General features: G+C 66.0%; 52 protein-coding genes (2 of these 52 cut by a window edge). 39 read left to right on the forward strand and 13 right to left on the reverse strand.

Annotation, left to right across the window (positions count from 1 at the left end):
- Together acnD and prpF are read left to right on the forward strand one after the other, a co-directional pair.
- A protein-coding gene (gene acnD / locus N5C91_RS11430; RefSeq protein ID WP_279830026.1) for a Fe/S-dependent 2-methylisocitrate dehydratase AcnD crosses the window boundary here: on the forward strand, window positions 1-1308 show its 3' portion. 1302 nt of this gene lie to the left of the window's left edge; the window shows 1308 of its 2610 coding nt (coding positions 1303-2610); the start codon falls outside the window, past its left edge; the stop codon is at window positions 1306-1308.
- A gap of 143 nt (window positions 1309-1451) precedes the next feature.
- Window positions 1452-2639, forward strand: coding sequence for a 2-methylaconitate cis-trans isomerase PrpF (prpF, locus tag N5C91_RS11435; protein ID WP_279829690.1), 1188 nt, complete (start codon window positions 1452-1454; stop codon window positions 2637-2639).
- Window positions 2640-2713: 74 nt separating this feature from the next.
- Here prpF and N5C91_RS11440 read toward each other — a convergent pair whose 3' ends face one another.
- The 3 genes from N5C91_RS11440 to N5C91_RS11450 form a co-directional block, all read right to left on the reverse strand.
- The gene (locus N5C91_RS11440; RefSeq protein ID WP_279829692.1) at window positions 2714-3304 is read right to left on the reverse strand and encodes an LON peptidase substrate-binding domain-containing protein; all 591 of its coding nucleotides are present in this window, start codon (window positions 3302-3304) and stop codon (window positions 2714-2716) included.
- 160 nt (window positions 3305-3464) lie between these two features.
- Window positions 3465-4178 carry an LrgB family protein gene (locus tag N5C91_RS11445; RefSeq protein ID WP_279829694.1) on the reverse strand — a complete coding sequence of 238 codons (714 nt, stop codon included), beginning with the start codon at window positions 4176-4178 and terminating at the stop codon, window positions 3465-3467.
- Window positions 4178-4540 (reverse strand): CidA/LrgA family protein, encoded by a 363-nt coding sequence (locus N5C91_RS11450; protein ID WP_024764691.1) that lies wholly within the window; start codon window positions 4538-4540, stop codon window positions 4178-4180. The genes N5C91_RS11445 and N5C91_RS11450 overlap by 1 nt, the downstream gene beginning before the upstream one ends.
- Before the next feature lie 179 nt (window positions 4541-4719).
- Between N5C91_RS11450 and N5C91_RS11455 the strand changes: the two genes are divergently transcribed.
- From N5C91_RS11455 to N5C91_RS11465, 3 genes are all read left to right on the forward strand, one after another.
- Complete coding sequence (locus N5C91_RS11455; protein WP_045217066.1) at window positions 4720-5175, forward strand: MaoC family dehydratase; 456 nt, start codon at window positions 4720-4722, stop codon at window positions 5173-5175.
- 105 nt (window positions 5176-5280) lie between these two features.
- Window positions 5281-7011 carry a C13 family peptidase gene (locus N5C91_RS11460; RefSeq protein ID WP_279829699.1) on the forward strand — a complete coding sequence of 577 codons (1731 nt, stop codon included), beginning with the start codon at window positions 5281-5283 and terminating at the stop codon, window positions 7009-7011.
- A 30-nt stretch (window positions 7012-7041) separates the two neighbouring features.
- Window positions 7042-7683, forward strand: a complete 642-nt coding sequence (locus tag N5C91_RS11465) for an oxidoreductase (protein ID WP_236200490.1) — start codon at window positions 7042-7044, stop codon at window positions 7681-7683.
- Window positions 7684-7890: 207 nt separating this feature from the next.
- Here the strand turns inward: N5C91_RS11465 and N5C91_RS11470 are convergent, their stop codons facing one another.
- From N5C91_RS11470 to N5C91_RS11485, 4 genes are all read right to left on the reverse strand, one after another.
- A complete protein-coding gene (locus tag N5C91_RS11470; protein WP_236200491.1) occupies window positions 7891-8178 on the reverse strand; it encodes a YceK/YidQ family lipoprotein in 288 nt (95 codons plus the stop codon).
- Window positions 8168-8797, reverse strand: a complete 630-nt coding sequence (ubiX, locus tag N5C91_RS11475; RefSeq protein WP_017521701.1) for a flavin prenyltransferase UbiX — start codon at window positions 8795-8797, stop codon at window positions 8168-8170. Before ubiX ends, N5C91_RS11470 begins: the two co-directional genes overlap by 11 nt.
- Before the next feature lie 2 nt (window positions 8798-8799).
- Complete coding sequence (gene mpl / locus N5C91_RS11480; RefSeq protein ID WP_279829702.1) at window positions 8800-10152, reverse strand: UDP-N-acetylmuramate:L-alanyl-gamma-D-glutamyl-meso-diaminopimelate ligase; 1353 nt, start codon at window positions 10150-10152, stop codon at window positions 8800-8802.
- A gap of 229 nt (window positions 10153-10381) precedes the next feature.
- The gene (locus tag N5C91_RS11485) at window positions 10382-12298 is read right to left on the reverse strand and encodes a sigma-54-dependent Fis family transcriptional regulator (protein ID WP_279829704.1); all 1917 of its coding nucleotides are present in this window, start codon (window positions 12296-12298) and stop codon (window positions 10382-10384) included.
- Window positions 12299-12623: 325 nt separating this feature from the next.
- On the opposite strand from N5C91_RS11485, the gene N5C91_RS11490 reads away from it, so the two are divergent.
- A complete protein-coding gene (locus N5C91_RS11490) occupies window positions 12624-14144 on the forward strand; it encodes an aldehyde dehydrogenase (protein WP_279829706.1) in 1521 nt (506 codons plus the stop codon).
- Window positions 14145-14464: 320 nt separating this feature from the next.
- Here the strand turns inward: N5C91_RS11490 and N5C91_RS11495 are convergent, their stop codons facing one another.
- Window positions 14465-15517: an AraC family transcriptional regulator gene (locus N5C91_RS11495; protein WP_236200494.1), complete on the reverse strand. Its 1053-nt coding sequence runs from the start codon at window positions 15515-15517 to the stop codon at window positions 14465-14467.
- 359 nt (window positions 15518-15876) lie between these two features.
- On the opposite strand from N5C91_RS11495, the gene eat reads away from it, so the two are divergent.
- The 14 genes from eat to ppa all read left to right on the forward strand — a co-directional run bounded on the left by eat (window position 15877) and on the right by ppa (window position 29799).
- On the forward strand, window positions 15877-17241 hold the full coding sequence (eat, locus tag N5C91_RS11500; RefSeq protein WP_279829708.1) for an ethanolamine permease: 1365 nt from the start codon (window positions 15877-15879) through the stop codon (window positions 17239-17241).
- A gap of 11 nt (window positions 17242-17252) precedes the next feature.
- Complete coding sequence (locus N5C91_RS11505) at window positions 17253-18647, forward strand: ethanolamine ammonia-lyase subunit EutB (RefSeq protein ID WP_236200496.1); 1395 nt, start codon at window positions 17253-17255, stop codon at window positions 18645-18647.
- A 25-nt stretch (window positions 18648-18672) separates the two neighbouring features.
- Window positions 18673-19479: an ethanolamine ammonia-lyase subunit EutC gene (eutC, locus tag N5C91_RS11510; protein ID WP_279829710.1), complete on the forward strand. Its 807-nt coding sequence runs from the start codon at window positions 18673-18675 to the stop codon at window positions 19477-19479.
- Window positions 19480-19658: 179 nt separating this feature from the next.
- Entirely contained in the window at window positions 19659-20180 is a 522-nt protein-coding gene (locus tag N5C91_RS11515) for a GspH/FimT family pseudopilin (RefSeq protein ID WP_279829712.1), read from the forward strand.
- Complete coding sequence (gene pilV, locus N5C91_RS11520) at window positions 20171-20776, forward strand: type IV pilus modification protein PilV (RefSeq protein ID WP_279829714.1); 606 nt, start codon at window positions 20171-20173, stop codon at window positions 20774-20776. The genes N5C91_RS11515 and pilV overlap by 10 nt, the downstream gene beginning before the upstream one ends.
- Window positions 20773-21519 carry a prepilin-type N-terminal cleavage/methylation domain-containing protein gene (locus N5C91_RS11525; RefSeq protein WP_279829716.1) on the forward strand — a complete coding sequence of 249 codons (747 nt, stop codon included), beginning with the start codon at window positions 20773-20775 and terminating at the stop codon, window positions 21517-21519. Before pilV ends, N5C91_RS11525 begins: the two co-directional genes overlap by 4 nt.
- Window positions 21516-22061 (forward strand): hypothetical protein, encoded by a 546-nt coding sequence (locus N5C91_RS11530; RefSeq protein ID WP_236200501.1) that lies wholly within the window; start codon window positions 21516-21518, stop codon window positions 22059-22061. Before N5C91_RS11525 ends, N5C91_RS11530 begins: the two co-directional genes overlap by 4 nt.
- The gene (locus N5C91_RS11535) at window positions 22048-25485 is read left to right on the forward strand and encodes a PilC/PilY family type IV pilus protein (protein ID WP_279829718.1); all 3438 of its coding nucleotides are present in this window, start codon (window positions 22048-22050) and stop codon (window positions 25483-25485) included. The genes N5C91_RS11530 and N5C91_RS11535 overlap by 14 nt, the downstream gene beginning before the upstream one ends.
- Window positions 25482-25949: a type IV pilin protein gene (locus tag N5C91_RS11540; RefSeq protein ID WP_279829720.1), complete on the forward strand. Its 468-nt coding sequence runs from the start codon at window positions 25482-25484 to the stop codon at window positions 25947-25949. The genes N5C91_RS11535 and N5C91_RS11540 overlap by 4 nt, the downstream gene beginning before the upstream one ends.
- 122 nt (window positions 25950-26071) lie before the next feature.
- Window positions 26072-26536 carry an N-acetyltransferase gene (locus tag N5C91_RS11545; protein WP_236200504.1) on the forward strand — a complete coding sequence of 155 codons (465 nt, stop codon included), beginning with the start codon at window positions 26072-26074 and terminating at the stop codon, window positions 26534-26536.
- Between the two features lie 88 nt (window positions 26537-26624).
- Entirely contained in the window at window positions 26625-27509 is an 885-nt protein-coding gene (locus N5C91_RS11550) for a transporter substrate-binding domain-containing protein (RefSeq protein WP_279829721.1), read from the forward strand.
- Window positions 27510-27703: 194 nt separating this feature from the next.
- On the forward strand, window positions 27704-28363 hold the full coding sequence (locus tag N5C91_RS11555; protein ID WP_236200506.1) for a DedA family protein: 660 nt from the start codon (window positions 27704-27706) through the stop codon (window positions 28361-28363).
- A gap of 6 nt (window positions 28364-28369) precedes the next feature.
- On the forward strand, window positions 28370-29188 hold the full coding sequence (locus tag N5C91_RS11560) for a zinc-dependent peptidase (protein WP_279829723.1): 819 nt from the start codon (window positions 28370-28372) through the stop codon (window positions 29186-29188).
- An 80-nt stretch (window positions 29189-29268) separates the two neighbouring features.
- Window positions 29269-29799: an inorganic diphosphatase gene (gene ppa, locus N5C91_RS11565; protein ID WP_017521720.1), complete on the forward strand. Its 531-nt coding sequence runs from the start codon at window positions 29269-29271 to the stop codon at window positions 29797-29799.
- A gap of 221 nt (window positions 29800-30020) precedes the next feature.
- Here the strand turns inward: ppa and N5C91_RS11570 are convergent, their stop codons facing one another.
- Window positions 30021-31607, reverse strand: a complete 1587-nt coding sequence (locus N5C91_RS11570; protein WP_279829724.1) for an MBOAT family O-acyltransferase — start codon at window positions 31605-31607, stop codon at window positions 30021-30023.
- Between the two features lie 262 nt (window positions 31608-31869).
- Between N5C91_RS11570 and N5C91_RS11575 the strand changes: the two genes are divergently transcribed.
- On the forward strand, window positions 31870-33000 hold the full coding sequence (locus N5C91_RS11575) for a hypothetical protein (protein WP_236200509.1): 1131 nt from the start codon (window positions 31870-31872) through the stop codon (window positions 32998-33000).
- Here the strand turns inward: N5C91_RS11575 and N5C91_RS11580 are convergent.
- A complete protein-coding gene (locus N5C91_RS11580; protein WP_279829726.1) occupies window positions 32997-33965 on the reverse strand; it encodes a hypothetical protein in 969 nt (322 codons plus the stop codon). The genes N5C91_RS11575 and N5C91_RS11580 overlap by 4 nt on opposite strands.
- 300 nt (window positions 33966-34265) lie before the next feature.
- Here N5C91_RS11580 and N5C91_RS11585 point away from each other — a divergent pair, with 300 nt between their 5' ends.
- From N5C91_RS11585 to N5C91_RS11665, 17 genes are all read left to right on the forward strand, one after another.
- The gene (locus N5C91_RS11585; RefSeq protein WP_279830027.1) at window positions 34266-34856 is read left to right on the forward strand and encodes an START domain-containing protein; all 591 of its coding nucleotides are present in this window, start codon (window positions 34266-34268) and stop codon (window positions 34854-34856) included.
- A 127-nt stretch (window positions 34857-34983) separates the two neighbouring features.
- A complete protein-coding gene (locus N5C91_RS11590; RefSeq protein WP_024764669.1) occupies window positions 34984-35229 on the forward strand; it encodes an exodeoxyribonuclease VII small subunit in 246 nt (81 codons plus the stop codon).
- Complete coding sequence (gene ispA / locus N5C91_RS11595; protein WP_279829728.1) at window positions 35226-36113, forward strand: (2E,6E)-farnesyl diphosphate synthase; 888 nt, start codon at window positions 35226-35228, stop codon at window positions 36111-36113. Before N5C91_RS11590 ends, ispA begins: the two co-directional genes overlap by 4 nt.
- Before the next feature lie 131 nt (window positions 36114-36244).
- Complete coding sequence (locus tag N5C91_RS11600) at window positions 36245-36919, forward strand: GntR family transcriptional regulator (protein ID WP_081517237.1); 675 nt, start codon at window positions 36245-36247, stop codon at window positions 36917-36919.
- Window positions 36920-37032: 113 nt separating this feature from the next.
- Entirely contained in the window at window positions 37033-37977 is a 945-nt protein-coding gene (locus tag N5C91_RS11605; protein ID WP_279829733.1) for a 4-hydroxyproline epimerase, read from the forward strand.
- The gene (locus N5C91_RS11610) at window positions 37974-39086 is read left to right on the forward strand and encodes an FAD-binding oxidoreductase (RefSeq protein ID WP_279829735.1); all 1113 of its coding nucleotides are present in this window, start codon (window positions 37974-37976) and stop codon (window positions 39084-39086) included. Before N5C91_RS11605 ends, N5C91_RS11610 begins: the two co-directional genes overlap by 4 nt.
- Window positions 39079-39315: a 2Fe-2S iron-sulfur cluster-binding protein gene (locus tag N5C91_RS11615; RefSeq protein ID WP_279829737.1), complete on the forward strand. Its 237-nt coding sequence runs from the start codon at window positions 39079-39081 to the stop codon at window positions 39313-39315. Before N5C91_RS11610 ends, N5C91_RS11615 begins: the two co-directional genes overlap by 8 nt.
- Window positions 39312-40559 (forward strand): FAD/NAD(P)-binding oxidoreductase, encoded by a 1248-nt coding sequence (locus tag N5C91_RS11620; protein WP_279829738.1) that lies wholly within the window; start codon window positions 39312-39314, stop codon window positions 40557-40559. Before N5C91_RS11615 ends, N5C91_RS11620 begins: the two co-directional genes overlap by 4 nt.
- Before the next feature lie 169 nt (window positions 40560-40728).
- Complete coding sequence (locus tag N5C91_RS11625) at window positions 40729-41508, forward strand: AraC family transcriptional regulator (RefSeq protein WP_236200516.1); 780 nt, start codon at window positions 40729-40731, stop codon at window positions 41506-41508.
- Between the two features lie 480 nt (window positions 41509-41988).
- Window positions 41989-42795 (forward strand): transporter substrate-binding domain-containing protein, encoded by an 807-nt coding sequence (locus N5C91_RS11630; RefSeq protein WP_279829740.1) that lies wholly within the window; start codon window positions 41989-41991, stop codon window positions 42793-42795.
- Window positions 42796-42865: 70 nt separating this feature from the next.
- A complete protein-coding gene (locus N5C91_RS11635) occupies window positions 42866-44584 on the forward strand; it encodes an aconitase family protein (RefSeq protein ID WP_279829742.1) in 1719 nt (572 codons plus the stop codon).
- Window positions 44584-45249: an amino acid ABC transporter permease gene (locus N5C91_RS11640; protein WP_024764661.1), complete on the forward strand. Its 666-nt coding sequence runs from the start codon at window positions 44584-44586 to the stop codon at window positions 45247-45249. The genes N5C91_RS11635 and N5C91_RS11640 overlap by 1 nt, the downstream gene beginning before the upstream one ends.
- An 11-nt stretch (window positions 45250-45260) precedes the next feature.
- Entirely contained in the window at window positions 45261-45911 is a 651-nt protein-coding gene (locus N5C91_RS11645; RefSeq protein ID WP_236172521.1) for an amino acid ABC transporter permease, read from the forward strand.
- The gene (locus N5C91_RS11650) at window positions 45904-46626 is read left to right on the forward strand and encodes an amino acid ABC transporter ATP-binding protein (protein WP_236172520.1); all 723 of its coding nucleotides are present in this window, start codon (window positions 45904-45906) and stop codon (window positions 46624-46626) included. The genes N5C91_RS11645 and N5C91_RS11650 overlap by 8 nt, the downstream gene beginning before the upstream one ends.
- 157 nt (window positions 46627-46783) lie before the next feature.
- Window positions 46784-47815 carry a proline racemase family protein gene (locus tag N5C91_RS11655; RefSeq protein ID WP_054906833.1) on the forward strand — a complete coding sequence of 344 codons (1032 nt, stop codon included), beginning with the start codon at window positions 46784-46786 and terminating at the stop codon, window positions 47813-47815.
- A 106-nt stretch (window positions 47816-47921) separates the two neighbouring features.
- Complete coding sequence (locus tag N5C91_RS11660) at window positions 47922-48839, forward strand: dihydrodipicolinate synthase family protein (RefSeq protein ID WP_236200521.1); 918 nt, start codon at window positions 47922-47924, stop codon at window positions 48837-48839.
- A 227-nt stretch (window positions 48840-49066) separates the two neighbouring features.
- Entirely contained in the window at window positions 49067-50644 is a 1578-nt protein-coding gene (locus N5C91_RS11665; RefSeq protein ID WP_279829751.1) for an aldehyde dehydrogenase (NADP(+)), read from the forward strand.
- A gap of 677 nt (window positions 50645-51321) precedes the next feature.
- Here the strand turns inward: N5C91_RS11665 and N5C91_RS11670 are convergent.
- The gene (locus N5C91_RS11670) at window positions 51322-52326 is read right to left on the reverse strand and encodes an Ldh family oxidoreductase (RefSeq protein WP_236200523.1); all 1005 of its coding nucleotides are present in this window, start codon (window positions 52324-52326) and stop codon (window positions 51322-51324) included.
- A 245-nt stretch (window positions 52327-52571) separates the two neighbouring features.
- On the opposite strand from N5C91_RS11670, the gene dxs reads away from it, so the two are divergent.
- Entirely contained in the window at window positions 52572-54473 is a 1902-nt protein-coding gene (gene dxs / locus N5C91_RS11675; RefSeq protein ID WP_236200524.1) for a 1-deoxy-D-xylulose-5-phosphate synthase, read from the forward strand.
- Window positions 54474-54513: 40 nt separating this feature from the next.
- On the opposite strand, the gene N5C91_RS11680 is transcribed toward dxs, so the two are convergent.
- A complete protein-coding gene (locus N5C91_RS11680; protein ID WP_279829755.1) occupies window positions 54514-55698 on the reverse strand; it encodes an acetate kinase in 1185 nt (394 codons plus the stop codon).
- A gap of 86 nt (window positions 55699-55784) precedes the next feature.
- Window positions 55785-56804, reverse strand: the 3' portion of a protein-coding gene (gene eutR, locus N5C91_RS11685; RefSeq protein ID WP_279829757.1) for an HTH-type transcriptional regulator EutR. Its footprint extends 39 nt past the window's final position; the window shows 1020 of its 1059 coding nt (coding positions 40-1059); the start codon falls outside the window, past its right edge — the gene reads right to left on this strand; its stop codon occupies window positions 55785-55787.

Below are 56804 nucleotides of genomic sequence, written 5' to 3' on the forward strand. Positions count from 1 at the left end.
CTGGGCATGATCCGCAAGCCGTGGGTGAAGACCTCGTTCGCTCCCGGGTCGAAAGTCGCCAAGCTGTACCTGGAAGAAGCCGGCCTGCTGCCGGAGCTGGAGAAGCTCGGCTTCGGCATCGTCGCCTATGCCTGCACCACCTGTAACGGCATGTCCGGCGCGCTGGACCCGGCGATCCAGAAAGAGATCATCGACCGCGACCTGTACGCCACCGCCGTGCTCTCGGGCAACCGCAACTTCGACGGGCGTATCCACCCCTACGCCAAGCAGGCCTTCCTCGCCTCGCCGCCGCTGGTGGTCGCCTACGCCATCGCCGGTACCGTGCGCTTCGACATCGAGCAGGACCCGCTGGGCACCGACAGTCAAGGCAACCCCGTCACCCTGAAGGACCTCTGGCCGTCCGACGAAGAGATCGACGCCATCGTCGCCTCCAGCGTCAAGCCCGAGCAGTTCAAGCAGGTCTACATCCCGATGTTCGACCTGGGCAGCGTGCAGGAAGCCGAAAGCCCGCTGTACGACTGGCGCCCGATGTCCACCTACATCCGCCGCCCACCATACTGGGAAGGCGCGCTGGCGGGCGAGCGCACGCTCAAGGGCATGCTGCCGCTGGCGATCCTGCCGGACAACATCACCACCGATCACCTGTCGCCGTCCAACGCCATCCTGGCGGACTCGGCCGCCGGCGAGTACCTGGCGAAAATGGGCCTGCCGGAAGAGGACTTCAACTCCTACGCCACCCACCGCGGCGACCACCTGACCGCCCAGCGCGCCACCTTCGCCAACCCGCAGCTGGTCAACGAAATGGCCGTGGTCAACGGTGAAGTGAAGAAAGGTTCGCTGGCCCGCGTCGAGCCCGAGGGCAAGGTAATGCGCATGTGGGAAGCCATCGAAACCTACATGAACCGCAAGCAGAACCTGATCATCGTCGCCGGTGCCGACTACGGCCAGGGCTCGTCCCGCGACTGGGCGGCCAAGGGCGTTCGCCTGGCCGGTGTGGAAGTGATCGTCGCCGAAGGCTTCGAGCGCATCCACCGCACCAACCTGGTGGGCATGGGCGTGCTGCCGGTGGAGTTCAAGCCGGGCACCACGCGCCTGACCCTGGGCCTGGACGGCACCGAGACCTACGACATCAAAGGCGAAGTCTCGCCGCGCTGCGACCTGACCCTGGTGGTCAACCGCCGCAACGGCGAAGTCGTCGAAGTCCCGGTCACCTGCCGCCTCGACACCGCCGCCGAAGTGAAGGTGTACAAGGCCGGTGGCGTGCTGCAACGCTTCGCCAAGGACTTCCTGGAAGGCGCGGTAGCGTGATGTAACCGCCGGCCCGCTCGCGGGCCGGCACAACTTCTGTAGGAGCGAGCTTGCTCGCGAACCAAAGTCCGCAGTGAGGCCGTTCGCGAGCAAGGGCTAGGCGCCCCCCACGTTCCTACGAAAAGCAAACAGGATCGAGTCCCATGCCCCACGTACCCCAAGTGAAGATCCCCGCCACCTACATCCGTGGCGGCACCAGCAAGGGCGTGTTCTTCCGCCTGCAGGATTTGCCCGAGCGCTGCCAGGTGCCTGGCGCAGCCCGCGACAAGCTGTTCATGCGCGTGATCGGCAGCCCCGATCCGTACAGCGCGCACATCGACGGCATGGGCGGCGCAACCTCCAGCACCAGCAAATGCGTGATCCTGTCGAAAAGCACCCAGCCGGATCACGACGTCGACTACCTCTATGGGCAGATTTCCATCGACAAGGCCTTCGTCGACTGGAGCGGCAACTGCGGCAACCTCTCCACCGCTGCCGGCTCCTTCGCCATCCACGCCGGCCTGGTCGATCCGTCGCGCATCCCGGACAACGGCACCTGCGTGGTGCGCATCTGGCAGGCGAACATCCAGAAGACCATCATCGCCCACGTGCCGATCAGCAACGGCCAGGTCCAGGAAACCGGCGACTTCGAGCTGGACGGCGTGACCTTCCCGGCCGCCGAGATCGTGCTGGAATTCCTCGATCCGTCCGACGATGGCGAGGAAGGCGGCTCGATGTTCCCCACCGGCAACCTGGTGGACGACCTGGAAGTCCCCGGCATCGGCACCTTCAAGGCGACCATGATCACGGCCGGCATCCCGACCATCTTCGTCAACGCCCAGGACATCGGCTACACCGGCACCGAACTGCGCGAAGCGATCAATGGCGACCCCGAACAACTGGCGCGCTTCGAGCAATTCCGCATTGCCGGCGCCCTGCGCATGGGCCTGATCAAGACCCCGGAAGAAGCCGCGACCCGCCAGCACACACCGAAGATCGCCTTCGTCGCGCCGGCGAAGGACTACGTCACCTCCAGCGGCAAGCAAGTGCAGGCCGGCGACATCGACCTGCTGGTCCGCGCGCTGTCCATGGGCAAGCTGCACCACGCCATGATGGGCACCGCGGCCGTGGCCATCGGCACCGCCGCCGCCATTCCCGGCACCCTGGTAAACCTCGCCGCCGGCGGTGGCGAACGCAGCGCCGTGCGCTTCGGCCACCCCTCCGGCACCCTGCGTGTGGGCGCCGAGGCGAAGCAGGTGAACGGCGAGTGGACCGTGACCAAGGCCATCATGAGCCGCAGCTCGCGCATCCTCATGGAAGGCTGGGTACGGGTACCGGGCGATTCGTTCTAAAGGCGGCTTCAAGCGGTAGGCTTCAGGCGGCAGGCAAAGCTCTTGCCTGCAGCCTGTAGCCTGCCGCCCCAATCTCAGGCGACGAAATCGCCCTGCAGCTGCTCCAGCAGCACCTGAATGCGCGCCAGGCGCACGGTGGGATCGTCCATCTCCAGCAATACCTGCTTCTGGTCACGTTCGAAGGGCAGCAGATAGGCGAGCTGGCAGGCCAGGGCCTGCTGGCCATTCACCTCGCCGCCCATCTCCAGGGCGGACACCATCGGGTGCATGGACAGCGCTTCGAGCAGCGCGGCGAGGTCGTCGTGCTCCTTGGTCAGCGGCTGGTCGGATTGCTCGTCCAGCCACTCCACCTCGGCCACCGTCAGCTGGTCGGGCTGCACGTTTGCCGAGAGCACACGGAAGCGCCGTCCGCCTTCGACACGGATGCCCAGCAAGCCGTTGGACTGCTGCTTCCAGTCCTTGATGTGGGCTTCGCAGCCCACCAGGCTGTAATGCTCCGGCGCATCGCCGACTTCCTCGCCCTCGACGATGGCCACCACACCGAACCCGCCGTTCTGCTTCATGCAGCGGCCGATCATGTCCAGGTAGCGCGCCTCGAAGATCTGCAGGTCGAGGCGGCAGCCGGGGAACAGCACGGTATTGAGGGGGAAGAGCGGAAAACTCATGGGTACTCCCATTTTCGATCAGAGCCTGTTTACGATCGTGCGAGCTTGAGCCGTAGTAGGCGGCAAGCGCCTGAAGAGCGGAGTTTACTGCTGTAAATGAGCACCTGAGGGCGTTTGCCAACGCCCTACGGCCGACGCGCAGCAGATCGTCAACAGGCTCTCAGGCGATCAGCGCTACCGCCAACGGTAGCAGCACAGCGGTGGCCACGCCCATCAGGCTCATCGCCAGGGCAGCGAAGGCGCCGCACTCCTCGCCCTCCTGCAAGGCGCGGGAGGTACCCACGGCATGGGCGGTCATGCCCAGCGCCATGCCCTGCGCGGCCGGGTGATGGACACCGACGCGGCGCAGCAATTCCGGACCGAGGATGGCGCCGAGTACCCCGGTGATCAGCACGAATACCGCCGCCAGCGCCGCCACGCCGCCGATCTGACTGGCCACCAGCATGGCGATGGGCGAGGTCACTGACTTGGGCGCCAGGCTCATCAGCAGTTCATGGTCGACGCCGAACAGCCAGCCCAGGCCGATGCCCAGCGCAGTGGCGAACAGGCCGCCGACCAGCAGGGTGATCAGCGTCGGCCAGAACAGCTGGCGGATGCGCTTGAGGTTGAGGAACAGCGGCACGGCGAGGGCGACGGTCGCGGGGCCGAGGAGGATGGTCAGCACCTTGGCGCTGTTGCTGTACTCGCTGTAGTCGATGCCGCAGGCCAGCAGCACCGCGATGACGATCAGCATCGACACCAGCACCGGCTGCAGGAATACCCAGCGCGTGCGCTCGTAGGCGGCCAGCGCCAACTGATAAGCGCCCAGGGTGACGCCGACGCAGAACAGCGGATGATGAATGACGGCGTTCAGCGCGCCTTGCCAGTCGAACATCAGGCGTTCTCCTTCTGCTTGCGCTGGCGGTCGATGAGCTTCTGCATCAGCCAGCCGGCGAACACGAAGGACACCAGCAGCGACAGCGCCAGGGCCCCGGCGATGGCCCAGAAGTCCGCGGCGATCTGCTTCGCGTAGGCCATCACGCCCACCGCCGCCGGCACCAGCAACAGCGGCAGGTAGCGCAGCAGCGAGGCGGCGGCCTCGTTCACCGGCTTGCTCACCTCGCCGTTCCAGACGAGGAAGGCGAACAGCAGCACCAGCCCAATGATGGGGCCGGGAATCATGTGCAGGATGAGAGCATTCAGGCCCGTGCCGAGCAGTTGGAACAGCACCAGCCAGGTCAGGCCGCGTAGCAACATCAGGGAACATCTCCAGCGCAAGGAGACGCCATTATGCCCGCCCGGCGCCCGCTATGGCGCGGCATTCGCCCAAAGCATGAATGCCGCTGCGGCTTGACCGGCCGCGGACCCCATGCTGATCTGTTGTCGGACTCTTACGCAGGCCGCACTAGAAGAACAACGATATCCCCGGAGGAAACATGGCATTCGTACCCGTAAGCGCACTGAAGGACTACATCGGCAAGGACCTGGGCCATTCGCAGTGGATCACCGTCGATCAACAGCGCATCAACCAGTTCGCCGAGTGCACCGAGGACCACCAGTTCATCCACGTCGACCCGGAGAAGGCGAAGAAGACGCCCTTCGGCGGCACCATCGCCCACGGCTTCCTGTCGCTGTCGCTGATCCCGAAACTCTGCGAGGGCCTGCTGGTCCTGCCGGAGAACCCCAAGATGGTGGTCAACTACGGCCTGGACAGCGTGCGCTTCATCCAGCCGGTGCCGGTGGATTCGCGCGTGCGCCTGCAGGTGACCATCACCGACATCACCGAGAAGAACCCCGGCCAGTGGCTGATCAAGGCGCGCTGCACCCTGGAGATCGAAGGCCTGCCCAAGCCTGCCTACATCGCCGAATCGCTGAGCCTGTGCTTCGTCTGATGCCTCGCCATCGACGTGCCATGCAGGTCTGAGAAAAAAGCCCGCGATCGCGGGCTTTTTTCCGTCACACTCAATCGGCGCCCCACCGTCGATTCGAGAGTCCCCATGCCACGCCAACTCCTGCCCTTGAGCCTCGTCCTGCTGCTTGCCGCCTGCGGCGAGGGCGAACCGCTGACGCCACCGGACGCCCGCCTGCCCGACGGCGCGCGCTACCGCGGGGAGCTGGTCAACGGTCAATTGCAGGGCCCGGGGCGGCTCGATTACAGCAATGGCGCCTGGTACGAGGGCGGCTTCGACAAGGGGCTGCAAAGCGGCCAGGGCAAGTGGGTCGACAGCACCGGCACGGTCTATGAAGGCGAATTCCGCGACGGCCAGTTCGAAGGCCACGGACGCCTGCAGTACCCGGACGGCAGCGTCTACGAAGGCCAGTTCAAGCGCAGTGAATTCGATGGTGAGGGCCGTCTTACCCAGGGTGGCACCACCTACAGCGGTGCCTTCCGCAAGGGGCTCTACGACGGTCTGGGCAACCTCGAACAGGCCGATGGCACACGTCACCAGGGCTTCTTCGCCAGGGGCCAGGCCAATGGCGAAGGCGCCCGCCAGGACAGCCTCGGCAACCAGTACGGCGGCCAGTTCAAGAACGGCGTGCTGGAGGGCAAGGGCACCTTCCGCGACGACGCCGGCGACTACTACAGCGGCGAATTCCGCAACGACCAGTTCGACGGCACCGGGCGCTTCCAGAACGCCAACGGCGATGTCTGGTTCGGTCGTTTCAAGGAAGGCGCACTGAGCGGACCGGGCGAATTCAGCGGCGTCGACGGCAGCCGCTACAAGGGCGAATTCCGCGCCTGGCGCTTCCACGGCAGGGGCACGCTGACCCAGCCCGACGGCCAGACCTACCAGGGCGGCTTCGCCCGTGGCGAATACACGGGGGAAGGCACCCTCACCCGCCGTGATGGCAGCCTGCAGAAAGGCATCTGGCGCGACGGCCAGTTGCGCCAGGACGCCGCCGGCAAGCTGCTGCCCAACCCGCTGGAGGTAGGCCTGCTGGAGCAGGGCGCAATGCTGGAGAAGGCGCTGGCCGCTATCCCGCAGTCCACCCCGGCAATCGAACTCTACGGCGTCAGCCTGGGGGGCGACGGCAAGCAGAGCGTGTTCCTGCGCGAGGCCGACTACGTCGCCGACCTGCTCGGCGAGCGCTTCGGCGCCCGCGGCGTGGTACGCCTGGTGAACCACCGCGATCACCTCGCCGACCGCCCCATGGCCACCCGCGAAACCCTCGCCCGCACCCTGCGCACCATCGCCGAACGCAGCGGCCCGGAAGACCTGGTGTTCATCTACCTGACCAGCCATGGCTCCCATGACCACCAGCTGGTGCTGGACATGCCGGGGCTCAAGCTCTATGACCTGCCGGCCAGCGAACTGGCCAGCCTGCTTGCCCCGCTGAAGGACCGCTACAAGGTGCTGGTCATCTCCGCCTGCTACAGCGGCGGCTTCATCCCCGTGCTCAAGGACGACAAGACCCTGATCATGACCGCCGCGCGCAGCGACCGGGTGTCTTTCGGCTGCTCCGAGGAAGCCGATTTCACCTACTTCGGCGATGCGCTGTTCGCCAAGGCGCTCCAGCAGACCGACGACCTCAGGCAGGCCTTCACGCTGGCCAGCGCGACCGTGGCCAAGCGCGAGAAGGAGGAAGAGTTCGAAGCATCGGAGCCGCAACTCTGGGCGCCGGACGCGGTCATTACTCGCTGGCAGGCCCTGCGCGCAGAGCAATCACACGCAGCGCTGGCACTCGGCAACGGCGATGCGCAGGAAAAACGCCCAGGCGGCAACTAAGCTGGAATGTGTGTCAGAGGGGAAACACAGATGTACTCGAAACCGACGAATATCCTGCTAGCGGGCGCCACCGGCCTGACCGGTGAACATCTGCTCGACCGCATGCTCAACGAGCCCACGGTCAAGCGCGTCATCGCTCCGGCCCGAAGGAAGCTGGCGGAGCACCCACGCCTGGAAAACCCCATCGGCCCACTGGCCGAGCTCATCCCGCACCTGCTCCAGCCGGTGGACACGGTGTTCTGCTGCCTGGGCACCACGCTCAAGGAAGCCGGTTCCGAGGAAGCCTTCCGCAGCGTTGACTTCGACCTGCCGCTGGCCCTCGGCGAGCGCGGTCTGGCCCTCGGCGCACGACACTACATAGTGGTCAGCGCGCTGGGTGCGGACAGCAAGTCGTCGATCTTCTACAGCCGGGTCAAGGGCGAGCTGGAGGATGCCCTGCGCCAGCAAGGCTGGCAGCAGTTGACCATTGCGCGGCCGTCGCTGCTGCTCGGTCAGCGCGACGAAGTCCGCCTCGCCGAGCTGCTCGCCGCGCCCTTCTCGCGCATCCTGCCGGGCAAGCTGCACGGCATCGAAGCCATCGCCCTGGCCCGCGCGCTCTGGCGCCTGGCGCTGGAAACCGGCAAGGGTACCCGCGTCGTCGAATCGGACGAGTTGCGCAAACTGGGCAAGTAACCCCACAACCGCAGGGCGTACAACGCTTTTGTAGGATGGCGTGGAGCGGAGCGATACCCATCAATCACACTGATGACCGCATGGGTATCGCTCCGCTCCACCCATCCTACGAGGTCTCACTCTGAACGCTCATCAGGGCAGCCTGCTCTGTCGGACGGATAACCTGGAGCAGGTTATCCGCCACTCCTCGCCCCTACCTGAACGGACTCAGTTCCCGCCCCACACCTGCAGGCCGATGCCCAGTTCCGCGGCGATCGACAGCGGCAGTAGCAACGTATCGAGCAACGCACTGCCGGGCAGGTCGAGGCCGGGATAGGCCGGCGCGTCAGTGCCGAAATGATCCTTCGGGCAGCAGCCGCCATTCAGCGAGTACCAGTCCAGCCGGGTGCCGGCGTAGATCAGCGGATCGCCAGGGCGGCTGTCATTGAGGGTATTCACGGTGGCACAACCGCCCAATTGCATCAGAAGCAGGGCGGCGAGGAGCTTATTCGTCACTGACAAGATGGTGTTCGCCCCAGCGCGGCAGCATGTCCTGGGGAATGCCCAGTTGGTTGAGGATGCGCGCCACGACGAAGTCGATCAGGTCGTCCACCGTCTGCGGCTGGTGATAGAAGCCCGGAGCAGCCGGCAGGATCACCGCGCCCATATTGGACAGCTTGAGCATGTTCTCCAGGTGGATGCTGGAGAACGGCGCCTCGCGCGGCACCAGGATCAGTTGGCGGCGCTCCTTCAGCGCCACGTCGGCGGCGCGCTCGATCAGGTTGTTGCAGGCGCCGGTGGCGATGGCCGAGAGCGTCCCCGTCGAGCAGGGCACCACCACCATCGCACTCGGCGCGCCGGAGCCGGAAGCCACCGGGGCCATCCAGTCTTCCTTGCCGTAGACGCGAATCTGCCCCGGCGCTGCGCCGGTGTACTCGCTGAGGAAGGCCTGCATCGCCTGCGGCTTGCTCGGCAGGGTCACGTCGGTCTCGGTGGCCACCACCAGTTGCGCGGCCTTGGAGATGAGGAAGTGCACCTCGCGGTCTTCCTGTACCAGGCAGTCGAGCAGACGCAGGCCGTACTGGGCGCCGGAGGCGCCGGTCATGGCAAGAGTGACGCGTTCGGCTCCCGCCATGCTCAGCCCTCCAGCGCCTGGGCCAGCTTGCCGTGCAGGCCGCCGAAACCGCCGTTGCTCATGACCACCACCTGGGTGCCCGGCGTGGCGATGGCCTTCACACCCTCGATGATGGCGTCCAGCGAATCGCACACTTGCGTGGGCACGGTGGAGCCGGCCACGGTGGCGGCCAGGTCCCAGCCGAGGTTCGGCGGGGCGTACCAGAACACGTTGTCGGCCTGCACCACGGATTCCGGCAGGCCGTCACGGTGGGCGCCGAGCTTCATCGAGTTGGAGCGCGGCTCGACCACGGCAATCACCTTGGCGTCGCCGACGCGCTTGCGCAGGCCGTCGAGGGTGGTGGCGATGGCGGTCGGGTGGTGGGCGAAGTCGTCGTAGATGGTCACGCCTTTGACTTCCGCGACCTTCTCCATCCGCCGCTTGACGCTCTTGAAGGCCGACAGCGCGGCGCAGCCCAGCTCCGGCACCACGCCGACATGGCGGGCCGCCGCGAGACAGGCCAGGGCGTTGGCGACGTTGTGCTGGCCGGTCAGTTCCCAGTCCACGGTGCCCTGGGGCTTGCCGTCGAACAGCACGTCGAAGCGCGAGCCGTCTTCACTGAGCAGGCGCGCCTGCCACTGGCCGCCTTCGCCGGTGGTCTGCACCGGGGTCCAGCAGCCCATGTCGAGCACGCGCTTGAGCGCGGTTTCGGCGGTGGGATGGATCACCAGGCCTTCACCGGGAATGGTCCGCACCAGATGGTGGAACTGCCGCTCGATGGCCGCGAGGTCGGGGAAAATGTCCGCGTGGTCGAATTCCAGGTTGTTGAGGATCGCCGTGCGCGGGTGGTAGTGGACGAACTTAGAGCGCTTGTCGAAGAAGGCGCTGTCGTACTCGTCGGCCTCGACCACGAAGAACGGCGTGCCGCCCAGGCGCGCGGAGACACCGAAGTTCTGCGGTACACCGCCGATCAGGAAGCCCGGGCTCATGCCGGCATGCTCCAGCACCCAGGCCAGCATGCTGCTGGTGGTGGTCTTGCCGTGGGTGCCGGCGGCCGCCAGCACCCAGCGGCCCTGCAGCACGTGGTCGGCCAGCCACTGCGGGCCGGACACGTAGGGCAGGCCCTTGTTCAGCACGTACTCCACCGCCGGGTTGCCGCGCGACAGCGCGTTGCCGATCACCACCAGGTCCGGTGCCGGCTCCAGGTGGGCGGGATCGTAGCCCTGCATCAGCTCGATGCCCTGGGCCTCCAGCTGGGTGCTCATGGGCGGGTAGACGCTGGCATCGGAGCCGGTCACGCGGTGGCCCAGCTCCTTCGCCAGCACGGCCAGCGAGCCCATGAAGGTGCCGCAGATGCCGAGGATGTGGATATGCATGCAGACTCCTGCAATCAAGCCTTTCCAGGCGCTTCGAATGGGCGGCAGAGTAGCACAGCGCGCCCCCGCGCGGCCCGCCGCCGGGGCATCAGACGACGAGGTGGGGAGGCGGTTCCCGGTGCGCAGCGAAAGCCGTCACAGGCGAGGACCGCAGGATGGGTGGAGCGAAGCGATACCCATGCTGTTTCGGCGCGCTGCCTTGATGGGTATCGCTGCGCTCCACGCCATCCTACGAAAGAGTTTTCCGGTTCAGGCCATGGCGATTGAGCTTGCGGTACAGCGTGTTGCGGCTGATGCCCAGCTGCTGCGCGGCGCGGCTGACGTGCCAGCGCTGCGCTTCCAGCACCGCCAGCAGCGCGTCGCGCTCGGCGGCGCCAAGGGTGTCGCCGCCCTCCTCGACTGTCGCCACCTCGACAACGGCAGGAGGCGAAACCCGGCGCAGGTCCGGCGGCAGGTCGGCCATCTGGATGCGTCCACCCTCGCACAACGCGCAGAGCGTGCGCAGCACGTTGCGCAGTTGGCGCACGTTGCCCGGCCAGGGGAAATCCAGCAGGTGCCGGCGCACGTCATCATCCAGGCGCACCGAGCGGCCCTTGCTCTCCTCGGCCAGCAAATGGTCGAGCAGCGCGCCACGGTCCTCGCGCTCACGCAGCGGCGGCAGCCCGACGACCAGGCCGTTGAGGCGATAGTAGAGGTCTTCACGGAACTGCCCGGCGGCCACCAGCGCCTCCAGGTTGCGGTGGCTGGCGCTGATCAGGCGGATATCCACATCCTGCGGCTCACCGCCGATGGGCACCACCTGGCGCTCTTCCAGCACGCGCAGCAGGCGGGTCTGCAGCGCCAGCGGCATGTCGCCGATCTCGTCGAGGAACAGCGTGCCGCCGTCGGCCTGCTGCAGCTTGCCGCGCATACCCTCCTTGCGCGCGCCGGTAAAGCTGCCGCCGCGGTAGCCAAACAGCTCGCTTTCGATAAGGGTCTCGGGGATCGCCGCGCAGTTCAGCGCAACGAAGCTCTTGCCGGCGCGCTCGCCGCCCAGGTGCACGGCGCGGGCAAAGGCTTCCTTGCCGGTGCCGGTCTCGCCCTGCAGCAGCAGCGGCACGTCGTGGGCGTAGACCTTCAGCGCTCGGCGGAAATCATGGGCCAGCTGCGGATCGTCGATGCATAACCCTTTCGCCAGCGGGGCGCGCGGCAGCACCGGCGCAGCGGCGATGGGACGCTGGCCCCGCAGCACGGCATACAAGGTGCGCCCGGCATGGGTACGCAGCGGCCAGCTGGCACTGGGCTGCGGGTCGGCGCGGCTGAACAGGTCGTCCAGCCGGCAATCGAAGAATTGCTCCAGGGAGCGCCCGATCAGGTTATCCCGGCGACTGCCGAGCAGGTTGATCGCGCTCTGGTTCGCCGCGTGGATGCGCCCGTCAGCGCCGAAGGCCAGCAGGCCTTCGCTGAACAGGCCGAGGCCGTCGGGTTGCAGGTGGAAGCGCAGCAGCCACTGGTCCTCGAAATGCCGCAGGAAGTAACAGCTTTCGATGGCCTTGGCCGACAGGTTGACCAACGCCATGGTGTGGAACTGGCTCTGCCGCGACACGTCACGACGCGCGGAGGAAACGTCGAGCACCGCCAGCAGTTCGCCCTGCGGGTCGAACACCGGGCTGGCCGAGCAGGTCAGCCCGGTGTGGCGGCTGCGGAAATGTTCGTCCTGGTGGATGGTCAGCGCCTGGCGCTCCACCAGGCAGGTGCCGATACCGTTGGTGCCCTCGCGCGCCTCGCTCCAGTCGGCGCCGAGCCACAGCCCGGCCTGCTCGAAGGTGCGGCGCTCGGCGGCTTCGCTGACGCAGTTGAGGATGACCCCGCGGGAATCGGTGAGCAGCACCGCATGGCCGGCGCCGGAGAGCTGCTGGTGCAGGCTGTTCATCTCGCCGCTGGCGATCTCCAGCACCTGGCGGTGGCGCTCGCGCACTTCGAGCATGCGCGCGTGTTCCAGCACGGCCGGCGCCATGGGCTGCGCCGGGTCGAGGTGGTACTGCTCCAGGCAGCGCATCCAGGAGCGGGCGATGGACGGGTCCGCACCGGGGGCTCCGGCGCGGGCCTTGCCCTCGGCCACGGTCATGACCTGGCGGGCGTGGCGGCTCAAATCGTTGGCGCGCATTGTTGTTGTTCTCCGCTTGGGGGACGGGGAGGCAGCCCCGGGTTCCAGCGAATTTCTGTCAGACAATTCGTCGGAACGCAGGACAGCATCCCCCACGCGCCAGCCCAATGCAACGCCCGGCCGACCGTCAGGTCACGACTGTCACGAATACGGGACAAAGTGTCACCTGGCACTGCCCCAGCCGCGTGACAGCGCGGCTTTCCGCGGCATTCCCGGCGACCCGCCCAGGCCATGCGCGGCGCGCCTTTCACTGGCATGGCCCGGCCCTTGCTCTACGCTTGTTCAACGTCCTCCCCAACAAGCACAAGACCCAGGAGATCCGACCATGCGTTATGCCCATCCCGGTAGCGAAGGCGCCATCGTTTCGTTCAAGGCGCGCTACGGCAACTACATCGGCGGCGAGTTCGTCCCGCCGGTTAAGGGTCAGTACTTCACCAATACCTCGCCGGTGAATGGCCAGCCCATCGCCGAATTCCCCCGCTCCACCGCCGAAGACATCGACAAGGCGCTGGACGCCGCCCATGCCGCCGCCGACGCCTGGGGCCGCACCTCGGTGCAGGACCGCTCGCTGGTGCTGCTGAAGATCGCCGACCGTATCGAACAGAACCTGGAACTGCTGGCCGTCACCGAGACCTGGGACAACGGCAAGCCGGTGCGCGAAACCCTCAACGCCGACATCCCGCTGGCTGCGGACCACTTCCGCTACTTCGCCGGCTGCATCCGCGCGCAGGAAGGGTCTGCTGCCGAGATCAACGACAGCACCGTTGCCTACCACATCCATGAACCGCTGGGCGTGGTCGGGCAGATCATCCCGTGGAACTTCCCGCTGCTGATGGCCGCGTGGAAACTCGCCCCGGCGCTGGCCGCCGGCAACTGCATCGTGCTCAAGCCGGCCGAGCAGACCCCGCTGGGCATCTGCGTGCTGATGGAGCTGATCGGCGACCTGCTGCCCAAGGGCGTGCTCAACGTCGTCCAGGGCTTCGGCAAGGAAGCCGGTGAAGTGCTGGCCACCAGCAAGCGCATCGCCAAGATCGCCTTCACCGGCTCCACGCCGGTGGGCTCGCACATCCTCAAGTGCGCCGCGGAGAACATCATCCCGTCCACCGTGGAACTGGGCGGCAAGAGCCCGAACATCTACTTCGAAGACATCATGCAGGCCGAGCCGACTTTCATCGAGAAGGCCGCCGAAGGCCTGGTGCTGGCCTTCTTCAACCAGGGCGAGGTGTGCACCTGCCCATCCCGCGCACTGGTGCAGGAGTCCATCTATCCGCAGTTCATGGACGTGGTGATGAAGAAGGTGAAGGCGATCAAGCGCGGCGACCCGCTGGACACCGACACCATGGTCGGCGCCCAGGCCTCGCAGCAGCAGTACGAGAAGATCCTCTCCTACCTCGACATCGCCCAGCAGGAAGGCGCGCAGATCCTGGTCGGTGGCTCGGTCGAGAAGCTCGATGGCAACCTCTCCACCGGCTATTACATCCAGCCGACGCTGCTCAAGGGCAGCAACAAGATGCGCGTGTTCCAGGAAGAAATCTTCGGCCCGGTGGTGGGCGTGACCACCTTCAAGGACGAAGCCGAAGCACTGGCGATCGCCAACGACACCGAGTACGGCCTGGGCGCCGGCGTCTGGACCCGCGATATCAACCGCGCCTACCGCATGGGTCGCGGCATCAAGGCCGGCCGCGTGTGGACCAACTGCTACCACCTGTACCCGGCGCACGCCGCCTTCGGCGGCTACAAGAAATCCGGCGTGGGCCGCGAGACCCACAAGATGATGCTCGACCACTACCAGCAGACCAAGAACCTGCTGGTGAGCTACGACATCAACCCGCTGGGCTTCTTCTGATCGCGCGCTGCTGATTGACCCCGCCCGGTGCGCCGGGCGGTCTCCCCCGAATCGATCTTTGCGCGGCCCACGGGCCGCGCTTTTTTATGCTCGGAAAAAGAGGCTTTCCGTAGGAGCGGACTCCGTCCGCGATGTGCAACCGGCCGGCTCGGCGTGGTGGGAAAATCGATCGCGGACAAAGTCCGCTCCTACGCAAGGTTCAAGCGCGAAGCGAAGCCTGTAGGAGCGAGCTTGCTCGCGAAACTGCCGAGCTAAAGAAACCGCCGGGGAATCCGTTCGCGAGCAAGAGCTAGGCGCCCCCTCGCTCCTACAAAAACGGCTCAATGCGCGTCGCTGCGCCACTGCCGCGGGCTCACGCCGAACCAGCGGCGGAAGGCGCGGGAGAAGGCGCTGGTCTCGGAGTAGCCGAGCAACGGCGCCAGCTCGGAAATTGGCCGCTGCGGCTGACGCAGATAATGCAGCGCCAGTTCGCGGCGGGTGTTTTCCACCAGTTGGCTGAAACTCAGCCCCGCTTCGCGCAAGCGCCGCTGCAAACCGGCAGTGGTGAGTTCCAGCTGCTCGGCGATGATCTCCAACGAAGGCTCGCCATCCGCCAGCGCCAGGCGAATCTGCGTGCCGGCGTCCTCCACCAGGTTGGGCGCACCGCCGTGCTCGCCCAGGCGACGGATCACGTCCTGCACCAGGAACAGCAGGTTGGCGTCACGCTCGGGCATCTGCCGGCCATGGAGGTCGCGCTTGGGAATCAGCATCGAGTTGCAGCCGCGCTGGAACAGCACCGGCGCGTCGAACACCCGGCCATGTTCCTGCCAGCTCTCTGGCCGCGCGTGTTCGAAGCTCACCGCACGCGGCGCCCATTCGGACCCGAGCGCGTGGCGCATGAGGTTCAGCGCCATGCCCAGGGTCAGCTCGGCATCCTGCCGGCGGTCGAGGATCGCGCCGTGGCGCACCTGGTAGTCGAAGCGATAGCACTCACCGCAATCCACCAGGCGGATCAGCGTGTCGTGCTGGTGATAGGGAAAGGCGGCGGCGAAGTTCTTCAGCGCGTCTTCCAGCGTCTCCGAGCACAGCCCGACATAGCCCAGCAGGCCCAGCTCACGAGGCAGGAACTGCTCGCCATAGCGCAGCCCGAAGTTGTCGCAACCCGACTGCCGCGCGGCCTCCTCAAGCACCTGGCAGTAGTTGGTCAGCGCCAGGCTCAGGGTGGGATGCAGCAGGCGTTCGGGGTCGATGCCGGCGCGGCCGAAGACGCGGTCGATGTCGCCACCCTGGTCGCCGATGAAGCGACCCAGGCCGCTGGCGGCGGCGGACAGCACGCCGATGTTGCTGGCCAGGGGCAGGCTCAGGCCGGACGGGGAAAACAGAGGCTGGCTCATGTCGATTACCGATCTTGTTTTGAGACACGCAGGGCACATGGCTCCCGGAAACAAGGGAACGAATAAACAAAGCAATTCCCGTGCCTCGCCATGCATTAGCGCTCAGCTGCATACGGCGCCGCGCCTGGCCTGCAGCTGCCACAGCGGGGGCAGTCAGGGCAAATCCGGCACCACAATCGGGCGCCGGGCGCGGTGTGGGGCGATGGGTAACAGCCAGTTGACCCTGCGCGGCGAAAGCCGGTTCCAGCGGTCAAGTCTTGCGCGGCAGCGCGCCACTACCATCGAGTCTCAGGTATCCGTCCACGCCCCTGCGACCCGCCATCTGCGGCCTATCCCTTGCGGAGAGAGGAATAACAACAATGAGCGCATCACAACTCAAACCAACGCTTGGCACCCTGCACCTCTGGGGGCTCGCCGTGGGCCTGGTGATCTCCGGCGAGTACTTCGGCTGGAGCTACGGCTGGGCCGCCGCCGGCACCCTGGGTTTCCTCGTCACCACGCTGATCGTCGCGGTGATGTACACCTGCTTCATCTTCAGCTACACCGAGCTGACCACCGCCATTCCTCATGCCGGCGGCCCCTTCGCCTACAGCCTGCGGGCCTTCGGCAAGACCGGCGGGATGGTCGCAGGCATCGCCACGCTGATCGAGTTCGTCTTCGCCCCGCCAGCCATCGCCATGGCCATCGGCGCCTACCTCAACGTGCAGTTCCCCGGCCTCGATCCGAAGTGGGCGGCCACCGGTGCCTATTTGATCTTCATGACCCTGAACATCCTCGGCGTCAGCATCGCCGCCACCTTCGAACTGGTGGTGACCGTGCTGGCGGTAGCCGAGCTGCTGGTGTTCATGGGCGTGGTCGCACCGGGCTTCAGCTTCAGCAATTTCGTGCTCAACGGCTGGGCCGGCTCGGACGTGTTCGGCGCCCCGGCCATGGCCGGCATCTTCGCCGCCATTCCGTTCGCCATCTGGTTCTTCCTCGCCATCGAGGGCGCCGCCATGGCTGCCGAAGAGGCCAAGGACCCGAAACGCACCATCCCGCGTGCCTACATCGCCGGTATCCTGACCCTGGTGACGCTGGCCATCGGCGTGATGATCTTCGCCGGCGGCGTGGGCGACTGGCGCGCGCTGTCGAACATCAATGACCCGCTGCCGCAGGCGATGAAGGCCGTAGTCGACAACAACTCCACCTGGATGCACATGCTGGTATGGATCGGCCTGTTCGGTCTGGTGGCGAGCTTCCACGGCATCATCCTCGGCTACTCGCGGCAGTTCTTCGCCCTCGCCCGTGCCGGCTTCCTGCCGCGCAGCCTGGCCAAGCTGTCGCGCTTCCAGACCCCGCACCGGGCGATTCTTGCCGGCGGCGCGGTGGGCATCGCGGCGATCTTCAGCGACAGCCTGATCAGCCTGCAGGGCATGACCCTGACTGCGGCGATGATCACCATGAGCGTGTTCGGCGCCATCGTCATGTACATCATGAGCATGTTCAGCCTGTTCAAGCTGCGCCGCAGCGAGCCGGACCTGGAGCGCAGCTTCCGCGCGCCGGGCTACCCGGTGGTGCCGGCCATTGCACTGGTGCTGGCGCTGGTCTGCCTGGCCGCGATGCTCTGGTTCAACAGCGTCATCGCCTCGGTATTCCTGGTGCTGATGATCGGCGGCTGCTCCTGCTGCAGCATCGTCATCAGCCTCAATCGCGGCACCGACGCATCGTTCGCCAGCCAGGGTTGAGGAGAAGCGCCATGTCCGGATTCGTCCACAGCGTCGGTGGCCAGACCTGGCGCTTCGACAGCCTGCGCGAGGTGATGGCCAAGGCCAGCCCGGCGCGTTCCGGCGACCGCCTGGCCGGGGTCGCCGCCGGCAGCGACGCCGAGCGCGTCGCCGCGCAGATGGCGCTGGCTGACATCCCGCTCAAGCACTTTCTCGACGAAGCGCTGATCCCCTACGAGAGCGACGAGGTCACCCGGCTGATCATCGATACCCACGACCGCCAGGCCTTTGCGCCGGTCAGCCACCTCACGGTGGGGGGCCTGCGCGACTGGCTGCTCGGCGATGCCGCCGACGAAACCAGCCTGCGCGCCCTGGCGCCGGGGCTGACGCCGGAAATGGCGGCGGCGGTGTCGAAAATCATGCGCGTGCAGGACCTGGTGCTGGTCGCGCAGAAGATCCGCGTGGTCACCCGCTTCCGCAACACCATGGGCCTGCGCGGGCGCATGTCCACGCGGCTGCAACCCAACCACCCCACGGACGACCCGGCCGGCATCGCCGCCAGCGTGCTCGACGGCCTGCTCTACGGCAACGGCGACGCCATGCTCGGCATCAACCCGGCCACCGACAGCCTGCAATCGATCTGCACGCTGCTGGAGATGCTCGACGCGATCATCCAGCGCTATGAGATCCCCACCCAGTCCTGCGTGCTCACCCACGTCACCAGCTCCATCGAGGCGATCAACCGCGGCGCACCGCTGGACCTGGTATTCCAGTCCATCGCCGGCACCGAAGCGGCCAACGCCAGCTTCGGCGTGAGCCTGTCGATCCTCAAGGAAGGCTACGAGGCCGGGCTGTCGCTCAAGCGCGGCACCCGGGGCGACAACCTCATGTACTTCGAGACCGGCCAGGGCAGCGCGCTGTCCGCCAACGCCCACCACGGCGTCGACCAGCAGACCTGCGAGACCCGCGCCTACGCGGTGGCGCGGCACTTCAAGCCGTTCCTGGTGAACACCGTGGTCGGCTTCATCGGCCCGGAGTACCTGTACAACGGCAAGCAGATCATCCGCGCCGGCCTGGAAGACCACTTCTGCGCCAAGCTGCTCGGCGTGCCCATGGGCTGCGACATCTGCTACACCAACCACGCCGAGGCCGACCAGGACGACATGGACATGCTCCTGACCCTGCTGGGCGTGGCCGGCATCAACTTCATCATGGGCATCCCCGGTTCCGACGACGTGATGCTCAATTACCAGACCACCTCGTTCCACGACGCGCTCTACGCGCGCCAGACACTGGGCCTGAAACCGGCACCGGAATTCGAGGCATGGCTGGCGCGCATGGATATCCTCCGCCAGCAGGACGGCCGCGTGCACATGGCCAGCCAGCTGCCCGGCGCCTTCCGCCACGCGCTCGCGCAACTGTCATGAAGACCATTCGCCAGAGGAGTTTTCGATGAGCGATAGCTTCACCCCCAACCCCTGGCAGGAACTGCGCCGCCTGACCGCCGCGCGCATCGCCCTGGGCCGAGCCGGCACCAGCCTGCCGACCGGCGCGCAACTGGATTTCCAGTTCGCCCACGCCCAGGCGCGCGACGCCGTGCACCTGCCCTTCGACCGCGATGGTCTCGCCGCGCAACTGGCAGAACGCGGCCGCGAGACACTGCTGCTGCACAGCGCCGCCGCCGACCGCGACACCTACCTGCAACGCCCCGATCTCGGCCGCCGCCTGAACGAGGAATCGGTAGCGATCCTGCGCCGCCATGCCGACCGCCATCCGCAAGGCTACGACCTCGCCGTGGTGATCGCCGACGGCCTTTCCTCGCTGGCCGTGCAACGCCACAGCCTGCCTTTTCTCGAACGCATGGAGGAACAGGCGCGCAACGAAGGCTGGAGCCTGTCGCCGATCGCACTGGTGCAACAGGGCCGCGTCGCCGTCGCCGACGAAGTCGCCGAGCTGCTACGGGCGAAGATGGTGGTCATCCTGATTGGCGAGCGCCCTGGCCTGTCATCACCGGACAGCCTCGGCCTGTACTTCACCTGGGCGCCGAAGGTCGGCCTGAACGACGCCTACCGCAACTGCATCTCCAACGTGCGCCTGGAAGGTCTGAGCTACGGCCTGGCCACGCACCGCCTGCTCTACCTGATGCGCGAGGCGTGCTGCCGGCAGTTGTCGGGAGTGAACCTGAAGGACGAAGCGGAAGTTCCGGTTCTGGAAGGCGAAGACACGCCGTCACGCGGCAACTTCCTCATCAGCGGCTGAGTACGCCCGACACGCTCCGAGGCTCGCGCGACCACATGCCGCGCACTCGGAAGCGGTCTTTAAGATTTGTCTTAAATCGCCCCTCCCGTTCGTCGCGATAAAAACCAAGCCATCACGCACCGTGCCTCGGGCACGCAGGGAAGCGCCGATCCGCCGCGCTTCGTATCGATGGCGAACAGATGGATTCAGCGAACACTCTCCGGCTCATCACGCCGGCCACCATCAGGCGCACCCAGCACGGGTTCACCCTGGTCGAGACCCTGGTCACCATCGCGATTCTGGCAATCCTGCTGGGTATCGCGGTGCCCTCCTTCGACCTGTTGACCAACCGCAACCGCGCACAAAGCACCGCCAAGCAATTGCTCGCGGTGCTGCAGTACGCCCGCGCGCAGGCGCAGATCGGCCGCCAGCCGGTACACGTCAAGCCACAAACCGAGGGTGACTGGACGTCGCCACTACTGGTCACCCGGTTACGCGGCGGCGAGCTGAGCGGACATCGGGAGATCGAACTGCGCAGGAATCGGCTCGACGACTCGGGAAAACTGCTCATCGCTCAGGAGAAGGCCGCCACCGTAGCGTTCGACGGCAATGGCATCGCCATGGGCGAAGGCGATTTCCCCCGGGTGTTCACCCTCACCGCGGGCAGCTACGTGAGCAAGATCTGCCTGCAACGCAGCGGCGTGGCGAACTCATGCGACTGACCGACTTGGCGCGCGCGAACGAACAGGGGTTCTATCTGATCGAGGTCATGGTCGCGGTGATGCTCACCAGCGTCGCCCTGCTTGGCATGCTTGCCTTGCAGAGCCGCAGCATCGCCTACAGCCATGACAGCCAACAGCGACAGAATGCGATCCTGCTCGCCGCGGACCTTGCCCGGAGCATCCAGGCCAACCGCGAATCGCTGGTCAGCAAAGGCAAGCTCAAGACCGATTCCGCCTACCTGGTGGCCGCCGGCAGCACCTTCCCCAGCCTGGGCAGTGGCGAGAGCTGCTCGACCAGCGGGCTGGGACGCGCCGACAAGGCCCAGCGCGAACTTGCCTGCTGGGCCGCGCAGGTGCGGCTCAAGCTCAATACCGACGATACCCTGCTGAGCGATTCCACGTTCATCTGCCCCACCCGCGACGGTCGGACCTGCGCTGCAGGCTCGCTCCAGCCGCTGCTGCTGGTGCAGTTGGCCTGGCACAGCCGCAACTGCCAGGCGGGCAGCCCGACGACCGTCGACGATGCCAGCGCTGCCTGCCTGTCGGGCAGCGACAAGGGCGGCATCGAGCGCTATCGCCTGAGTTTCCAGCCATGAACCTGCGCCGGGAGTCGGGCCTGTCCCTGATCGAACTGATGGTCGCCATCGCACTGAGTGTCGTGGTCCTGCTGGGCGTCCTGCAGGTCTACCTGTCCGGCAGCGACCACGCCGCGTTCAACCATGCCCAGCAACAGAACCAGGCCAACGCCCGCTTCATCCTCAGTCTGTTGCAGCGTGAAAGCGGCCATGCCGGCTACAGCGCCTGGGAGCGCCACGTCTCGGCTGACGACGACCAGCAGTACGACTTCGTCATCGACCGCGAGGCCCCCTTCCCGAGCCTCACCGACACGGCCACCGGCTGCGTGTTCAATGCCGGGCAGGTCGCCAGCCTCGACGCCGGGGGCCGGGGAATCTGCCTGCGCTACCAGCGCGCTCAACGCGACGATGCGCAGATCCACCAGGACTGCACCGGCGGCGCGCTCTACGGCGATGACGACAGCGCCACGCCACAGACGCTGGTCAGCCATCTTCGGCTGTCCAACGGTGAGTTGCTGTGCAAGACCAACAACCCGCGGTCTGCCGGCGAGATCGCCCTGGCTGGCGGCATCCATGACCTGATGTTCGCCGTTGGCTCGACCAACCAGATTCGCGCCGGCCTGGTGCTCACCTCGACCCGTGCCTTGCTGCCGGAGAACTGCACCTACCAGGACCCACTGAATACCGCCACGAACAAAAGCACCGACACACGCGGCCTGTGCAGCGCCTTCGCGCAGACGCTCTACCTGAGGAACCAGCCATGAACCGACAACGCGGTCAGATATTGCTGGTCGCCCTGATACTGCTGCTGGGGTTGAGCATTCTCACCCTGGGCAACCTGCGCAGCGGCATGCTGCTGGACAACACCCTGGCCGAATCGCGGGACTTCCAGGCAGCGCAGGGCGGTGCCGGCTCGGCAATCAGCGAGGCACTGGACCGGACGCGCTACAGCCAGTCGATGGCGGTCGGCGACACCGCTACCTGCGCCAGCACCCAGCAGGATCAGCAGCAAGTGCTGCTCTGCGACCGGCTCTGGCTGGAGCCTGGCAACTCCGACAGCGCGGCGCTGCTCACCCAGGCACGCACTTACCAGGGCAACAACCTCGGAGCGCCCGATCAGTTGGCAGAGCTGAGCAGCGCGCCACGCTGGTATGTCGCGGCACAGTGCGAGAGCCGCTCCTCCAGCGCCTTGGCCGATTGCCTGGCGGGCAACGGTACGTTGCTGCTGCAGATGAACGCCCTCGCCACCGGCATCACCGACCAGGCCCTGGTCCGGCTTCAGGAGTACGCCCGTGTCCAACGCTGACTCGATCCTCTGGCCGGCATGGCGTGGGGCTGTCCTCGGCGTTGCCCTGGTGCTTGCCAGTGGCCCCGGCTGGAGCGCGTCGCCCAGTCAGGCGCCACTGTTCCTGGTCGAAGGCGTGTCGCCCAACCTGATCGTCACCCTCGACGATTCCGGCAGCATGACCAGCGCCTATACGCCCGACGGCATGAGCTCCTACACCATCGCCAACCGTTCCTCGTCGTACAACCCGATGTACTACAACCCGGCGATCACCTATGAAGCGCCCTGGAAGGTCACCTTCAGCGGCGGCCGGCTGCTCAGCGAGCGCTACACCACGTCGTTCGACAAGGCGTTCTACGACGGCTTCCTCACCATCCAGACCGGGACGCTGGACCTGAACAAGTACACCGGCAACGGTTACGGGCAGAACTCGATCCAGACGGTCAACACCACCGACAGCTACAAGCAGTACGCCCACTACTACCAGTTCGACGCTGCCTGTCCGCATGCCCGCAACACCGCCACCAGCACGCTCAGCGCGGTACAGAACTGCGCCGCCGACTCCTCGTACAGCAACGCCAACGCTTGCACCAAGAGCTGCTTCGCGCCGCGCTGGGTCAGCACGGCAGAGGAAAAGCAGAACTACGCCAACTGGTTTTCCTTCTACCGCACCCGTCAGCTCGCCACGCGCACTGCCGCCAACCTGGCACTGTTCGACCTGCCCGATCACATCCGTGTCACCTGGCAAGCCCTGAACAGCTGCTACAGCACCAACTTCAACCAGAGCTCCACGGCCTGCGGCAACCAGACGCTGGCCGCCTTCGCCAACCAGCACAAGGCGGACTTCTTCAACTTCACCAGCCGCCTGGCCGCCAGTGGCGGAACGCCGCTGGGCACCGCGCAGAACCGGGTCAACAGCTACCTGGGCAACACCACCGCCTACAACCCCTATGCCCGTGCGCCGGGCAGCACGCGCGACGTCAAGACCGAGTACGCCTGCCGTCCCACCTACCACCTGCTGATGACCGATGGCTTCGGTGATGGCTCCGGTGGCAGCAACGCCGACGGCACCACTCGCACGCTGCCGGACGGCAAATCCTTCGCCGCCCAGGCGCCCTACTACGACAAGTGGTCCAATACGCTGGCCGACAACATCTTCATCGGCTGGGCCACCGATGCGCGCACCGACCTGGATAACAAGGTCCCGCCGCGTTACCGCGAGGGCAACGACTACTGGAATCCGAAGAACGACCCCGCCACCTGGCAGCACGTCACTACCTATACCGTGGGGCTCGGCCTGGGCCCCACGTTGAAGTACCTGCAATGGGACGGCGACACCTACTCGGGCTCCTACGCGCAATTGCTCGACGGCCGCAAGAGCTGGCCCAACCCCAGCGGCAGCACCAGCCTGGACGGCATGACGGTGACCGCCAACGAGGGCAAGGTGGCGGCGCTCTGGCATGGGGCGCTGAACTCGCGCGGAGAGTTTTTCAGCGCCGACTCCACCAACGAACTGGTGCAGGCGTTCCAGGCCATCGTCAGCAGCATCTCCAGCGGCCAGCTGGCGGTCGCGGCGGCGGGTGCCAGCTCCACGTCGCTGAACACCGACACCTTCCTGTACCGCGCCAGCTACCAGTCCACCGACTGGAGCGGGGACATCCTGCAATACCGCCTGGATGCCAGCGGCAACGCCCAGGCGAACACGGCCCTGTCGTTCCGCAACCTGCTGAACCAGCGCTCACCCGGTAGCCGGAAGATCTACGCCAACACCGCGCCAGACAATGTCCAAGGCAAGCTGCAGGCGTTCACCTGGGACAACCTCGACGCCTCCCAGCAGGCTCTTCTCAACGCCGCCCCGGGCACCCACCGCGACGATCAGCTGGGACAGCAACGGGTGGCCTGGCTGCGCGGGGATCGCAGCGACGAAGGTTCGATCTTCCGCGCACGCAATCACCTGCTGGGCGACATCATCTACTCCTCACCAGTCGTCGTCGGTCCTCCGGGTGCCGTCACCTACTACCTGGAGAAGGCCGCTGGCGCCACCGGTTACGAGGCCTTCCGCAAGGAACAGGCGTCCCGCAAGAAGCGCCTCTACGTCGGCGCCAACGACGGCATGCTGCACGCCTTCGATGAAACCGGCGGGGAACAGTGGGCGTTCATTCCCGCGGCGGTGTTCGACAAGCTCAACTACCTGTCCTCCCCCGACTATGCGGCCCGCTCCGAGGAGGAAAACACCAACAGCCTGCACCGCTTCTACGTCGACGGCAGCGCCGTCACCCGCGACGTCTACTTCGACGGGCAGTGGCGCACCGTCCTGGTGCTGGCCCCCGGGCGCGGCGGGCGCGGCCTGTTCGCCCTCGACATCACCGACGCGGACGCTCCCAAGCTGCTCTGGGAGCACGCCACCAAGGTGAACAGCCACGACGGCAAGGAAGTCGAGTTCGGCTACCTGCTCGATCGCCCGGTCATCACCTTCTCCGGTGGCGTTCCCTACGTGCTGACGGGCAACGGCTACGGGGCCGCCAAAGGCTACTCCCTGTCGATTCGCCTGGAGGACGGCCGGATCACCACCGCCAGCCAATCAGCCGCCGGTGACGGCGAGTTGGGCGGCACGGTCGCCTGGACCCTCGCATCCAGCCCCGGCGAGCTCGCACAGCGCTACTACGGCAGCCTGCAGGGACAGCTCTATCGACAATCCGCCCTGGACACCGGGTCCGGCCTGCTGAGCAGCATACCGGCCTCGCGCAGCCAGCCGCTGAGTGCTCTCGCCGAAGTCACCCAGCACCCTCGCGGCGGGCAACTGGTGATCGCCGGCACCGGCAAGTACTTCGAAGGCAGCGACAAGGAAGGCTCCGCCGACCGGCAGTCGCTGTATGGCTTCTGGGACCAGACCGATTACCTCGCCCATGTCGACGGCGCCGGCAGCCCGGCAGTGCTGAGCAAGCTGGCCGACCTGCAACGCCAGACCCTGAGCGAGGAAACCGTCAACCACAGCGGCGGTAGCACCCGAGTCCGTCAACTGAGCAGCGAGCGCGTCGCCTGGGACAGCAGCGGCAAGCGCGGCGTCGGTATCCGCGGCTGGTATTTCGATCTGGCGGACAGCGAGATGATTCTCGACCAACCGTTCATGCTCGGCGACGTGCTCTTCGTCACTGTCAGCCAACCCAACGCCGATCCCTGCAGTGCGGGCATCACCTACTGGCTCCTGGCGGTCGATCCGAAGACCGGCGGCGCCCTGAACTTCAACGTGTTCGACCTGGCGGGCGACGGCACCTACAGCGAAACCGCCAGCGGCATCCAGATCGACGGGCCGGTGACGCGCATCGGCGACAACCTCTATACCCCCGCGGGCAACCGCATCCCCGTGCAGTTGTTCGACCCGCAGAACCAGGGACGCTTCAACTGGCGGATCATGAACTTCAACCTGCCCACGAGTTATCCATGAACCCCCGGCAGACACGGCGCGTAGCGCTTTCAAGTTCAAGCCGGCCCAGCGGCTTCACCCTGATCGAGATGATGGTGGTGCTCTGCATCCTCGCCCTGTTGGCCGGCATCGCCATCCCCACCTACCGGCAGTACGTCCTGCGCGCCAACCGCAGCGAAGCCCAGACACTCCTGCGCGATGCCGCCGCGCAACAGGAGCGTTACCTGGCGCAGTACAGCAAATACACCGACACGCCCGCGAAACTGGCCTTCACCTACCCACTCGCCAGCGACGGCAAGCGCTACTCCACGCGCCAGCTCTACCAACTGGCGATCGAGTACGTGGACGGCAACACCCGCAGCTACCGCTTGAGCGCCATGCGCCATGGCGTTCAGCAGAGCGACAGCGAGTGCGGCGACTTCACTCTCGACCACCAGGGCCAGCGCGGCACCAGCGCCGGCAGCGTGGATAGCTGCTGGCGCTGATCAAACGCTCGCTTGGATTGCGCTTTCCACAAATTCTGGTGCAGCATCGGACCAATGGCTATTCGCTGGCATAGCCCCTGCATTGCCATACCAGCCCACCCACCTCCCGCCGAGGCCCGCTTATGCGCATCGTGCAAGCCACGCTCGACCACCTCGATCTGCTCGCTCCGTTGTTCGTCAGATACCGCGAGTTCTACGGCATGCTGCCCTACCCCGAGTCCTCGCGGAAATTCCTCGAGAAGCGCCTGCGCCGCAAGGAATCGGTGATCTACCTGGCCCTGCCGGATGACGACGACAGCAAGCTGCTGGGCTTCTGCCAGCTCTATCCCAGCTATTCCTCGCTGTCGCTCAAGCGCGTGTGGATTCTCAACGACATCTACGTCGCCGAAGATGCCCGCCGCCAACTGGTCGCCGACCACCTGCTGCAGACCGCCCGGCAGATGGCCCGCGAGACCCAGGCGGTGCGCATGCGCGTATCCACCAGCGTCAACAACGAAGTGGCGCAGAAGGTCTACGAGTCCATCGGCTTCCGCGAGGACAGCGAGTTCAAGAACTACATCCTGCCGATCAGCGACGACCTGAACTGAGGCCGGGACCGGCCCGCTGGCATCAGCGGGCCCGGAGCATTAGAGTGCCAGTATCGGAATTTCCGCGGCCTCCGCATGAAGGGATCCCATGCGTATTTCCCTGCACGTTCTGCGCACCGCCTGCCTCTGCCTAACGCTCCTGGGCGCCACGGCCCAGGCCCAGACCGTGCGCGTCGCCACCCTGGAGTGGGCGCCCTACGTCGGCAGCGACCTGCCGGGCAATGGCCTGGCCAGCCGTATCCTCAACGAAGCCCTGGCACTCAATGGCGACAAGGCCGAACTGGTCTTCCTGCCCTGGCAACGGGCGCTCAACGAAACCCGCGAAGGCCGCTTCGACGCGCTGATGCCGGCCTACCTGTCGCCGGACCGCAGCCAGGACTTCTACACCTCGATGCCGCTGCTGGACTCCCAGCTCGGCTTCTTCCGTCGCCGCGACCGTGCCCTGCCGATCAACCCCCGCGACCTCGACAGCCTTCGTCCCTACCGCATCGGCGTGGTGCGCGGCTACGTCAACCAGGTGGGCTTCGACGCCGCCGACTTCCTCAACAAGGACGTGGTCAGCAGCGACTGGCAGAACCTGGAAAAACTCCTGCGCGGGCGCATCGACCTGGCCGTGGTCGACCGCTACACCGGCTACCAGTTGCTCAGCCAGAACGCCCCGGCGCTGCGCGAACAACTGGAGTTCGTCGACCCGCCGCTGGAGGTCAAGCCGCTCTACGTGCTGGTGCCGAAGAAGCGCGCCGAAGGCGAAGCCCTGGCCGCCAGCCTCGACCGTGGCCTGCGCACCCTGCGCCGCAGTGGCCGCCTGCAGCAGCTGATCGCCGAGGCACGCCTGGAAACGGCCATGAACACCCGCGAAGTCGCCGCCCACCCACTGGCCGAGCAACTGCCGAAGGCCGGCGCGGAGCACGGTGCGGCCCTGTCGCCCAGGACCACGCCGGACCTGCTGAGCTGGCAGGCCAGCCTGCTCTGAGCAGCCATTGCGTAGCGCTCCAGCATTTGTCACAAGGCGTTGCCGCGCCAACAGCGACAGGATTTTCACGCAGAAGCTGTAATATCCTCCCGCAGACCTTCGTCGCAGGATTCGACGGAGCGTGCCCCCGGCAGCCCGACCGCGCCTTATAATGGACGGCCCGGCCGTTCTCCTTGTTGTCAGACAGGCTTCTCATGGAATTCAACCCGATCGACCTGATTCTCCACCTCGACACTTACCTGTCGCTGGCGGTGGCCAACTACGGCACCTGGATCTACGCCATCCTCTTCCTGGTGATCTTCTGCGAAACCGGCCTGGTGGTGACCCCCTTCCTGCCGGGCGACTCCCTGCTCTTCATCGCCGGCGCCATCTGCGCCACCGGCGGCATGGACCCGTGGATGCTCGGTGGCCTGCTGCTGATTGCAGCCATCAGCGGCGACAGCACCAACTACGTGATCGGCCGGACCCTGGGCAAGCGCCTGTTCAGCAATCCGAACTCGAAGGTCTTCCGCCGCGATTACCTCGACCAGACCCACGCCTTCTACGAACGCCATGGCGGCAAGACCGTGACCCTGGCGCGCTTCCTGCCCATCGTGCGCACCTTCGCGCCCTTCGTCGCCGGCATGGCCTACATGCCCTACGCACGTTTCCTGTTCTTCAGCGTGGCCGGCAGCATCGCCTGGGTTGGCGGCCTGGTGACCCTGGGCTTCTTCTTCGGCAACGTGCCCTTCATCAAGCAGAACCTCTCGGTGATGATCGTCGCCATCATTGCCTTCTCGCTGGTGCCCATGCTGATCGGCTTCATCCGCCACAAACTGCGCCCCGCGGCCAAGGCCCAACCCGGCGAGCACTGATCCACCATGTGGTCCCTCAGCGCCTGGCGCCGCCGGCGCTTCCTCACCCGCTATCCGCTCGACGCAGAGCTGTGGACGCAGGTGCGCCAGCACCTGCCGATCCTCGACGGCCTGAGCGAAGAGGAACTGCGCCGGCTCGGCGAGCGGGCGCGGCTGTTCCTGCGCGACAAGCGCCTCTCACCGCTGCCCGGCATCGAACTGGATGACTATCGCCGCCTGCTGCTGGCCACCCAGGCCGAGCTACCGCTGCTGCACCTGCCGGACCTCAACTGGTACGGCGGTTTCCATGAGCTGGTGGTGTATCCCGACGACTTCGTCAGCCCACAGAAGCACCGCGACCCCGCCGGCGTCATGCACGAATTCGACGACGAGCGCGCTGGCGAAACCTCGCTGCAGGGTCCGGTGATCCTCGCCTGGCCGGGCGTGGAAAGCGGTGGCGGCTGGGACGCCTACAACCTGGTGATCCACGAGCTGGCACACAAGCTCGACATGCTCAACGGCGACGCCAACGGCCTGCCACCACTGCACCGCGACATGCGCGTCGCCGACTGGGCCGCGGCCATGCAGGCCGCCTACGACGACATGAACCGCCAGCTCGACCGCGACCCGCAGGCGCACACCGCTATCGACCCGTACGCGGCCGAGAATCCTGCCGAGTTCTTCGCCGTCACCAGCGAGTACTTCTTTACTGCTCCGGACCTCCTTCAGGCGGCCTACCCCAAAGTCTATGAGCAGCTTTCGCTGTTCTACCGGCAAGATCCGCTCTCGCGCCTGCACCGGCTACAAGCCGAGCACCCCGAATATCAGGAAACTCAGGCGCACTAGGCGATGTCTGTGGCTTGGACACGGCAATCTGCCTATAATCCGCCGCACTTTTTCGGCCCGACCACTATCTGGAGTCGTCCATGAGCTACAGCAGCATCCCGGCTGGCAAAGACCTGCCGAACGACATTTACGTCGCCATCGAGATCCCGGCCAACCACGCGCCGATCAAGTACGAAATCGACAAGGACACCGACTGCCTGTTCGTCGACCGTTTCATGGCCACCCCGATGTTCTACCCGGCCAACTACGGCTTCATCCCGAACACCCTGGCCGACGACGGTGACCCCCTGGACGTGCTGGTCGTGACCCCGTATCCGGTCGCTCCGGGCTCGGTGATCCGCGCCCGTCCGGTTGGCGTGCTGAACATGAGCGACGAAGCCGGCGGCGACGCCAAGCTGATCGCCGTGCCGCACGACAAGCTGACCGTCCTCTACAAGGACGTGAAGGAATACACCGACCTGCCGGCCCTGCTGCTGGAGCAGATCAAGCACTTCTTCGAGAACTACAAGGATCTCGAGAAGGGCAAGTGGGTGAAGGTCGAAGGCTGGGGCGACGCCGCCCAGGCTCACGACTACATCACCAAGGCCGTCGCCGCCTTCCAGGCCAAGTGATGGTTGCGGGGTAACCCCCGCCGTGAAGAAGCCCCGCCCCGGTGGGGCTTTTTTGTGACCGCGATTAGGCTTTTCGTCCCGACTTTGTTACCATCTGCGCCCCGCGAGCAGCTCACTGCATCGCCACAGAATCAAGGCGGTCTGCCCTACCAGAAGTAAGGTTGGACCACCCCCTGAAAGCCGGCCACAAGCCGGCTTTTTTAATGCCTGCGATTTACCCGTCAGTAGTTGTAGTAGTTGAATGGCGAGGCTGCGTTGGACAGGATTCGCAACAGGCACAGCGCAAAGACAGCTCCCAGGGCAAGCGTCCAGAATGGCCCTGGTACTACGACCTGACGGCCAAACCACTGGACACCCGGCAGCCTGGGTATCAAGCCCGCATGCAGCAGGTTGGTGGAATCCTGGACCGGGCGGTAGCGCCCCAGAAGCTGGATGGAGTTCGGCGCGCAGGCGCTGATACCCCAGGCCAATGCGATGAAAAGCAGCGCCTCGACGGTACCAATCCAGGCAGTCACCCACTCACCGCCTCCCATCCCGGCCAGCATGCCAACCGCCAGCGTCATCGGCGCGGGCAGCAACGACGGCAACATGGGAAGCGCAGCCGCTTCGCTAGCGCCCGCCATACCCTCCAGCATGCGCCAGGCTCCCCCCAGATTGTGCGACATGAAAAAGCAGCCCAGGACGATCAGCAGGAGCTGAGTCTGCGCCCACCCCAGACATTGACGTGCACGGCCCAGGTTACGCGTCGCGCGTTTGCGCCAGACCAGTCGGCGCGCATGCTGTGCCGTGACAATGACGCCATGCAGCGCCCCCCAGGCCAGGAACGTCAAACTTGCCCCGTGCCACATACCAGCCAGAATCATGGTGATCGGCAAGGCCGCAAGGTGTCGCCTGATGACCAATCGTCGGCCGGCAAGAGGCCGAAACACATGCTCGCGGATGAATTGGGTGACGGTGATGTTCCAGCGATTCCAGAACTCATCCATGCTGACCGACTTGAAAGGCGAGTAGAAATTGAGCGGCAATCGGATTCCCACGACGAGTGCCAGGCCACAGGCCATGTCCGAATAACCTGAGAAATCGAAATAGAAGTTGAGGAAACCGGCAACTGCCGCGATCCATGCCGACAGCAGGTCCAGGGACTGGCCCGCATCGGATGCGCGGAACAGCACCGTGGAGTAAAGCCCCAGCGGATCGGCAATAAGCACCTTCTTCGCCAAGCCAATGATGAAAAGACTGATTCCGGCGAAAAGATTCGAAGCACGCAGGGCAAAGGTACTCGGCCGCCCAAGTTGCCGAAGCATGTCCCGATGACGAACCAGCGGCCCCGCGACTAAATGCGGAAAGAAGCAGATGACAAACGTATAGTCCGGCAGACGAATGCGCTCGCCACTCTTGCCGAGGGACACCAGATAAGCGATCTGCTGGAAGGTGAAGAACGAAATTCCCAACGGCAAAGCGCGTTCCGCAGGCACCGGGAACTGCGGCCAAACCAGGGCCAAGTATCCACCCCAGGTATGGCCAACCTTGAACCATGCCAGCAGCAGCAGGTTGGCCACCACTCCAATGGCCAACCAGGAACGTCGCTGCTCTTTCGCCGCACCACACAGTACCCCTGCAAGCCAATAATTCCCTGCCAGGGATAACAGCAGGACCGGGATGTCATGCGGATTCCACAAGCCATAGAAGCCAACAGACGCCGCTATCAAGCAGAATTTTGGCGCGGCCGGACCGGCGCGACGTACAAAGAGTGTGAGCGAGAGCGCGCAGGCCGCGAGCAGCATGAACTGAAGGGTATTGAAGAGCATCCACGTTCCTTGTCGAACCATCCACACAAGTTCACGGCAAACTGCAAGGGCGGCCTCACATAGCCAAAGCTGGGTATTCCACACCATTGGTGAACACATGAATAGCCCGGTTTTCCGCTCCGCCCCCGCTCACGCCCAAGTATCAGAGTTGAAACATTCATATAATGGCCGGATGCCAGATTGCCCCGTAGTATCGGCGGCACAAAAATGTCCGACACACGTTCCACTGTCGACAGTTTGAAGTCTTCGACGGAGCTATCCCATGAGCCTGAAACAACAAAGACAACAACCACTGGACTCGAGTGAATGGTCTCGCGCGTTCTTCAAGTACCTGCGGGCTGAAGTGCTTCCATTGCGTCCTTCCCAGTACGACCTGTCGAATACCTGCAACCTTGTCTGCGAGGGCTGTCTGTTCTTCGCGGGAGATGATCATGACGGTCATGTACCGGAAAATGATCTGGACAAGGTCGACCGTTTTTTCGCAGGGGAAGCGGCACGCGGCGTGAACTACGCGGAAGTGGCCGGTGCAGAGCCGGCTCTTGTGGAGAACAAGCTGCTGGTCATGGCGAGACACATCCCACGAGGCGTGATCTATACCAACGGGACACGCAAGCTAAGCAACGAACTCAATTATCGTCTGCAAATCTCGCTTTGGGGGCTGCCGGAGGAAAGCCGAAAGCTGCGCGGCGCCAATATCGTCGGCAAGCAGCTGCGCAACTACCGCAACGACCCGCGAGCTATATTCGTCTTCACGGTAACGCGCCAGAACATCTCCAGCATTCCCGAGATGGCCAGATTCTGTGCGGATGAAGGCGTCCGACTCAGCTTCAACCACTACAGCCCGACCCAGGACTATCTAACCCGCTTGCAGCAAGGCGCCAGGGAGCGCTCCGATTATTTCCGGTTCAGCGATGACCAAGACAATCTATTGCTCGAACCGGAACATCTCGCCCGCTCGCAATCGCTCATTGCAGAGGCGCTGGAAGAGTACCCCGGGCACATTCTATACAACGCCCGGTTCAACCAGTGGGTCCACCAGAACAGCCTGTATGACATCGACCCGCAGACGGGCATCGCCACCAACTGCGCCGCCCGCGTTACCCACCACTATCGGCACTTTCACGTCGACCTCAGCGACGCCGGTGAAGTGAAATGCTGCACTCCCAACATCGCCTGCCAATCTTGCCGTCTGTATGCGCAGTCGCTGGGGAGCGCGTTGCAACGGCAGACTCGCAGCTCCCGGCGGGGCAAGGATTTCGATCAGTGGCTGCAATTGTGGAAGCTGTGGCACCAGTTGTTCTGGGGCGATCTGCCAGCCCGCTTCGATCACACGCCGGTAATGAGCAGACAGTTGATTCCGCTCCGGGAACTGGAGACCTCGCCTATCGGCTAAGGCAACAGTTCATTGGCAACGTATTGGCTTACTCGTACACCGCCCTTGCGGTTGAGGTGATGGAGATCGGCAATCTCGTCGTTGCCGAAGGTCCACTCGTTCAGATAAAGCATCCGAACGCCCAACAGTGCCCCAAGATCCTGACGAATGAGTGAATGCTCAATCGGGTCAGGCTCGATGAGCAGTACCGGTTCCTTGCCATGCCCGCGAACGATCGCAATCAGGTTGCGCAACTGCACAACCCGTTCGGAGTCATAGGCCTCCTCCCGGCGATCTCTCCAAACGACTTGCTGCTGCCAGTCAGTAGTGCTCGTGGAAACGATGACACCATCTCCGTTGGCATACACCACAACGCTGCGCTGCGCGTTGCCACGCAGCAGCATCGGCCTGCGCGGATCGTCACAAGGGTTACCGCCAAGAACGGCACCGAGGCGCGCCAGCTCATCGGCCAACCCTGCTCGCCGGCAAGGCAGGGCTCGTATATCCGGCGTCACCGCCGTGAACAGCGTATTGATCGGCAGCAGCCCGAACCAATCCGTGAGCGACAGCGAGCCGACGCATTGCGGGGCATGGGATGCGTAGAAGCGGAGATCGTCCCACGTCCACATCCGAGGGCATGAAGGAGCGGAGAACAGAAACTGTGCCGGTACCGGGATAACCACGGTTCGTTGCGCACGACGGGCAGCCTGCTCCAAAACTCCGGGCATCTCATCGGGCAAAACCTCGGGAATACCGAAATTGAAGAAGCGCATTCCGGAACGGTTCATCAGCACAGTATCGAACTGGTTCAACGTCCGCGATGAACCAACTATTACGACGTCGGGCGGTGGACTCTGAACGTCGAGCAGCAGCCCTTTCCACACTTTGTTCTCTTGCCAGAACCCATAGCTTGCCAGCAGTCTGGCGCCAAAAAGGCAAAGCAGATTCACCGCCACTACCCCCAGCAGTGCCAGCAGCGGAATCATCCAGGCACTACGCCGAAATCGGCGATACAGTGGGGATAGAGTCGACACAGGATACGGACCGCCATTCGAATAGAGACACCGAGCCTGCGCCGCACAGACACATGCGAAAACCAGCACGAATAGCCGGCCATTACACATGACTTCCGACCTTGAAGAAAGCCCGGCACAGCGCAGAGGGCCCCGACTGCAGGTTAGAGTTCTCATGCACGCAGTTGCCAGGGTACGCACTTGGAGTCGACCAACGTCTTTCGTGGTGACCTCGTCATGAAATCTATTCTGCTGTTACTCGCCATACCGTTCATGACGCCTCTGTTCGTCCAGGCCCAAGGCAGCGACTGGCAGCTCGCCAAGGACCAGGACGGCGTGCGGGTCTACCTCAGCGAAGTGCCTGGTTCGCGCTACAAGAGCTTCCGTGGCGTGACGCTGGTGAAGGCCGATGTCGCCACGCTCGGCCACTTGCAGGAGAACCTGCGCGTTTCCTGCGCGTGGCTCTATGCCTGCGCGCAGATGCGCCTGCTCAAGTACAGCGACGAAGCCATCTGGGTCTACCTCGACACCAAGCTCCCCTGGCCCGCCGCCCCGCGTGACCTGGTGCTGAAGGTGAGCACCGAGCAGACCCCGGACGGCGGCATGATCCGCCACCTGCAGGCCGCGCCGGACTACATTCCGCCGGTGCAGGGCCGCATCCGCGTGCCATCGCTTTCCGGCACCTGGCAGATGACCCCGAAGGGCCCGAAGCTCACCGAAGTCACCTATGAAATGCGTGGCGAACCCGGCGGCAGCGTGCCGTCCTGGCTGGCGAACCAGTTCGTGGTGGACGCTCCCTTCGAATCGCTGCGCATGCTGAAACTGGTGGCGGAACACCAGGGCGTCCGCGACGGCGGCGACTAGAACACCGGCCCCGGCAAGCCGCCGGCGATGCTTGCGCGGCAAGCCGCCGACTGACCGGGGATTTGCCCGCAAGGCCCGTCTCTGCTAGTGTCGCGAGGTTTCCGAATACCCCCGCCGAGATGTCCGCATGGCCCGCAAGAAAGCTTCCCTCGACTTCGAACAGTCCCTCGCCGAGCTGCAAACGCTGGTAGAGCGCCTGGAAAGCGGCGAGCTGTCGCTGGAGGACTCGCTGGGTGCCTTCGAGCAGGGCATTCGCCTGACCCGTGACTGCCAGGCGGCACTGACCCAGGCGGAGCAGAAGGTGCAGATCCTGCTGGAACGCGATGGCGAGCTGAGCGAAGCACCCTTCGATCCGGAAGGCGAAGACGCATGATCTCGGCCTACCAGGCGCGCTGCCAGGCGCGTGTCGATGCTGCGCTGGAAAAACTCTTCGTCGCCCCCCGCGAAGAACTCACCCGCATTTACGCCGCCATGCGCTACAGCGTGGTCAACGGCGGCAAGCGCGTGCGTCCGCTACTGGCCTACGCGGCCTGCGAAGCCCTCGGGGGCGAAGCCGAACGTGCCGACGGCGCGGCCTGCGCGGTGGAGTTGATCCACGCTTACTCCCTGGTACACGACGATCTGCCGGCGATGGACGATGACGCCCTGCGCCGCGGCCAGCCGACTACCCACATTGCCTACGACGAAGCCTGTGCGATTCTTGCCGGTGACGGCCTGCAGGCATTGGCATTCGAGGTGATCGGTAACGCCCAGCTCAATCCGCAGGATGCTCAGACCCGTCTCGACATGCTGATGATCCTCACCCGCGCCGCCGGTTCCGCCGGCATGGTCGGCGGCCAGGCGATCGACCTGGAATCCGTGGGCCGCAGGATCGACCAGACGGCGCTGGAAACCATGCACCGGCACAAGACCGGCGCGCTGATCGAAGCCAGCGTGCAGCTCGGCGCCCTGGCCAGCGGCCGCGCCAACGCCGACGCGCTGCAAGCCCTGCGCCGTTACGCCGAGGCCGTGGGCCTGGCGTTCCAGGTGCAGGACGACATCCTCGACGTGGAAAGCGATACCGCCACCCTCGGCAAGACCCAGGGCAAGGATCAGGCCCACGACAAGCCGACCTACCCCGCGCTGCTCGGCCTCGACGAAGCGAAGGCCTACGCCCTCGCCCTGCGCGACCAGGCGCTGGCCGCGCTGGAAGGCTTTGGCGATAGCGCCGAACCGCTGCGCGCCCTCGCCCGCTATATCGTCGAACGCCGCAACTGATTCCCCGGCACGCGCATTGCGTGTGCAAATCCCGAGATTCATCCATTGCGATGAGCGCTCGCCGGTGCTTCACTGCATCGCAGGGATTTCGTATACCATATCCGACACTAGCCACCTGACCGGACAGCATCGTGCCGCTACGCAACGCCCCCAACCTGGGTATCGTCCCCTCCGCCTCGGAGACCATCGCCAAGCACCTGCGCGAGGCGATCATTTCCGGCCAGATGGCGGAACACGAGCCGATCCGCCAGGACGACATCGCGCAGATCTTCAACGTCAGCAAGATCCCTGTGCGTGAGGCGCTCAAGCGTCTGGAGGCCGAGGGGTTGGTGGAGTTCCAGCGCAACAAGGGTGCGCTGGTGACGAAGATTTCCGAGCCGGAACTCGCGCAGATGTTCGAAGTGCGCGTGGTCCTGGAGGTCCAGGCATTGCGCCTGGCGATCCCCAACATGAGCGCGCAGACCTTCGCCCGCGCCGAGAGTATCTGTGCCGAGTTCGTCGGCGAGGATGACATCGGCCGCTGGGCCGAGTTGAACTGGGAGCTGCACGCCTGCCTCTACGAACCGGCGCAGCGGCCATACCTGGTCGGGCTGATCCGCTCGATCCACGACAAGGTGGAGCGTTACCTGCGCCTGCAGATGAGCATGTCCGACGGCAAGGAACGCGCCGACCACGAGCACCACGACATCCTCGACGCCTGCCGCGCCGGCGATGCCGATCGTGCGGCGCGCCTGCTGGAAGAGCACATCAACGGCGTCTGCCGCACGCTCTACGAGCACCTGCCGAACCGGCCAACGCCGAGCTGATCGAAAAGACCCGCTGTGCCGATTTCATCATCGGCCCGGCGGAAAACCCTCAAGCTCCGATTCCCGCCCCGCGCCACCCTAGGGTCAACCACAAGACCACCTCAGGGGGCAGTATGAAACGCATCCAGGTTCTCGATTCCCACACCGGCGGCGAACCCACGCGCCTGGTGCTCGACGGCTTTCCCGATCTGGGCAAGGGCAGCATGGCCGAGCGCCGCGCGCTGCTGGCCAGGGAGCACGACAGTTGGCGTGCCGCGACCGTGCTGGAGCCGCGCGGCAGCGATGTGCTGGTCGGCGCGCTGCTCTGCGAGCCGGTGGACCCGAGCGCCTGTGCCGGGGTGATCTTCTTCAACAACACCGGTTACCTGGGCATGTGCGGCCACGGCACCATCGGCCTGGTGGTCTCGCTGGCGCACCTGGGGCGCATCGGTCCCGGCACGCACAAGATCGAGACGCCGGTGGGCACCGTCGAAGCAACCCTGCACGACGACCGCTCGGTGAGCGTGCGCAACGTCCCCTCCTATCGCTACCGCAAGCAGGTACCGGTGCAAGTGCCCGGCCACGGGCTGGTGCATGGGGATATCGCCTGGGGCGGCAACTGGTTCTTCCTGATCGCCGATCACGGCTTGCGCGTGGCCGGCGACAACCTGGACGAGCTGACTGCCTACACCGTCGCCGTGCAGAAGGCGCTGGAAGACCAGGGCATCCGCGGCGAAGACGGTGGCCTGATCGATCACATCGAGCTGTTCGCCGACGACCCCGAAGCAGACAGCCGCAACTACGTGCTCTGCCCCGGCAAGGCCTACGACCGCTCGCCCTGCGGCACCGGCACCAGCGCCAAGCTGGCGTGCCTGGCCGCTGACGGCAAACTCGCCGCCGGCGCCGCCTGGCGCCAGGCCAGCGTGATCGGCAGCCAGTTCGAGGGCCGCTTCGAGTGGCTCGGCGAGCCTGCCAAGGGGCGCATCATCCCGACCATCCGCGGGCGCGCCAACATCAGCGCGGAAGCCACCCTGCTGCTGGAAGAAGACGACCCGTTCGCCTGGGGCATTCGCCCGTGAGCGATGCGGACATCATCGTCATCGGCGCCGGCATCATCGGCGCCGCCTGCGCTCACGCCCTGGCCCGTCGCGGCCTGGACGTACTGGTGCTGGATGCGCGCCTGCCCGGCGCCACCGCCGTCGGCATGGGCCACCTGCTGGTGCTCGACGACAATGCCGCCGAGCTGGCGCTGAGCAACTACTCGCTGCAGCGCTGGCGCGAGTGGGGCCAGGACATGCCCGCCGAATGCGCATACCGCAGCAACGGCACGATGTGGCTGGCGGCCAATGACGAAGAGATGGCCGAAGCTGAGCGCAAGCTTGCCGTGCTGCGCGAGCACGGCGTCGCCGCAAGACTGCTGAACAGCGCCGAGCTGCAGCAGGAGGAACCCGAGCTGCGCAGCGACCTGCACGGCGGGCTGGAGATCACCGGCGACGGCATACTCTACGCCCCGCGCGCCGCCGCCTGGCTGCTGGAGTCGGCGCTGAAGCCGATCCGCCAGCGCCAGGCCAAGGTGGTGGAAATCGACGAGCCCCGCGTGCGCCTGGACGACGGCCAGTGGCTGAGCGCCAAGGCCATCGTCCTGGCCAATGGCATCCAGGCCACGCAGCTCTGCGCCGACCTGCCCATCGAACCGAAGAAAGGCCACCTGCTGATCACCGACCGCTACCCCGGCAAGGTGCGCCGCACCCTGGTGGAGCTGGGCTACGTGACCAGCGCGCACAACGCCAGCGGGCCTTCGGTGGCCTGCAACATCCAGCCGCGCCCCACCGGCCAGTTGTTCATTGGCGCATCCCGGCAGTTCGGCACCACCGATCCGCAGGTGGAAGGCTGGATGCTGGCGAAGATGCTGCGCCGCGCCGTGGACTACATGCCCGGCCTGGCCAACCTCAACGCAATCCGCAGTTGGGCCGGCTTCCGCGCCGCCAGCCCGGACGGCATGCCGCTGGTGGGCGAGCACCCGCAGCGCCCCGGCCTGTGGCTCGCTGTCGGCCACGAAGGCCTGGGCGTAACCACCGCGCCGGGCACCGCCGACCTGCTCGCCGCGCAGCTGTGCGGCGAGCCGTTGCCGCTGCCGGCCGAACCCTATTCCCCGCGCCGCTTCCTCGGAGCCACCGTCCATGCCTGAGCTGATTCTTGACGGCCGCCCGCTGCGTGTCGTCGCCGGCACCACGGTGGCCGCCGCGCTTGCCCTCGGTGCCGACGGCACTACACGCACCTCGGTCAGTGGCCAGCGCCGCGCGCCGCTATGCGGCATGGGTGTCTGCCAGGAGTGCCGGGTGACCATCGATGGCCAGCGCCGCCTGGCCTGCCAGACGCTGTGCCGCGACGGCATGCAGGTGGAGACGCACCCATGAGCGAGTCCGTCGATATCGTCATCATCGGTGCCGGGCCGGCGGGAATGTCCGCAGCGCTGGCCGCCGCGCCCAGCGGCGCGAGCATCGTCATCCTCGACGACAACCCGCTGCCCGGCGGGCAGATCTGGCGCGACGGGCCCAATGCGCACCTGCCGCGCGCCGCTCTGGAGCTGCGCGAAAAGGTCGCCGCCTGCGCCAACATCAGGATTCACAACGCCACCCGCGTGGTGGCCCTGGCCGGCGAACGCGGCCTGCTGCTGGAAGACTTCGAACGTGGCTGGCGGCTGGATTACGGCAAGCTGATCCTCTGCACCGGAGCCCGCGAACTGCTGCTGCCCTTCCCCGGCTGGACGCTGCCCGGCGTCACCGGCGCAGGCGGGCTGCAGGCTCTGGTGAAAGGCGGCGTGCCGGTGGACGGCCAGCGTGTGGTGATTGCCGGCAGCGGCCCGCTGCTGCTGGCCAGCGCCGCCACCGCCCGCGCCAACGGCGCAAGGATTGTGCGCATCGCCGAGCAGGCCTCGTGGGCCGCTTTGGCCAGCTTCGCCGTGAAGCTGCCGCGCTGGCCGAACAAGCTGCTGCAGTCCTTCGGCCTGTACGACCCGGGCTACCGTGCCGACAGCCACGTCATCGCCGCCCTGGGGACCGATCACCTGGAAGGCGTGCGAATCAGCCAGGGTGGCAAGCTGAAGGAAATCGAATGCGACCGGCTGGCCTGCGGCTTCGGCCTGATCCCCAACGTGCAACTCGGCCAGGCGCTGGGCTGCGCGGTGGACGACGGCGCAATCCGCGTCGACTCCTGGCAGGCAAGCAGCCGCGACGGTATCTACGCCGCGGGCGAATGCACCGGCTTCGGCGGCTCGGAGAAAGCCCTGGTGGAAGGTCGCATCGCCGGCCACGCCGCCGTGAGAGAACACGACCGTGCCCGCGAACTCTGGTCGCAGCGCCAGCGCTGGCAGGGCTTCGCCGACGCACTGAAAAAGGACTTTGCCCTCGACCCGCGCCTGAACCAGCTCGCCCAAGCGGACACCCTCGTCTGCCGCTGCGAAGACGTGCCGTACTCCGCGCTCGCCGGCAAACCGGACTGGACCGCCGCCAAGCTTGCCAGCCGCTGCGGCATGGGCGCCTGCCAGGGCCGCGTGTGCGGCGCGGCGGCCAAGCAGTTGTTCGGCTGGCAACCGCCAGCGCCGCGCCCGCCGTTCAGCCCGGCGCGGGTGGAAACCCTGCTGCAGCTCGCCGAAGACTGAAGGATGGCGGATAACGCTTGGGGCGTTATGCGCCCTACGCATCACACCCCGTAAAGCGCATAAAGCGGCACGTCTTATCCGCCGCCTTTGCCTCTGCAAATTGACTACGGCGGATAACGCCCGAGGCGTTATTCGCCCTACCACGAAGGCCCTTCGCCCCGTATTCTCCATGTTCCGACAGCCGACTCGCCTCCCGATGCACGACCTGATCCCCCAGGATGCCCGCGACCTGGACAGCCTGCTGCAGACCCTTGCGCAGATATCCCCGCTGCTCGATGCCATGCCCGGCGTGGTGTTCTTCATCAAGGACACCGCGGCGCGCTACGTGCTGGTCAACCAGACCCTGGCGCGGCGCTGCGGCGTGAAGGATGCCCGCGAGCTGCTCGGACGCACCGCCGAGGAAGTCTTCCCGTCGCGCTTCGGGCCGATCTATACCGAGCAGGATCGCCGCGTACTGGAAAGCGGCGGCCAGCTCAGCGACCAGCTGGAACTGCACCTCTACCCCGGCCGCCTGCCGGGCTGGTGCCTGACCCACAAGCTGGCGCTGCGCGATGCGCAAGGCGTGGTGATCGGCATGGCGGGGATTTCCAGCGACCTGCAGGCGGCGCAATCCACGCACCCGGCGTATCAACGTCTGGCAGCGGTGGACGCCTATATTCGCGAGCACTTCGACAAGCCGATCAACCTTGCCGAACTGACCGAGCTGGCCGGCCTCTCCGTTGCCCAGCTGGAGCGCCACTGCAAGCGCATCTTCCAGCTCACGCCCCGGCAGATGATCCACAAGGCGCGCCTGGGTGCAGCCACGCGGCTGCTCGGCGAGGACCTGCCGATCACCGAGATCGCCCTGCGCTGCGGCTATACCGACCACAGCGCCTTCAGCCGGCAGTTCCGCGCGCTGACCGGGCTGTCGCCGACGCAGTATCGCGAGTCGCAAACCTCGCCCAACTGAACACTTCCCTCCGCGTAGGGCGGATAACGCCTGTGGCGTTATCCGCCGCCAGCCAAGGCACGAATGCGCAAACGACGGATAAAGCGTGCCGCTTTATTCGCCCTACGGGACTACACGTCCTGAAAGTTTGTGCCTGGGCGGTTCGCGAGCAAGCTCGCTCCTACAGAAGGCCTGCGCGGCGGCTGCTCTTCGTAGGAGCGAGCTTGCTCGCGAACACTCTTCAGCCCCGATCAGCGTGCGACACGTGAGTGCTCCCATACGGGGCAGCGGAACACGCTCCTGCTTCATTTGGTAACAGCGCGCGGAACCCTCCTACAGTTGATTAGGCAGGCTCTCTGCCAGCAATCCCCCAAACACCGGGCCCTGCGACCCATGAGTCACGCCCGGGTGGTTTCTGGCACATGCCTTGCTCTAAGAAATATCGTATACGAAATCCATAATACAAAAATCGCTGCACAACACTGACTCAGAGAGGCCCCCATGAAATTCACCCGAATTGCTCTAGCCCTCACCGCTGTGTTCCTCGTCGGCCAGGCCCAGGCCGACAAGCTCGACGACATCATCGAATCCGGCAAGTTGCGCTGCGCCGTCACCCTGGACTTCCCGCCCATGGGCTCGCGCGATGCGCAGAACAACCCGGTCGGCTTCGACGTGGATTACTGCAACGACCTGGCGAAAGTCCTCGGTGTTACCGCCGAAGTGGTCGAGACGCCCTTCCCGGATCGTATCCCCGCACTGGTTTCCGGCCGCGCCGACGTGATCGTCGCCTCCACCTCCGACACCCTGGAGCGCGCCAAGACGGTCGCCATGACCATCCCCTACTTCGCCTTCCAGATGGTGGTGCTGACCCGCGAGGACACCGGCATCACCAAGTACGACGACCTCAAGGACCGCCCGGTGGGCAACACCAGCGGCACCTATGAAGCCATCGCGCTGGAGAAGGACGTGAAGAAATGGGCCGGCAAGGGCTCCTTCCGCGCCTACCAGAGCCAGAACGACACCATCCTCGCCGTCGCCCAGGGCCACATCGACGCCACCGTGGTCACCAACACCGTCGCCGCTTCCACCCTGAAATCCGGCAAGTACAAGGGCCTGAAGGTCGTCGGCAACGCACCCTACGTGATCGACTACGTCTCGCTGGCCGCCGCGCGCAACGAGTACGGGCTGATCCACTACCTCAACCTCTTCGTCAACCAGCAGGTCCGCACCGGCCGTTACGCCGAGCTGTACGAGAAGTGGGTGGGCGGCGCCCCGGTCGATCTCACCGTTCCCCACGTGTACTACTGACAGCGGGTGCGACATGTCTTCGATGCAGGCTTCAAGGGTGCGGGACTCACGCCTGACAGGGCGGGTCCTGATGGGGGGTAGCGCCGAAGGGGCGCTACTCCATGCCGACACCGGGCTGAGCTTCTGGGGAGGCGTCGAGCCTTTCACGGGCGAGGTCATCGACCGCCACCATCCGCTCTCCGGCAGCTTCCTGCCCGGACGGGTGCTGGCGATTCCCAGCGGACGCGGCTCCTGTACCGGCAGCAGCGTGATGCTGGAAATACTGCTCAACGGCCACGCGCCGGCAGCCCTGCTGCTGGCCGAGCCGGACGAGATCCTCACCCTCGGCGTGCTGGTGGCGCAGGCGTTGTTCGGCCGCTCCATCCCGGTGCTGTGCCTGGGCCACGAGGGTTTCGAGCAGTTGTCCGCGGGCGGCTGGGCCCGTATCGAAGACGGACAGGTAACACTCACCGCCGAGCGCCCTGCCGATGGCTGGCAGGGCGTGATGGCCAGCGATGCCGGCCCGCTGCCGGAAGGCCTGGCGCTCAGCGCCGGCGACCATGAACTGCTCGATGGCCAGCACGGCAAGGCCGCCCAGGCCGCCATGCAGATCGTCCTGCGCATGGCCGCGCTGCAAGGCGCGAAGGACTTGCTGGACATCGCCCAGGCGCACATCGACTGCTGCATCTATACCGGCCCCGCCAGCCTGCGCTTCGCCCGCCAACTGGCGGACTGGGGCGGCAAGGTGAAGGTGCCGACCACCCTCAATTCCATCTCCGTGGATCACCGCCGCTGGCGCGAACTGGGCGTCGACAAGGCCTTCGGCGAGCCCGCTGCCGCGCTGGGCGATGCCTACATGGAGATGGGCGCGCAGATGAGCTACACCTGTGCGCCCTACCTGCTGGACAGCAAGCCGAGTCTCGGCGAACAGGTCGTGTGGGCCGAGTCCAACGCCGTGGTCTACGCCAACAGCGTGCTCGGCGCGCGGACCCTTAAATACCCGGACTACCTCGATATCTGCATCGCCCTCACCGGCCGCGCGCCGAACGTCGGCAGCCACCGCGACGAAGGCCGGCTGGCCGTGCTGCGGATCGATGTCGAGCTGCCGGCCGACCATGACGAATCGATCTTCCCGCTGCTCGGCTACCACATCGGCGAGCTGTGCGGCTCGCGCATCCCGGTGGTCGACGGCCTGCAGCCGCTGGCGCCGGACAGCGACGCGCTGAAAGCCTTCGGCGCGGCCTTCGCCACTACCTCCGCTGCGCCGATGTTCCACATCGCCGGCGTCACCCCGGAAGCGCCGGACGTCACTACCGCGCTGGGCGGCAAGGCCCCGCAGCAACACCTGCGCGTCACCCCGGCGGACCTGATCGCCTCCTGGCGCGAGCTGGACCACGCGGCAGAACCCAGCGTGCAACTGGTGTCCCTGGGCAACCCGCACTTCTCCGCCAGCGAGTGTACCGAGCTGGCCAGGCTGCTCGCTGGGCGCCGCAAGCATCCGGGTGTCGCGCTGGTCGTCGCCCTCGGCCGCGCCGTGCAGGAAAAAGCCCGCGCCGCTGGCGACGTGAAGGTGCTGGAAGACTTCGGCGCGCAACTGCTCAATGACACCTGCTGGTGCATGATCGGCGAGCCGGTGATCCCGCCGGACTGCACCACGCTGATCACCAATTCGGCGAAGTACGCCCACTACGGTCCGGGCCTGGCCGGGCGCCAGGTGCATTTCGGCAGCCTGGCCGCGTGCGTCGAGGCGGCCTGCAGCGGGCGCGGTGACGCTGGTGTGCCGCGCTGGCTGAGCGAGGGGGTGCGCTGATGTTCAACTACAGCTTCCACTGGCGCTCCGCCTTCAAGGCCCTGCCGGACATGCTCGGCGGCGCCTGGGTAACCCTGGAAACCGCCGCCCTGTCGATGATCCTCGGCGTGCTCATCGCGCTGCTGCTGACCGTCATGCGGCAGATGAAGAACCCGCTGCTCAAGGGTTTCGCCGACACCTGGGTATCGATTGCGCGCAACACCCCGTCGCTGTTCCAGATCTACATCCTGTACTTCGGCCTGGGCTCCTTCGGCCTGCATGTCAGCTCCTGGGTGGCGCTGCTGGCGGGGATCACCTTCAACAACGCCGGCTACCTCGCGGAGAACTTCCGCGGCGGCCTCAAGGCCGTGCCGGACACCCAGATGCGCGCCGCGCGCTCGCTGGGCATGAGCGCCTTCCAGGCGTACCGGATGATCATCGTTCCGCAGCTGCTGCGCATCGTCTATTACCCGCTGACTAACCAGATGGTCTGGGCGGTGCTGATGACGTCGCTGGGCGTGGTGGTGGGCCTGAACAACGACCTCACCGGCGTGACCCAGGACTTCAACGTGCGCACCTTCCGCACCTTCGAGTACTTCGCCCTGGCCGCGGTGCTCTATTACCTCATCGCCAAGGTCATCGTGGTGGTCGCCCGCCTGCTGAGCTGGCGGCTGTTCCGCTACTAGGAGAAGCACGCATGTTTTCCACGAGCTTCACCGTCAACGACCTGATGTTCCTGCTGCAAGGGGCCTGGGTCACCGTCAAGCTGACCGTCGGCGCCATGCTCATCGGCACCCTCGCCGGCATCGTCCTGGGCTGGCTGCGCGCCACCCTGCCGCGCGCCACGATGCCGGTCGGCTGGTTCCTCGACATCTTCAGAAGCGTGCCGCTGCTGATCCAGTTCGTGCTGTTCAACTCGCTGAAAAGCATCGTCGGCCTGAACTGGAGCGCTTTCACCGTCGGCTGCCTGGTACTGGGCGTGTACGCGGCGGCGTTCTGCACCGAGATCATCCGCAGCGGCATCCTCGCCGTCGGCCCGAACATCCGCCGCGCCAGCCGCTCGCTGGGCCTGACCTACTGGCAGGACCTGCGCTACATCGTGCTGCCGCTGGCCGCGCGGGTGGCCTTCCCCGGCTGGCTGAACCTGGTGCTGGGGGTGATGAAGGACACCGCGCTGGTCATGTGGATCGGCATCGTCGAACTGCTCCGCGCCTCGCAGACCATCGTGACGCGCATCCAGGAACCCCTGCTGGTGCTGTGCGTCGCCGGGGTCATCTATTACCTCATGAGTTGGGTCGTGGCGCGCCTCGGTGCCCGGCTGGAAAAAAGGTGGCAGGAAAATGATTGAAATCGACAACGTGCACAAAGCCTACGGCGATCTGGAAGTGGTCAAGGGCGTCAGCCTCACCGTGAAGAAGGGCGAGGTGGTCTCGATCATCGGCGGCTCGGGGTCGGGCAAGTCCACCCTGCTGATGTGCATCAACGGCCTGGAGCCGATCCAGCGCGGCAAGATCCGCGTCGATGGCATCGAGGTCCACGCCAAGACCACCGACCTGAACAAGCTGCGGCAGAAGATCGGCATCGTCTTCCAGCAGTGGAACGCCTTCCCGCACCTGACGGTGCTGGAGAACGTCATGCTCGCCCCGCGCAAGGTGCTCGGCCTGTCCAGGGAAGAAGCCGAGGCAATGGCGGTGAAGCAACTCAGGCACGTCGGCCTGGGCGACAAGCTCAAGGTGTTCCCGCAGAAGCTCTCCGGCGGGCAGCAGCAGCGCATGGCGATCGCCCGCGCACTGGCCATGTCGCCGGACTACATGCTGTTCGACGAAGCCACCTCGGCACTCGACCCGCAACTGGTGGGCGAGGTGCTCGACACCATGCGCCTGCTCGCCGAAGAGGGCATGACCATGGTCCTGGTGACCCACGAAATCCGCTTCGCCCGCGATGTGTCCGACCGCGTGGCGTTCTTCCGCGATGGCCTGGTCCACGAGATCGGCTCGCCGGAGCAGGTGATCGGCAACCCGCAGCGGGCGGAGACGGCGGAGTTCCTCCGTTCGGTGAACTGACAAGAGCCCCTCACCCTAACCCTCTCCCGCAAGCGGGAGAGGGGACTGATCGGTGCAGGATGAAACCACAGCATCAGCCGGCACGGCCTGCCCCCTCTCCCTCTGGGAGAGGGCTGGGGTGAGGGAGGCCGGGCTCCACAACGTAGGGAGAAAGACAATGCGTTCGAGCAAGATCATCCACGTCGTCAGTTGCCACGCCGAAGGCGAGGTCGGCGACGTCATCGTCGGCGGCGTCGCCCCGCCGCCGGGCGACACCGTGTGGGCGCAGTCGCGCTTCATCGCCAGCGACAACACCCTGCGCAACTTCGTCCTCAACGAACCGCGCGGCGGCGTATTCCGCCACGTGAACCTGCTGGTGCCGCCGAAGGACCCGCGCGCGCAGATGGCCTGGATCATCATGGAGCCGGCCGACGTGCCGCCGATGTCCGGCTCCAACTCGCTGTGCGTCAGCACCGTGCTGCTCGACAGCGGCATCCTGCCGATGCAGGAGCCGCAGACGCGCCTGACCCTGGAAGCGCCGGGCGGGCTGATCGAAGCGGTGGCCGACTGCAAGGACGGCAAGGTGCAGCGCGTGGAAGTGCGCAACCTGCCCTCCTTTGCCGACAAGCTCGACGCCTGGATCGAAGTGGAAGGCCTGGGCTCGCTGCAGGTGGATACCGCTTACGGCGGTGACAGCTTCGTGCTGGCCGACGCCCACGCACTGGGCTTCACCCTGCACGCCTCGGAGGCCGCCGACCTGGTCGCCACCGGCTTGAAGATCACCCAGGCGGCGAACCAGCAACTGGGCTTCAAGCACCCGGAAAACCACGACTGGGCGCACATCTCCTTCTGCCAGCTGACCGCGCCGGTGGAGCGCATCGACGGCGTGCTGCACGGCCGCAACGCCGTGGTCATCCGCCCCGGCAAGATCGACCGCTCGCCTTGCGGCACCGGCTGCTCGGCGCGCATGGCGGTGCTGCATGCCAAGGGCCAGCTGAAGGACGGCGAGCGCTTCGTCGGCCACTCGATCATCGATTCCCAGTTCCACTGTCGCATCGACGGCCTCACCAGCGTCGGCGGCAAACCGGCGATCCACCCGTGCATCTCTGGCCGCGCCTGGATCACCGGCACCCACCAGCACCTGCTCGACCCGAGCGATCCCTGGCCCGAAGGCTACCGGCTCTCGGACACCTGGCCCAACGGTTACTGATTTCCCCTTTCACCCCTGATTCGCCGCGTAGCGGCACCCGACGACGAAATGCTGCGGGATTTCCTTCAGACGTTTCGTATACGAAATACGACAATTGGAGAAAAACATGAGCAAGAAGGTCAATTGGAGTGGCGTGTTCCCCGCGGTGACCACTCAGTTCAACGACGATTACTCGGTCAATCTGGAAGCCACCCACAAGGTGATCTCCAACCTGGTGCGCGACGGCGTCTCAGGCCTGGTGGTGTGCGGCAGCGTGGGCGAGAACACCTCGCTGTCCATCGAGGAAAAAATGGCCGTCACCGAAGTCGCCAAGGACGCCTCCGGCGGCCGCGTGCCGGTGATCTGCGGCATCGCCGAGTTCACCAGCCACGGCGCCTCGCAGGTGGCCAAGGCGGTGCAGAAGGTCGGCGTCGACGGCATCATGGTGATGCCCGCGCTGGTCTATTCCTCCAAACCACATGAAACCGCCGCGCACTTCCGCAGTGTGGCCACCAGCACCGACCTGCCGGTGATGGTCTACAACAACCCGCCGATCTACAAGAACGACGTCACCCCGGACATCCTCATCTCCCTGGCCGACTGCGAGAACATCGTCTGCTTCAAGGACAGTTCCGGCGACACCCGTCGCTTCATCGACGTGCGCAATCAAGTGGGCAACCGCTTCATCCTCTTCGCCGGTCTCGACGACGTGGTGCTGGAGAGCATCGCCGTGGGCGCCGAAGGCTGGATCTCGGGGATGTCCAACGTCTTCCCGCAGGAAGGCGAGACCATCTTCCGCCTGTGCAAGGCCGGCCGTTACGAAGAGGCCATGCCGATCTACGAATGGCTGATGCCGATCCTCCACCTCGACGCACGCCCGGACCTGGTGCAATGCATCAAGCTCTGCGAAGAGATCGCCGGCCGCGGCACCGCCCTCACCCGCCCGCCGCGCCTGGCGCTGCAAGGCGCGGATCGCGAGCACGTGGAGACGATCATGGCCAAGGCGCTGGCGAACCGGCCGAAGCTGCCTGACGTCGGACTCTGAGTGGCGATTGAACCACCCTCACCCTAACCCTCTCCCAAGGGGAGAGGGGACCGTACGTGCCGGCTCGAACCCTGGTGCTCGCCGGTACGGTCGCGGTTTCCGAGCACTGTATGGCCGGCCGACTCCAGCGTCTCCGGTCGCTCGGTCTGGCCCCTCTCCCTCCGGGAGAGGGCTGGGGTGAGGGGTTTTCGTTCCTCGCCTGCACTTTTCCACCGGAGAGCCCACCCATGACCGCCCAGAACTTCATCGCCGGCCAGCGCGTAGGCGCCGGCACCACCCGCCTGCAGAGCCTCGACGCCAGCACTGGCGAAGCCCTGCCGCGCGAATTCCTCCAGGCCACCGAAGCCGAAGTCGACGCCGCCGCCCGCGCCGCCGAAGCCGCCTTCCCTGTCTATAACGCGCTGTCGCCGGAACGCCGCGCGCAGTTCCTCGACGCCATCGCCAGCGAACTGGAAGCCCTCGGCGACGAGTTCATCGCCATCGTTTGCCGCGAAACGGCCCTGCCCGCCGCACGCATCCAGGGTGAGCGTGGCCGCACGGCGAACCAGATGCGCCTGTTCGCCAAGGTGCTGCGCCGTGGCGACTTCCTCGGCGCGCGCATCGACCGCGCACTGCCCGAACGCCAGCCGCTGCCCCGCCCGGACCTGCGCCAGTACCGCACCGGCGTCGGCCCGGTAGCCGTGTTCGGCGCCAGCAACTTCCCGCTGGCCTTCTCCACCGCCGGTGGCGACACCGCCGCCGCGCTGGCCGCTGGCTGCCCGGTCGTGGTGAAAGCCCACAGCGGCCACATGGCGACCGCCGAACTCGTCGGCGAAGCCATCGTCCGCGCCGCCGAATCCACCGGCATGCCCGCTGGCGTGTTCAACATGATCTATGGCGCCGGCGTGGGCGAGCCGCTGGTCAGGCACCCGGCGATCCAGGCGGTCGGTTTCACCGGCTCGCTCAAGGGCGGTCGCGCACTGTGCGACCTGGCTGCCGCGCGCCCGCAGCCGATCCCGGTGTTCGCCGAGATGAGCAGCATCAATCCGGTGCTGGTGCTGCCCGCCGCCCTGCAAGCGCGCGGCGAGAAGGTCGCCCGCGAGCTGGTGGACTCCGTCGTGATGGGTTGCGGCCAGTTCTGCACCAACCCCGGCCTGGTGATCGGTATCGCTTCGCCGGCCTTCAGCCTGTTCACCGCCAACCTGATCGCCGAGATCGGCCAGCGCCCGGCGCAGACCATGCTCAACGCCGGCACCCTGCGAAGCTACGAGAAGGGCATCGCCAAACTGCTCACCCATCCCGGCCTGCGCCACCTCGCCGGGCATCCGCAGGAGGGCCGGCAGGCGTTCCCGCAACTGTTCCAGGCCAAGGCCAGCCTGCTGCTGGAAGGTGAGGAACTGCTGCAGGAAGAAGTCTTCGGCCCGACCACCATCGTCGTCGAAGTGGCTGACGAAGCCGAGCTGCGCCGCGCGCTGGACGGCCTGCACGGCCAGCTCACCGCCACGCTGATCGCCGAAGCGAGCGACCTCACACACTTCGCCGCCCTGGTGCCGGTGCTGGAGCGCAAGGCCGGGCGCCTGCTGATCAACGGCTACCCGACCGGCGTGGAAGTCTGCGACGCGATGGTTCACGGCGGGCCCTACCCGGCGACCTCCGATGCACGCGGCACATCCGTCGGCAGCCTGGCCATCGACCGCTTCCTGCGCCCGGTGTGCTACCAGAACTACCCGGACGCGCTGCTGCCCGACGCCCTCAAGGACGCCAACCCGCTGGGCATCGCCCGGCTGGTGGACGGCGAAACGACGCGGGATTCGGTTTCCCGCTGAAGGTTCGTCGGCGCGGGAGTGAACTGTCGGCCAGTCCCGCGCCGATGCTCAGCCCCGGCCTTGCGCCGGGGCTTTTTTATGCGGTGTTTTTCGTAGGAGCGAGCTTGCTCGCGAACCGACATCTGCAGAGGAACTTGGGTTCGCGAGCAAGAACCAGGCGTCCCCCTCGCTCCTACAGGGCGGCCACAGCAATCCCGCCTTACGTAGGGCGAATAACGCGTCAGCGTTATCCGCCGCCGAACCTGCGGCGGATAACCTGTTCCAGGTTATTCGCCCTACGTGATGAGCCCCGCTGCGGAAGTCGATTCGCGAGCAAGAACCAGGCGCCCCCTCGCTCCTACAGGGCCGCCATAGCAATCCCGCCTTACGTAGGGCGCATAACGCGCCAGCGTTATCCGCCGACCAGCCAAGGGCGAATAACCTGTTCCAGGTTATTCGCCCTACGTGATGAACCCCGCCGCGGAAGTCGGTTCGCGAGCAAGAACCAGGCGTCCCCCTCGCTCCTACAGGGCCGCCATGGCAATCCCGCCTTACGTAGGGCGAATAACGCGTTAGCGTTATCCGCCGCCGAACCTGCGGCGAATAATCTGTTCCAGGTTATTCGCCCTACGTGATGAGCCCCGCCGCGGAGGTCGGTTCGCGAGCTGGAACCAGGCGTCCCCCTCGTTCCTACAGACTTACGCCAGCAGCGCGCGCAGATCGGCATACAGCGAATCGCTGATCTCCACGCCCTCTTTCAGGCTGCGCTCACGTGCCGTGAAACGCCGCTGGGACGGCAGGCGCGCGCCCATGTCGAGGATGGATTCGAACAGCGTCTCGGCCCGCGCCAGGTGTTGCGGCGCTTCGGCACCGAGGAAGCGCGCCGGGTCGATGGCGATCAGCAGTTCGCCGTGGTACGGCGAGGATTTCGTTCCTTCGTCGAATACCGTCGACTCGGCGCTGGTCAGGTCGCCGATCAGCGGGCCGGCGATCAGTTCGACCATGGTCGCCAGCGCCGAGCCCTTGTGCCCGCCAAAGGTGAGCATGGCGCCGTCGAGCACGGCGCTTGCGTCAGTGCTGGGGTTGCCCTGCGCATCGATCCCCCAGCCCAGCGGAATCGCCTTGCCTTCGCGCTCGTGCAGCTGGATTTCCCCGCGCGCCACGACCGTGGTGGCAAAGTCGAACACATAGGGGTTCTGCCCGACACGCGGCCAGCCAAAGGCAATGGGGTTGGTACCGAACAGCGGCCGCGTGCCGCCCGCCGGCGCCACGTAGGCCTGGGCCGGAGTGACGGCCAGGGCCACCAGGCCATGGGCGACGATCCGCTCGATCTCCACCCACAACGCCGAAAAGTGCACACAATGGTTGACCGCCAGCGCGGCAATGCCCTGGCTGCGCGCCTTTTCCACCAGTGTCGGCAGGCCCAGGTCGAAGGCGCACTGCGAGAAGCCGCCCTTGGCGTCCACCCGCACCAGCGCCGGAGCCGGTTCCGACAGCTCTGGCACGGCATCCAGCGAGACCTTGCCGGCGCGCGCCGTATGGATGCAACCGAGCAGGCGCCAGACACCGTGGGAGGTGCAGCCATCGCGCTCGCCGGCCAGCACCGTCTCGCTCACGCCCTGCACGTGGGGCTCGCTGAAACCGTGGCGACGCAGGATCGCCTCGGACAATTCGCGCAGTTCTTCCAGGCTCAGTCGGGTCACGCCATCCTCCTCGATTGCTACAAAAGGCTGCGGCAATCCGCCGCCGGTCGATCATCGTGCCTACAGTGGCGCCTGGCGCCGGGGCTGGCTTGCCTGCAATCGGCAGGGGCGACGACGATTTCGGCACAGCCTGGCGACCAGATCCCGACCATCCGGTCGTCCGAAGGATTGGCCCTACGTTGCTTGGGCCAATCCGGAGCATCAGGTAAACTTCCGCATCTTTGCCTTTCATAACGATCAGCCTGATGCCCACGACGTTCCACGAGATTCCCCGCGAGCGCCCTGCCACGCCCCTGCTCGACCGCGCCAGCACGCCGGTCGAACTGCGTCGGCTCGGGGAAGCGGAGCTGCTGACCCTCGCTGACGAACTGCGCCAGTACCTCCTGTACAGCGTTGGCCAGACCGGCGGCCACTTCGGCGCCGGGCTCGGCGTGATCGAGCTGACGGTCGCCCTGCATTACGTCTTCGACACCCCGGATGACCGTCTGGTGTGGGATGTAGGCCACCAGGCCTACCCGCACAAGATCCTCACCGGGCGCCGCGAGCGCATGGGCAGCCTGCGCCAAAAGGACGGCCTGGCCGCCTTCCCGCGCCGCTCGGAAAGCGAATACGACACCTTTGGCGTCGGCCACTCCAGCACCTCCATCAGCGCCGCCTTAGGCATGGCCATCGCCGCGCGCATGCAGGGCTCGGGCCGCAAGTCAGTGGCGGTGATCGGTGACGGCGCGCTGACCGCCGGCATGGCCTTCGAGGCACTCAACCACGCGTCGGAGGTCAAGGCCGACATGCTGGTGATCCTCAACGACAACGACATGTCGATCTCCAACAACGTCGGCGGCCTGTCCAACTACCTGGCCAAGATCCTTTCCAGCCGTACCTACAGCAGCATGCGCGAAGGCAGCAAGAAGGTGCTCTCGCGCCTGCCCGGCGCCTGGGAAATCGCCCGCCGCACCGAGGAATACGCCAAGGGCATGCTGGTCCCCGGCACGCTCTTCGAGGAACTGGGCTGGAACTACATCGGCCCCATTGATGGCCACGACCTGCCGACCCTGATCGCCACCCTGCGCAACATGCGCGACCTCAAGGGCCCGCAGTTCCTCCACGTGGTGACCAAGAAGGGCAAGGGCTTCGGTCCCGCCGAGATCGACCCGATCGGCTACCACGCCATCACCAAGCTGGAACCCGAAGGCGCCCCCGCCCACGCCGTGCCGAAAAAGGCTGGCGGACCGAAGTACTCCAGCGTGTTCGGCCAATGGCTGTGCGACATGGCTGCCCAGGACCCGCGCCTGGTCGGCATTACCCCGGCGATGAAGGAAGGCTCCGACCTGGTGGCCTTCGCCGACAAGTTCCCGGAGCGCTACTTCGACGTCGCCATCGCCGAGCAGCACGCCGTGACCCTGGCGGCCGGCATGGCCTGCGACGGCGCCAAGCCGGTGGTGGCGATCTACTCCACCTTCCTGCAGCGCGGCTACGACCAGCTGATCCACGACGTCGCGGTGCAGAACCTCGACGTGCTGTTCGCCATCGACCGCGCCGGCCTGGTGGGCGAAGACGGCCCGACCCACGCCGGCAGCTTCGATCTCTCCTACCTGCGCTGCATCCCCGGCATGCTGGTGATGACCCCCAGCGACGAGAACGAACTGCGCAAGCTGCTCACCACCGGCCATCACTTCGAAGGCCCGGCGGCGGTGCGCTACCCGCGCGGCACCGGCCCCAACGCCGCCATCGAAGCCGAACTGGCTCCGGTGGAAATCGGCAAGGGTGTGGTGCGCCGTGAAGGCAAGGCCGGCAAGGTCGCCTTCCTGGTGTTCGGCGTGCAGCTGGCAGAAGCGCTGAAAGTCGCCGAGCAGTTCGACGCCACGGTCGCCGACATGCGCTTCGTCAAGCCGCTGGACGAGCAACTGGTGCGCCAGCTGGCGGCCAGCCACGACCTGCTGGTGACCATCGAGGAAAACTCGGTGATGGGTGGCGCCGGCGCCGCCGTCAGCGAGTTCCTCGCTCGCGAGAACCTGCTGCAGCCGATCCTGCACCTGGGCCTGCCGGACTACTACGTCGAGCACGCCAAGCCCGCGCAGATGCTGGCCGAATGCGGCCTGGACGAGGCCGGCATCCGGCTGGCGGTCGAGCAGCGCCTGAACCTGCTGTAAGCCAGCGCCAACAAGCGGCGCTGGCCGCGCCTGATGCTCCTCAGCCGAGGAGCATCAGCGTATCCATGGCGATCATTTCCTCCTCGGCAGTCGGAATCACCAGTACGCGGTGGCTGCCTGCCGCGTGGATGCAGTGCCCGCCGTCCGTGCCGCGCACCTCGTTGGCCTGTTCGTCGAGGACGAAGCCCAGCGCACGCAGGTGTGCCACGGTGCGCGAGCGCACCAGCGCGGAGTTTTCACCGATACCGCCGGTAAAGATCAAGCCGTCGACACGGGGCATGGCGCAGCTCATTGCCGCCAGCGATTTGGCCAGGCGGTAGCAGAACACTTCGATGGCCAGCGTCGCGCCTTCATGCCCGTCGGCACGGGCCTGCTCCAGAGTACGCATGTCGTTGGACAATCCGGACAGGCCAAGCAGGCCGCTTTCATGGTTGAGCAGGCGCTCGACCCGTTCGATCGACCAGCCCAGCGTACGCATCAGGTGGATGTGCAGATTGGGATCGACGTCGCCGCTACGGGTGCCCATCGCCAGCCCCTCCAGGGGCGTCATGCCCATGCTGGTATCGCGGCTGTAGCCATCGACGATGGCGCAGGTGGAGCTGCCGTTGCCCAGGTGCGCCGAGAGCCAGCAACTGTCATCGATGGGCAGTCCGCAGAGCATCGCGGCACGCTGGCTGACGCAGCGATGGCTGGTGCCGTGGAATCCGTAGCGGCGCACGCCATGCTCGCTATACAGCGCATCCGGCACGGCGTAGCGATAGGCGTGCGCAGGCAATGTCTGGTGGAAAGCAGTATCGAACACGGCGACCTGGGGCAGCGCCGGGAACAACTCCAGTACCGCCTCGATACCCGCCAGCGCGCCGGGGTTGTGCAGCGGTGCAAGATCGATGGTGGCGCGGATGGTGTCCACCACCGCGCCATCGATCCGGCAGGCGCGGGTGAAATGCTCGCCACCATGCACGACGCGGTGGCCGACGCCGTGCAGCTCCCCTCCTGCCGCCAGCCGCGCCAGCGGCAGCAGTCGCTCCAGGGCCTGGGCATGCCCGGCGTTGGGGATTGCCAGGCACTCTTCGCTGGCCTTTTCGCGTACCCGCAAGACCGCTTCGGGAGAGCCAAGGCGCTCGGCGATCCCCGAGACGCTGAACTGGCTGCGACCCTCCGCGACCAGCGCGAACTTGATGGAAGAGCTGCCACAGTTGATGACAAGGATATTTCGCGTGGACATCGGTGGTTCCTGGATTAAAGGTGCCCCATCACGCCTGCGGGGCAGGCGCGAGTCGGGCAGAGAGGTGGAAGAGGGAAAACCAGTGGCTACCAGGCGCCGCAGAGCCGATCACGCTCGGCAAGGGTGTGCGAGGGCCGGGTACCGAAATGCATCAGGTAATCGCGGGCGAACTGGCCCATGTGCCAGAAGCCCCAGGCCATGGCAGCGTCCTGCACCGTGTGGAACGACGAGTACGGGCTGCCCAGTTCGCGGTGCACGGCGTTCAGGCGCACCGCCTTGAGGTAGGCGATCGGGCTCCTGCCGATCACGTCCAGGAAGCAGTTCTGCAATGTGCGCTGGCTGACATGCAGGCGCTGGCAGAGGTCGAGCACGGTTACCGATTCACTGGGGTTGTCGAGCACGTACTCGCGTGCCCGGGAAACGACCTGCCGCTTGCGCAGCAGGGTCGCCGAGCACTCCTGGCGAACCACTTCGGCGCCCTGCAACGCCAGCAGCAGGCCCAGCAGCAGTTCGTGACTGAGCTGCTTGCCAACCGCCGGCGCCGCCATGCTCGCCGGCGCGGCCGCGGCGACCCGCAGTGCCTCGTCGACGAACGCGCACAGGCGTTGCTTGAGTGCAGGGTCAATGTGCAGCAGGGTGTTGTCGTCCAGCCGGCTCGCCAGGTTCGGCAGCCCCTGGAATTCCGCCTGTTCCTGCAACAGTTGCTTGTCCACCACCAGGCCGAGAATGCTGTAGTCGTCCGGAGTGCTCAGCTCGAACTCACGGCCGCCGGGGCGCACCGCGATGGACTGGGTGTCGATCTGCCGCCGGCCGATATAGCCGAGGGCCTGAGTGGCGCAGGGAATACCGAACCAGAAGGCATCCGGCCAGACCATGCAGGACTGGTGCAGTGCGTGACTGGTGTATTCGCGGAAGAACTGCAGGCCTTTCAGCCAGACTTCGTTCAGTTCGCCCTGGAAGGTTCCGGGCTTGAGCTGGTCATACAGTTGCTGCCAGGCCGTGATGTGGCAGGCATGCGCATAGACATCCTCGGTGCGGCGCAACCTGACGCTGTCGCTGCGGCCCAGGGGGGCCTCGGAGGATTCGCCGGCCTGTCGCGCCAGCCA

This window comes from Pseudomonas sp. GD03903 (assembly GCF_029840045.1).
Lineage (GTDB): Bacteria > Pseudomonadota > Gammaproteobacteria > Pseudomonadales > Pseudomonadaceae > Pseudomonas > Pseudomonas pseudonitroreducens.

Bases quoted from the DNA above. Each gene is read 5' to 3' on its own strand.
- N5C91_RS11495 (WP_236200494.1), bottom strand. From the start codon at position 15,517: ATGAGCCAGCCTCTGTTTTCCCCGTCCGGCCTGAGCCTGCCCCTGGCC.
- ubiX (WP_017521701.1), bottom strand. From the start codon at position 8,797: ATGGCGGGAGCCGAACGCGTCACTCTTGCCATGACCGGCGCCTCCGGC.
- N5C91_RS11605 (WP_279829733.1), top strand. From the start codon at position 37,033: ATGAAACGCATCCAGGTTCTCGATTCCCACACCGGCGGCGAACCCACG.
- N5C91_RS11530 (WP_236200501.1), top strand. From the start codon at position 21,516: ATGAACCGACAACGCGGTCAGATATTGCTGGTCGCCCTGATACTGCTG.
- N5C91_RS11545 (WP_236200504.1), top strand. From the start codon at position 26,072: ATGCGCATCGTGCAAGCCACGCTCGACCACCTCGATCTGCTCGCTCCG.
- N5C91_RS11580 (WP_279829726.1), bottom strand. From the start codon at position 33,965: ATGATTCCGCTGCTGGCACTGCTGGGGGTAGTGGCGGTGAATCTGCTT.
- ispA (WP_279829728.1), top strand. From the start codon at position 35,226: ATGATCTCGGCCTACCAGGCGCGCTGCCAGGCGCGTGTCGATGCTGCG.
- N5C91_RS11570 (WP_279829724.1), bottom strand. From the start codon at position 31,607: ATGCTCTTCAATACCCTTCAGTTCATGCTGCTCGCGGCCTGCGCGCTC.
- eat (WP_279829708.1), top strand. From the start codon at position 15,877: ATGAGCGCATCACAACTCAAACCAACGCTTGGCACCCTGCACCTCTGG.
- N5C91_RS11585 (WP_279830027.1), top strand. From the start codon at position 34,266: ATGACGCCTCTGTTCGTCCAGGCCCAAGGCAGCGACTGGCAGCTCGCC.
- N5C91_RS11555 (WP_236200506.1), top strand. From the start codon at position 27,704: ATGGAATTCAACCCGATCGACCTGATTCTCCACCTCGACACTTACCTG.
- N5C91_RS11640 (WP_024764661.1), top strand. From the start codon at position 44,584: ATGTTCAACTACAGCTTCCACTGGCGCTCCGCCTTCAAGGCCCTGCCG.
- N5C91_RS11625 (WP_236200516.1), top strand. From the start codon at position 40,729: ATGTTCCGACAGCCGACTCGCCTCCCGATGCACGACCTGATCCCCCAG.
- N5C91_RS11665 (WP_279829751.1), top strand. From the start codon at position 49,067: ATGACCGCCCAGAACTTCATCGCCGGCCAGCGCGTAGGCGCCGGCACC.
- N5C91_RS11655 (WP_054906833.1), top strand. From the start codon at position 46,784: ATGCGTTCGAGCAAGATCATCCACGTCGTCAGTTGCCACGCCGAAGGC.
- N5C91_RS11540 (WP_279829720.1), top strand. From the start codon at position 25,482: ATGAACCCCCGGCAGACACGGCGCGTAGCGCTTTCAAGTTCAAGCCGG.
- N5C91_RS11465 (WP_236200490.1), top strand. From the start codon at position 7,042: ATGTACTCGAAACCGACGAATATCCTGCTAGCGGGCGCCACCGGCCTG.
- prpF (WP_279829690.1), top strand. From the start codon at position 1,452: ATGCCCCACGTACCCCAAGTGAAGATCCCCGCCACCTACATCCGTGGC.
- N5C91_RS11505 (WP_236200496.1), top strand. From the start codon at position 17,253: ATGTCCGGATTCGTCCACAGCGTCGGTGGCCAGACCTGGCGCTTCGAC.
- ppa (WP_017521720.1), top strand. From the start codon at position 29,269: ATGAGCTACAGCAGCATCCCGGCTGGCAAAGACCTGCCGAACGACATT.
- N5C91_RS11455 (WP_045217066.1), top strand. From the start codon at position 4,720: ATGGCATTCGTACCCGTAAGCGCACTGAAGGACTACATCGGCAAGGAC.
- N5C91_RS11460 (WP_279829699.1), top strand. From the start codon at position 5,281: ATGCCACGCCAACTCCTGCCCTTGAGCCTCGTCCTGCTGCTTGCCGCC.
- N5C91_RS11515 (WP_279829712.1), top strand. From the start codon at position 19,659: ATGGATTCAGCGAACACTCTCCGGCTCATCACGCCGGCCACCATCAGG.
- N5C91_RS11635 (WP_279829742.1), top strand. From the start codon at position 42,866: ATGGGGGGTAGCGCCGAAGGGGCGCTACTCCATGCCGACACCGGGCTG.
- N5C91_RS11630 (WP_279829740.1), top strand. From the start codon at position 41,989: ATGAAATTCACCCGAATTGCTCTAGCCCTCACCGCTGTGTTCCTCGTC.
- N5C91_RS11485 (WP_279829704.1), bottom strand. From the start codon at position 12,298: ATGCGCGCCAACGATTTGAGCCGCCACGCCCGCCAGGTCATGACCGTG.
- N5C91_RS11650 (WP_236172520.1), top strand. From the start codon at position 45,904: ATGATTGAAATCGACAACGTGCACAAAGCCTACGGCGATCTGGAAGTG.
- N5C91_RS11550 (WP_279829721.1), top strand. From the start codon at position 26,625: ATGCGTATTTCCCTGCACGTTCTGCGCACCGCCTGCCTCTGCCTAACG.
- N5C91_RS11450 (WP_024764691.1), bottom strand. From the start codon at position 4,540: ATGTTGCTACGCGGCCTGACCTGGCTGGTGCTGTTCCAACTGCTCGGC.
- N5C91_RS11560 (WP_279829723.1), top strand. From the start codon at position 28,370: ATGTGGTCCCTCAGCGCCTGGCGCCGCCGGCGCTTCCTCACCCGCTAT.
- N5C91_RS11490 (WP_279829706.1), top strand. From the start codon at position 12,624: ATGCGTTATGCCCATCCCGGTAGCGAAGGCGCCATCGTTTCGTTCAAG.
- eutC (WP_279829710.1), top strand. From the start codon at position 18,673: ATGAGCGATAGCTTCACCCCCAACCCCTGGCAGGAACTGCGCCGCCTG.
- N5C91_RS11680 (WP_279829755.1), bottom strand. From the start codon at position 55,698: ATGTCCACGCGAAATATCCTTGTCATCAACTGTGGCAGCTCTTCCATC.
- N5C91_RS11660 (WP_236200521.1), top strand. From the start codon at position 47,922: ATGAGCAAGAAGGTCAATTGGAGTGGCGTGTTCCCCGCGGTGACCACT.
- N5C91_RS11615 (WP_279829737.1), top strand. From the start codon at position 39,079: ATGCCTGAGCTGATTCTTGACGGCCGCCCGCTGCGTGTCGTCGCCGGC.
- dxs (WP_236200524.1), top strand. From the start codon at position 52,572: ATGCCCACGACGTTCCACGAGATTCCCCGCGAGCGCCCTGCCACGCCC.
- N5C91_RS11575 (WP_236200509.1), top strand. From the start codon at position 31,870: ATGAGCCTGAAACAACAAAGACAACAACCACTGGACTCGAGTGAATGG.
- N5C91_RS11440 (WP_279829692.1), bottom strand. From the start codon at position 3,304: ATGAGTTTTCCGCTCTTCCCCCTCAATACCGTGCTGTTCCCCGGCTGC.
- mpl (WP_279829702.1), bottom strand. From the start codon at position 10,152: ATGCATATCCACATCCTCGGCATCTGCGGCACCTTCATGGGCTCGCTG.
- N5C91_RS11445 (WP_279829694.1), bottom strand. From the start codon at position 4,178: ATGTTCGACTGGCAAGGCGCGCTGAACGCCGTCATTCATCATCCGCTG.
- N5C91_RS11620 (WP_279829738.1), top strand. From the start codon at position 39,312: ATGAGCGAGTCCGTCGATATCGTCATCATCGGTGCCGGGCCGGCGGGA.
- pilV (WP_279829714.1), top strand. From the start codon at position 20,171: ATGCGACTGACCGACTTGGCGCGCGCGAACGAACAGGGGTTCTATCTG.
- N5C91_RS11645 (WP_236172521.1), top strand. From the start codon at position 45,261: ATGTTTTCCACGAGCTTCACCGTCAACGACCTGATGTTCCTGCTGCAA.
- N5C91_RS11590 (WP_024764669.1), top strand. From the start codon at position 34,984: ATGGCCCGCAAGAAAGCTTCCCTCGACTTCGAACAGTCCCTCGCCGAG.
- N5C91_RS11525 (WP_279829716.1), top strand. From the start codon at position 20,773: ATGAACCTGCGCCGGGAGTCGGGCCTGTCCCTGATCGAACTGATGGTC.